The sequence below is a fragment of the Secundilactobacillus malefermentans DSM 5705 = KCTC 3548 genome, assembly GCF_001436395.1.
Lineage (GTDB): Bacteria > Bacillota > Bacilli > Lactobacillales > Lactobacillaceae > Secundilactobacillus > Secundilactobacillus malefermentans.
The window spans coordinates 1-57,671 of sequence record NZ_AZGJ01000006.1 but is presented as its reverse complement, the minus strand read 5'-3'; the positions used below and the strand labels follow the sequence as shown (position 1 = coordinate 57,671).

Annotated in this window: 54 protein-coding genes and 1 riboswitch (1 of these 55 running past the window's edge); of the genes, 4 read left to right on the top strand and 50 right to left on the bottom strand. The window is 40.6% G+C overall.

Going from position 1 to position 57,671, the window contains the following annotated elements; genetic code table 11:
• The 14 genes from cmk to dnaE form a co-directional block, all read right to left on the bottom strand.
• Positions 1-181: the beginning of a (d)CMP kinase gene (gene cmk, locus FD44_RS02220; RefSeq protein ID WP_010619776.1), read on the bottom strand. The gene continues 497 nt to the left of window position 1, outside the view; 181 of the gene's 678 nt are visible here — the first part of the coding sequence; it begins with the start codon at positions 179-181; its stop codon lies off the left edge, out of view.
• Positions 182-204: 23 nt separating this feature from the next.
• Positions 205-813, bottom strand: coding sequence for a LysM peptidoglycan-binding domain-containing protein (locus tag FD44_RS02215; protein WP_010619775.1), 609 nt, complete (start codon positions 811-813; stop codon positions 205-207).
• A gap of 58 nt (positions 814-871) precedes the next feature.
• Positions 872-2,320 carry a RecQ family ATP-dependent DNA helicase gene (locus FD44_RS02210; RefSeq protein WP_010619774.1) on the bottom strand — a complete coding sequence of 483 codons (1,449 nt, stop codon included), beginning with the start codon at positions 2,318-2,320 and terminating at the stop codon, positions 872-874.
• Positions 2,310-3,353 (bottom strand): helix-turn-helix domain-containing protein, encoded by a 1,044-nt coding sequence (locus FD44_RS02205; protein ID WP_010619773.1) that lies wholly within the window; start codon positions 3,351-3,353, stop codon positions 2,310-2,312. The genes FD44_RS02210 and FD44_RS02205 overlap by 11 nt, the downstream gene beginning before the upstream one ends.
• Positions 3,354-3,448: 95 nt before the next feature.
• A complete protein-coding gene (locus FD44_RS02200; RefSeq protein ID WP_050899316.1) occupies positions 3,449-3,637 on the bottom strand; it encodes a hypothetical protein in 189 nt (62 codons plus the stop codon).
• Positions 3,638-3,660: 23 nt separating this feature from the next.
• On the bottom strand, positions 3,661-4,041 hold the full coding sequence (locus tag FD44_RS02195; protein WP_010619771.1) for an ECF transporter S component: 381 nt from the start codon (positions 4,039-4,041) through the stop codon (positions 3,661-3,663).
• A 113-nt stretch (positions 4,042-4,154) separates the two neighbouring features.
• Positions 4,155-4,275, bottom strand: a riboswitch (FMN riboswitch).
• A 58-nt stretch (positions 4,276-4,333) separates the two neighbouring features.
• A complete protein-coding gene (locus tag FD44_RS02190) occupies positions 4,334-5,056 on the bottom strand; it encodes a pseudouridine synthase (RefSeq protein ID WP_010619770.1) in 723 nt (240 codons plus the stop codon).
• Positions 5,057-5,641, bottom strand: coding sequence for an SMC-Scp complex subunit ScpB (scpB, locus tag FD44_RS02185; protein ID WP_010619769.1), 585 nt, complete (start codon positions 5,639-5,641; stop codon positions 5,057-5,059).
• Entirely contained in the window at positions 5,638-6,396 is a 759-nt protein-coding gene (locus FD44_RS02180) for a segregation and condensation protein A (RefSeq protein ID WP_010619768.1), read from the bottom strand. Before FD44_RS02180 ends, scpB begins: the two co-directional genes overlap by 4 nt.
• A complete protein-coding gene (locus FD44_RS02175) occupies positions 6,386-6,745 on the bottom strand; it encodes a riboflavin biosynthesis acetyltransferase RibT (protein WP_010619767.1) in 360 nt (119 codons plus the stop codon). The genes FD44_RS02180 and FD44_RS02175 overlap by 11 nt, the downstream gene beginning before the upstream one ends.
• 73 nt (positions 6,746-6,818) lie before the next feature.
• Positions 6,819-7,715: a site-specific tyrosine recombinase XerD gene (gene xerD / locus FD44_RS02170; RefSeq protein ID WP_029327536.1), complete on the bottom strand. Its 897-nt coding sequence runs from the start codon at positions 7,713-7,715 to the stop codon at positions 6,819-6,821.
• Positions 7,716-7,736: 21 nt separating this feature from the next.
• Positions 7,737-8,615, bottom strand: a complete 879-nt coding sequence (locus FD44_RS02165) for a CvfB family protein (RefSeq protein WP_010619765.1) — start codon at positions 8,613-8,615, stop codon at positions 7,737-7,739.
• Positions 8,616-8,752: 137 nt separating this feature from the next.
• Complete coding sequence (pyk, locus tag FD44_RS02160) at positions 8,753-10,510, bottom strand: pyruvate kinase (protein WP_010619764.1); 1,758 nt, start codon at positions 10,508-10,510, stop codon at positions 8,753-8,755.
• Between the two features lie 209 nt (positions 10,511-10,719).
• Positions 10,720-14,073 (bottom strand): DNA polymerase III subunit alpha, encoded by a 3,354-nt coding sequence (gene dnaE / locus FD44_RS02155; RefSeq protein WP_010619763.1) that lies wholly within the window; start codon positions 14,071-14,073, stop codon positions 10,720-10,722.
• A gap of 125 nt (positions 14,074-14,198) precedes the next feature.
• Here dnaE and FD44_RS02150 point away from each other — a divergent pair, with 125 nt between their 5' ends.
• Complete coding sequence (locus tag FD44_RS02150; protein WP_010619762.1) at positions 14,199-14,387, top strand: DUF2929 family protein; 189 nt, start codon at positions 14,199-14,201, stop codon at positions 14,385-14,387.
• A gap of 67 nt (positions 14,388-14,454) precedes the next feature.
• On the opposite strand, the gene clpB is transcribed toward FD44_RS02150, so the two are convergent.
• The 15 genes from clpB to rpsU form a co-directional block, all read right to left on the bottom strand.
• Complete coding sequence (gene clpB / locus FD44_RS02145) at positions 14,455-17,043, bottom strand: ATP-dependent chaperone ClpB (protein WP_010619761.1); 2,589 nt, start codon at positions 17,041-17,043, stop codon at positions 14,455-14,457.
• Positions 17,044-17,179: 136 nt separating this feature from the next.
• Positions 17,180-18,415, bottom strand: coding sequence for a peptidase T (pepT, locus tag FD44_RS02140; RefSeq protein WP_010619760.1), 1,236 nt, complete (start codon positions 18,413-18,415; stop codon positions 17,180-17,182).
• A gap of 17 nt (positions 18,416-18,432) precedes the next feature.
• On the bottom strand, positions 18,433-19,542 hold the full coding sequence (locus tag FD44_RS02135) for a Nif3-like dinuclear metal center hexameric protein (RefSeq protein ID WP_010619759.1): 1,110 nt from the start codon (positions 19,540-19,542) through the stop codon (positions 18,433-18,435).
• Positions 19,539-20,234: a tRNA (adenine(22)-N(1))-methyltransferase gene (locus tag FD44_RS02130; protein ID WP_010619758.1), complete on the bottom strand. Its 696-nt coding sequence runs from the start codon at positions 20,232-20,234 to the stop codon at positions 19,539-19,541. The genes FD44_RS02135 and FD44_RS02130 overlap by 4 nt, the downstream gene beginning before the upstream one ends.
• Positions 20,235-20,442: 208 nt before the next feature.
• Positions 20,443-21,675 (bottom strand): RNA polymerase sigma factor RpoD, encoded by a 1,233-nt coding sequence (gene rpoD, locus FD44_RS02125; RefSeq protein ID WP_010619757.1) that lies wholly within the window; start codon positions 21,673-21,675, stop codon positions 20,443-20,445.
• Positions 21,676-21,689: 14 nt separating this feature from the next.
• Positions 21,690-23,537: a DNA primase gene (gene dnaG / locus FD44_RS02120; RefSeq protein WP_010619756.1), complete on the bottom strand. Its 1,848-nt coding sequence runs from the start codon at positions 23,535-23,537 to the stop codon at positions 21,690-21,692.
• A 144-nt stretch (positions 23,538-23,681) separates the two neighbouring features.
• Complete coding sequence (gene glyS, locus FD44_RS02115; protein ID WP_010619755.1) at positions 23,682-25,748, bottom strand: glycine--tRNA ligase subunit beta; 2,067 nt, start codon at positions 25,746-25,748, stop codon at positions 23,682-23,684.
• Positions 25,748-26,671 (bottom strand): glycine--tRNA ligase subunit alpha, encoded by a 924-nt coding sequence (glyQ, locus tag FD44_RS02110; RefSeq protein ID WP_010619754.1) that lies wholly within the window; start codon positions 26,669-26,671, stop codon positions 25,748-25,750. The genes glyS and glyQ overlap by 1 nt, the downstream gene beginning before the upstream one ends.
• 269 nt (positions 26,672-26,940) lie before the next feature.
• Entirely contained in the window at positions 26,941-27,717 is a 777-nt protein-coding gene (recO, locus tag FD44_RS02105) for a DNA repair protein RecO (RefSeq protein ID WP_010619753.1), read from the bottom strand.
• 13 nt (positions 27,718-27,730) lie between these two features.
• Complete coding sequence (gene era / locus FD44_RS02100) at positions 27,731-28,636, bottom strand: GTPase Era (RefSeq protein WP_010619752.1); 906 nt, start codon at positions 28,634-28,636, stop codon at positions 27,731-27,733.
• Between the two features lie 15 nt (positions 28,637-28,651).
• A complete protein-coding gene (locus FD44_RS02095) occupies positions 28,652-29,050 on the bottom strand; it encodes a diacylglycerol kinase family protein (protein WP_010619751.1) in 399 nt (132 codons plus the stop codon).
• Positions 29,028-29,510, bottom strand: a complete 483-nt coding sequence (gene ybeY / locus FD44_RS02090) for an rRNA maturation RNase YbeY (protein WP_010619750.1) — start codon at positions 29,508-29,510, stop codon at positions 29,028-29,030. The genes FD44_RS02095 and ybeY overlap by 23 nt, the downstream gene beginning before the upstream one ends.
• Positions 29,511-29,512: 2 nt before the next feature.
• Complete coding sequence (locus tag FD44_RS02085) at positions 29,513-30,496, bottom strand: PhoH family protein (protein WP_010619749.1); 984 nt, start codon at positions 30,494-30,496, stop codon at positions 29,513-29,515.
• A 170-nt stretch (positions 30,497-30,666) separates the two neighbouring features.
• On the bottom strand, positions 30,667-31,110 hold the full coding sequence (locus FD44_RS02080) for a GatB/YqeY domain-containing protein (protein WP_010619748.1): 444 nt from the start codon (positions 31,108-31,110) through the stop codon (positions 30,667-30,669).
• A gap of 60 nt (positions 31,111-31,170) precedes the next feature.
• Positions 31,171-31,356, bottom strand: coding sequence for a 30S ribosomal protein S21 (gene rpsU, locus FD44_RS02075; protein WP_010619747.1), 186 nt, complete (start codon positions 31,354-31,356; stop codon positions 31,171-31,173).
• A 200-nt stretch (positions 31,357-31,556) separates the two neighbouring features.
• Between rpsU and FD44_RS02070 the strand changes: the two genes are divergently transcribed.
• The gene (locus FD44_RS02070) at positions 31,557-32,372 is read left to right on the top strand and encodes a pyruvate, water dikinase regulatory protein (RefSeq protein ID WP_010619746.1); all 816 of its coding nucleotides are present in this window, start codon (positions 31,557-31,559) and stop codon (positions 32,370-32,372) included.
• Position 32,373: 1 nt separating this feature from the next.
• On the opposite strand, the gene FD44_RS02065 is transcribed toward FD44_RS02070, so the two are convergent.
• From FD44_RS02065 to hisS, 7 genes are all read right to left on the bottom strand, one after another.
• The gene (locus FD44_RS02065; protein ID WP_010619745.1) at positions 32,374-33,285 is read right to left on the bottom strand and encodes a deoxyribonuclease IV; all 912 of its coding nucleotides are present in this window, start codon (positions 33,283-33,285) and stop codon (positions 32,374-32,376) included.
• Positions 33,278-34,492 carry a CDP-glycerol glycerophosphotransferase family protein gene (locus tag FD44_RS02060; protein ID WP_010619744.1) on the bottom strand — a complete coding sequence of 405 codons (1,215 nt, stop codon included), beginning with the start codon at positions 34,490-34,492 and terminating at the stop codon, positions 33,278-33,280. Before FD44_RS02060 ends, FD44_RS02065 begins: the two co-directional genes overlap by 8 nt.
• A 24-nt stretch (positions 34,493-34,516) precedes the next feature.
• The gene (locus tag FD44_RS02055) at positions 34,517-35,326 is read right to left on the bottom strand and encodes an ABC transporter permease (protein WP_010619743.1); all 810 of its coding nucleotides are present in this window, start codon (positions 35,324-35,326) and stop codon (positions 34,517-34,519) included.
• Between the two features lie 38 nt (positions 35,327-35,364).
• Positions 35,365-36,510 (bottom strand): CDP-glycerol glycerophosphotransferase family protein, encoded by a 1,146-nt coding sequence (locus FD44_RS02050; protein WP_010619742.1) that lies wholly within the window; start codon positions 36,508-36,510, stop codon positions 35,365-35,367.
• A 105-nt stretch (positions 36,511-36,615) separates the two neighbouring features.
• Positions 36,616-37,491, bottom strand: a complete 876-nt coding sequence (locus FD44_RS02045) for a YitT family protein (RefSeq protein ID WP_010619741.1) — start codon at positions 37,489-37,491, stop codon at positions 36,616-36,618.
• A 123-nt stretch (positions 37,492-37,614) separates the two neighbouring features.
• A complete protein-coding gene (gene aspS / locus FD44_RS02040) occupies positions 37,615-39,399 on the bottom strand; it encodes an aspartate--tRNA ligase (RefSeq protein WP_010619740.1) in 1,785 nt (594 codons plus the stop codon).
• A gap of 11 nt (positions 39,400-39,410) precedes the next feature.
• A complete protein-coding gene (gene hisS, locus FD44_RS02035; protein WP_010619739.1) occupies positions 39,411-40,709 on the bottom strand; it encodes a histidine--tRNA ligase in 1,299 nt (432 codons plus the stop codon).
• A 359-nt stretch (positions 40,710-41,068) separates the two neighbouring features.
• Between hisS and FD44_RS02030 the strand changes: the two genes are divergently transcribed.
• Both FD44_RS02030 and FD44_RS02025 read left to right on the top strand, forming a co-directional pair.
• Positions 41,069-41,917: an N-acetylmuramoyl-L-alanine amidase family protein gene (locus FD44_RS02030; RefSeq protein ID WP_010619738.1), complete on the top strand. Its 849-nt coding sequence runs from the start codon at positions 41,069-41,071 to the stop codon at positions 41,915-41,917.
• A 42-nt stretch (positions 41,918-41,959) separates the two neighbouring features.
• Positions 41,960-42,799: a fructosamine kinase family protein gene (locus FD44_RS02025; RefSeq protein ID WP_010619737.1), complete on the top strand. Its 840-nt coding sequence runs from the start codon at positions 41,960-41,962 to the stop codon at positions 42,797-42,799.
• Here FD44_RS02025 and FD44_RS02020 read toward each other — a convergent pair.
• The 14 genes from FD44_RS02020 to truB all read right to left on the bottom strand — a co-directional run bounded on the left by FD44_RS02020 (position 42,796) and on the right by truB (position 57,581).
• On the bottom strand, positions 42,796-43,434 hold the full coding sequence (locus tag FD44_RS02020; protein WP_010619736.1) for an HAD-IA family hydrolase: 639 nt from the start codon (positions 43,432-43,434) through the stop codon (positions 42,796-42,798). The two genes, FD44_RS02025 and FD44_RS02020, sit on opposite strands and share 4 nt — an antisense overlap.
• Before the next feature lie 54 nt (positions 43,435-43,488).
• Positions 43,489-43,935 carry a D-aminoacyl-tRNA deacylase gene (gene dtd / locus FD44_RS02015; protein WP_010619735.1) on the bottom strand — a complete coding sequence of 149 codons (447 nt, stop codon included), beginning with the start codon at positions 43,933-43,935 and terminating at the stop codon, positions 43,489-43,491.
• 20 nt (positions 43,936-43,955) lie between these two features.
• On the bottom strand, positions 43,956-46,193 hold the full coding sequence (locus tag FD44_RS02010) for a RelA/SpoT family protein (protein ID WP_029327533.1): 2,238 nt from the start codon (positions 46,191-46,193) through the stop codon (positions 43,956-43,958).
• Positions 46,194-46,227: 34 nt separating this feature from the next.
• Complete coding sequence (locus FD44_RS02005; protein WP_010619733.1) at positions 46,228-46,551, bottom strand: hypothetical protein; 324 nt, start codon at positions 46,549-46,551, stop codon at positions 46,228-46,230.
• An 81-nt stretch (positions 46,552-46,632) separates the two neighbouring features.
• The gene (locus FD44_RS02000) at positions 46,633-47,379 is read right to left on the bottom strand and encodes a 16S rRNA (uracil(1498)-N(3))-methyltransferase (RefSeq protein ID WP_010619732.1); all 747 of its coding nucleotides are present in this window, start codon (positions 47,377-47,379) and stop codon (positions 46,633-46,635) included.
• Positions 47,379-48,338, bottom strand: coding sequence for a 50S ribosomal protein L11 methyltransferase (gene prmA / locus FD44_RS01995; RefSeq protein WP_010619731.1), 960 nt, complete (start codon positions 48,336-48,338; stop codon positions 47,379-47,381). The genes FD44_RS02000 and prmA overlap by 1 nt, the downstream gene beginning before the upstream one ends.
• Before the next feature lie 62 nt (positions 48,339-48,400).
• Complete coding sequence (locus FD44_RS01990; RefSeq protein ID WP_010619730.1) at positions 48,401-48,688, bottom strand: hypothetical protein; 288 nt, start codon at positions 48,686-48,688, stop codon at positions 48,401-48,403.
• A 110-nt stretch (positions 48,689-48,798) separates the two neighbouring features.
• Positions 48,799-50,628 carry a translation elongation factor 4 gene (lepA, locus tag FD44_RS01985; protein ID WP_010619729.1) on the bottom strand — a complete coding sequence of 610 codons (1,830 nt, stop codon included), beginning with the start codon at positions 50,626-50,628 and terminating at the stop codon, positions 48,799-48,801.
• Between the two features lie 132 nt (positions 50,629-50,760).
• Positions 50,761-51,921, bottom strand: a complete 1,161-nt coding sequence (gene dnaJ / locus FD44_RS01980) for a molecular chaperone DnaJ (RefSeq protein WP_010619728.1) — start codon at positions 51,919-51,921, stop codon at positions 50,761-50,763.
• Between the two features lie 130 nt (positions 51,922-52,051).
• Positions 52,052-53,908 carry a molecular chaperone DnaK gene (gene dnaK, locus FD44_RS01975; RefSeq protein WP_010619727.1) on the bottom strand — a complete coding sequence of 619 codons (1,857 nt, stop codon included), beginning with the start codon at positions 53,906-53,908 and terminating at the stop codon, positions 52,052-52,054.
• A gap of 30 nt (positions 53,909-53,938) precedes the next feature.
• Positions 53,939-54,523, bottom strand: a complete 585-nt coding sequence (gene grpE, locus FD44_RS01970; protein ID WP_010619726.1) for a nucleotide exchange factor GrpE — start codon at positions 54,521-54,523, stop codon at positions 53,939-53,941.
• Positions 54,524-54,537: 14 nt separating this feature from the next.
• Positions 54,538-55,578 (bottom strand): heat-inducible transcriptional repressor HrcA, encoded by a 1,041-nt coding sequence (gene hrcA, locus FD44_RS01965; RefSeq protein WP_010619725.1) that lies wholly within the window; start codon positions 55,576-55,578, stop codon positions 54,538-54,540.
• 120 nt (positions 55,579-55,698) lie between these two features.
• Positions 55,699-56,640 carry a riboflavin biosynthesis protein RibF gene (gene ribF, locus FD44_RS01960; protein WP_010619724.1) on the bottom strand — a complete coding sequence of 314 codons (942 nt, stop codon included), beginning with the start codon at positions 56,638-56,640 and terminating at the stop codon, positions 55,699-55,701.
• 29 nt (positions 56,641-56,669) lie between these two features.
• Positions 56,670-57,581, bottom strand: coding sequence for a tRNA pseudouridine(55) synthase TruB (gene truB, locus FD44_RS01955; protein ID WP_010619723.1), 912 nt, complete (start codon positions 57,579-57,581; stop codon positions 56,670-56,672).
• Positions 57,582-57,671: the final 90 nt, after the last annotated feature.

The following is a 57,671-nucleotide window of genomic DNA, read 5'->3' as shown; positions in this document are numbered from 1 at the left end:
CTAGGCCAGCCTCATTCGTCAATTCAACGCCCTCTTGCATCGCTTTTAAAGTTAACGTGCGATACATTGCACCTGTATCACAATAAATAAAATTAAAATGCTTTGCGACTAATTTAGCAACTGTGCTTTTTCCAGCAGATGCTGGTCCATCAATTGCAATCTGTATCTCTTTTCCTGCCATCACTAAAGACTCCTAAATATATTCTATTTAACTCTTAACCGTTGTCCTGGCGCTAAAGTTGAGCTAGACGATAGTCCATTTAACTCAAGTAGCCGCTGAACGGTTATGCCATTGTTGACGGCGACTCGGTAGACACCTTGTCCCTGCGCAACGGTCACGTATTTCTTAGAACTGGTTTTTGTGCGACTACTCGAACTACTAGCCTTTGTCGCAGCACTGCTTGAGCTGGCCTGTTCAGTTGAAGAAGATGAGCTTGCCTTTGAAACAGAACTACTGCTCGTTACGCTTGCCTTGCTACTACTAGCTTTTGAGCTGGTTGCAGCCTTTTTTTTAGAACTTGAGACTGTTTTTTTTTCTGCTGAACTCGATGACTCAACTTTGGAAGAGCTCACTGATTCGACCGTTTGTGGCTTATTCATTGAGCTTTGCTTAGCTAAGCCAATAATCAACGAAATAATTGCAATCAAAATGATAACGGTAACCAGGATAATCGTAATCAACGTGTTATTGTGATTCCGTTTATTACGCTTTGTCCGTGACAAATTTCCCTGATCATCCCTATCATCAGTGAAGGTTTGGTCCCAAGGTTTGCTGTCCTTTTTAGATGAGTGATCATCATTTTTCTGACTCATTACTTTACCTCCCGAAATCTTTCAGAAATTATTGTACCATACGGCCCAGTTGATTTGTTTAATTTTTAAGTAAGAATAAGTTGGAAATAACCCGTTTCCAGTCTAATTTAACTGGGTTCGTTGTATCTAATATTGCTGGTTCTGGTAAATTTAAACTTTCGATGATTTCGGATGTTATTTCATTACTGCAGCATTTTTCATCATGATCCTTCATGGTCGCTTTGAAGTGTCGGCCAATGAGCTCTCGTTTGCATTCAGCATAGTTCACGTAACTGACCATTTCACGAATTGATTGCGTTCTGCTCTGCTGGCGCTTTTGTAACAGTTGCACCAGTTGATCTTCACGAACGCGATGGGTTGCGTAAAATTTGACGAGTCGAAATTTGTCGTCATCCACTTTCGCAAACCGCGATGGATTTTGATAATAGAGGTGAATTTCTTCGTTTGTCGGTAGCGAGCTTTCGGCGAGTGATAACTGAATTCGTTCGTCATTTTTTTGATAGAGGATAATTGCGACACTTTGCTTTCCATCCCTACCAGCCCGGCCAACCTCTTGCCAATAATCTTCAAGGGTTGATGGCATGTGATAGTGAATGACAAATCGAATGTCATTTTTATCAATCCCCATGCCAAACGCACTTGTCGCACAAATCAGCTGAATCTGGTTGCTCATGAACTGCTGCTGAACCTTAAATCGATCATCACTGCTCAAATCAGCGTGATAAGCAGCGACGTTAATGGCCAGTTCGTTATTGAGTTCCTCAGCCACCTGATTCGCCACTTTTTTACTTGAAAAATAAATAATGCCCGGCATCGTCAAGTTGCTAATGAGTTGCTTAAGGTGATTCATCTTATCTTTGGCGCTATCAACGTGCTGTACCCCAATGAAAATATTAGGTCGGTCAATCGTGGTCATCACCTCTGTTGCATCAGGTAGGCCCATTTTGGCTTTGATATCTAATTTGATCTTAGGAGTTGCCGTTGCCGTGAGCATTAATGTCAGCGGACTACCTAGTCGCTCCCGTAATTTACCTAGTAGTAAATACTCAGGACGAAAATCGGGACCCCAGGTTGAAATACAGTGGGCCTCATCAATCACGAGTAGCCCAGGCTGCAACTGCTTAATTCGGTTAAAAATGGCATCGTTGACCAGCATTTCTGGTGACATGAATAGGAACCGGTACTGATTAAGATGAGCCTCGATGTACGCCTTATCCTGGCCCATCAGCAATGAGGTGTAGGCTACAGCCCGTCGCTCCCCACGATAATTCAAACTGGAAACCTGATCCTGCATTAACGATAATAATGGCGAAATAATAATCACGAGTCTATTGGAAATTTTGCCGTAAAGTTCGTAGATGAGCGACTTTCCTGCACCCGTTGGCAGAATTGCTAGGGTGTCTTGATTAGCCAACAGGGACGTTACCGCAGCTTCCTGCCCATCCCGAAACTCGTCAAAGCCCGTGTATCTTTTTAATTCAGCATGTAGCTGTGCCCTATTTAACATGTTCCTTACTCCTTAAAATTTGATAGAGTCGAAAATAAAAGAAGTCTAAATCGGGTAGTTTTGCCGTCAATTGATCAAACTGCCATTCATCAATCTCCTGCCCACTTAAAATTGAGGCTAACTGTTTACGAAGTGATTGGCTTATTAACGCATCATAGGGAATTTCGTCGATTGGCAATAAAATGGCGGCTTCCAAGATATGCTCTTTGACGGTACTTTCCTTAAGTCTTCTTTGCTGACTAATTTGCTTAAATGAGTGATGCTGCCACACCTCGGCTAGCGTTTGCGTGGCACTTGCTGAAACCCGTGATGAGTCAATTCCAGCAATTAAAGGACTCAATAGACTTTCAGGATTTTCCTTAATCCTCGGAATAAATCCGAGCATCACGTCGGTTTGAATAGCTGCAATTTGGTCAACGTCGCTATTATATTCGACTGCTAACTGTTGTGTTGTCAGACCCATGGTGCCATGTCCCATAAATCGAAAGGCCACCAATAAGGCTAAGCGGTCATCATTCAAGTTTTGAAGCAAGTCCTGAATTTCTTTGGCAAATAGGTCAACAGTTCCGTTTATTTTAAACCATCTAAACCATTCACGCGCAAACTGGAGATTCGCTTGTGACGCCAACTGTGGGTAATATTGGCGATTATCAAAACTGTACTCTGAAACTACCTGAATAATCAGCAAGAGCCTTTCCTGAAATAGTTGCGAATCATAGAACTGACCCACGGCGAGATTCTGTGGCTGATAATGCGTCTTTGCCAATTGATTGAGTCGAGCTGTTCCAAATTCAGTTAGTCGAAATTGTTGATCAACGGCCTCCACCAACTGTTCCTGAATCAATTGATCAAAAACTGAATCATACGTATCCCGCTGTAACTTTTTTTCATAACCTAGCCAATCTAAAATCCCGTATCGCATCCCCCAAAAGAGAGTTGAAACGGTTCGCCGACCCTTTAATATATTTTCAACAACCCGTTTTCTGCGAGGCTGTTTGTCCGAAAGCAAGCTCAAGAGACGAAATTCGTCCACCTTATTTACCACCTTAAATTAAAAACGATTTATGAACAGTATAATACATTTAACAAAAAAGAGGCCCCAAATTGGGGTCTCTATCATATACGAATTTAAAGTGTCATTTTGCCTTGCTTATTCAGCCATCTCTTCATTCGCCCAACAATTAGCCAGGAGACACCACCCACTAAAATTCCCTTGATGATGTTAAACGGAATCACACCAATCAAAACTAATTTAGGAAGCGCCATTGGCATTGTCATGCCCAGTAGCTTTGCATAGACTGGCAATAAAACAAACAAGTTAGCTAACGCCATGACAACGGTTAAAAAACCGTCCCAGAAATAATCGCAATTGGCATTTTCTTACTTAGTGAAGCATGTTGCATATGTTTCAAAACTGCAGCGATTGGTAACAAGAACCCCACGCTCGCAGCAAATGACGCCAATATTCCGATAAGGTTTATGACGTCGACCCCCGTCAACAGCCAATAAAGGAAGCCTTTAATGGCGGCAATTAATACACCACCCAATGGGCCAAAAATAACGGCACCGAGTAAAATTGGGATATCAGAAAAATCAATTTTCATCCATGGTGCAAACGGAATAATTGGAAATGAAATGTACATAAGTACAAATGAAATTCCTGCGAATAACGACATTTCGGCCACCTGCCGAATACTGTAATGCGACTGACTACGTTCCATATGAAACTCCTCCTGTAGTTGGTCATCTCGCAAAGAGCACATTATCTAACCGAATACGAAAAGAGACCACACCAAGAAGATTGGCATGGTCTTTGATTGTCTCCACTCAAATAACTAATCTTCTATATACCAGACTTTACTGTCGGTACTGGAATTACACCAGTTCAACTAGCTTACGCTAGGTCGCGGACTTTAACCACCGGTCGGGAATTACACCCTGCCCTGAAGATGAACCTTAAATTAATTACAAATTGAGCATACATGATAACTTTAGAGAAAGCAAGAGTTTGTCTTACATTTGCACTTGCTTCTTTAATTGCTTAACCTCTTCTGGCTTAAGTCTGCGCCATTCACCAGGACGTAGGCCCCCCAATTGGAGGAATGAATATGATTCGCGCTTTAGTTTTTCAACTGGGTGCCCAATTGTTTGAAGCATTTTTTTCACTTGATGGTTCTTGCCTTCATGAATGGTCATCGAAACGATGGCCGTTTTTTTGGCGCGATCCGCAGACGTCACTTTAACTCTTGCCGGCGCTGCCTTGAAAGTATCGACCTGAATCCCGTGCCGAATTGTTTCCAGCTCATCGTTAGTGGGAATTCCTTCAACCTTAGCGACGTAATTCTTTTCAATTTCATACTTTGGATGGGTTAACCGATTCGCAAGTTCCCCATCATTAGTGAGTAAGAGAACTCCCGTGGTGTCGTAATCCAACCGACCAACAGGGTAGACGCGTTCGTTGACTTCATCTTCCAGCAGGTCCATCACGGTTGCCCGGTGCTTTTCATCGGATACGGTTGAAATAATGCTCTTGGGCTTATACATCAAAATGTAAACCGGTGCCTCATTCGCAATTGGCACACCATCTACCACAATCTGATCATTAACCGAAACTTTGGTTCCCAGTTCGGTCACGACTTGGCCATTGACCCGAACCCGTCCCGTGGTAATCATTGACTCAGATTTCCGTCGTGATGCCACACCTGCATGTGCTAACACTTTTTGTAGTCTTTCCATTTATTTATCTCCTGCTTCCCATTGTTTGTTGAATAGATTTATCAGCGTCTCACTTTGCGACTCATCATCCGCTTCTTCATCCTTCAGTGGTGGTAATTCTTTAATTGTCTTTAATCCAAAATAATTCAGAAACTCGGCCGTCGTCTTGTAGATAATTGGTCGTCCCGGCTCATCAGCCCGTCCCGTATCTTCAATCATCTGGCGCAAAACCAATTTTTGAATGGTCGAGGAACTCTGAACACCCCGAATATCATCAATCTCAATTCTCGTAATTGGTTGTTTATAGGCAATAATTGCTAATACCTCGAGTGAAGCTCGCGACAGATTCGTTGACAGAGGCGATTCAAAGTACTTTTTAACAACCGGTTCAACTTCCGATTTAGTTGCTAGGCGATACACGTCAGCGCTTTCTAGGACCGTAAAGGGACAGTCCTCATCAGCGTCATAACTTTTTTTCAGAACAGCAACCATCTCGTGAATTGCTGGTTTCATGAAACCAGTTAGTTCCGCTAGTTGACCGACACTAACGCCCTCATCCCCACTGACAAAGAGCAAACTGGCAACTTGCTGTAAATTTGTTGTCATGCCTGTGCCTCCTTTGATTTCCGTTTGCCTTGATAGACTAACTTAATCGAGGCAAACTGATACTTTTGGGTGAGACTGAGTTCATGATCCTTGGCAAGCTCCAAAACGGATAAAAAGGTCGCAACGAGTTCATCTGAGTCGGAATGACTATTTAGAAGATTTTCAAAGTAAATTGGCTGCTTATTTTTAGCCAATTGATTCATGACGACTTTCATTTGTTGCTCGACCGTAAATCGATCGGCATGAATTCGTTGAATCACCGTTTTTGAGTCCCGCTTATTAATTAATCCTAACAACGCCTGCTGCAAATCCTGAGTCGTCAATCCAGGCGCAACCATTTCGAGTTCGGTCCCAATCGGAACTTCTGCTTCTGAACGTGAGAATTGCAACTTCCGCGTTTCTTCTAGCGCCTTTAAATCTTGCGCAGCACCCTTATACTTCTTATATTCAATCAATTGGTTGACTAACTCTTCACGAGGATCTGCCATTTCAGCATCCGGCTCTACCGGTTCTTCTCGCTTTGGCAGCAACGTTCGCGCTTTAATTTTCATTAAGGTGGCAGCCATGACAAAGTATTCACCGGCAACGTCGAGCTGATTTGCTTCCATTTGATTCAAATAGGTCATGTACTGCGTAGTTATTTGGACAATTGGAATATCATAAATGGAGACCTCTGACACCCGAATGAGGTGTAAAAGAAGGTCGAGTGGCCCTTCAAAGTCATTTAGCTTTATGGTTAATTCACTATTCGCCATGCTCCCGCTCCCATTTTTCAACTATCGCCGTCGTTTCCAAAGTTCCAATTAGCCGTTTCTTTGGATATATATTCATTAATTCGGTTAATATTTTGCTTGAGGTTTGCTGTCCCCGTGCTTGAGGTGTCAATGCAATTAATCTCAGCAAGACGTATTGTTCCATATTTTCAGATCCAACAAGTCCCACGATATTATCGAATTCATTTTTATATAAGAAAAGTTCCCGTTTATCACTTTGCTGATACCATTCGAGTTGATGGTTAACTTGATGAATATCCTTAAAATCAGGGATTAAAGATAACAGTCCCATCGCAACTTTTTCATAATCATTTCGATATTTTAAAAGCAACCGAATCCCCTCCTTTGAGCTTTCCTGTGTCTTATAAACTGTACCATAAACAAAATTCGACAACAATTCAACATTACGCTCGTGGATGGTACTTTCGATAAACTTCCGTCATCCGCTTCTTTGAGATATGCGTGTAAATTTGGGTCGTTGAAATATCCGAGTGACCCAGTAATTCCTGAAGAACTCGTAAATCGGCACCATTCTCCAAAATATGAGTGGCAAAAGAGTGGCGTAATGTATGCGGGGTAACGTCCTTTTTGATTCCCGCGAGGGCCACGTACTGCTTAATCTTTTTCCAAATACTTTGACGACTTAGCCCGGATCCATGGGCATTCAAAAAAACGTAAGGAGATTGACGATTCTTTAACAGTTGTGGCCGACTATCTCGTAAATAGCGGTTTAACCAGTCAATTGCAACGTCGCCAATTGGAATAATACGTTCCTTATTCCCCTTACCCAAGGTTTGAATCAGGCCCATTTCTAAGTGAAGATCATCCAGTTTTAAATGAACAAGCTCACTCACCCGTAGTCCAGTTGCATACATTGTTTCCAAAATTGCGCGATCCCGACAGCCATATTTAGTACTGGTATCCGGTGCATCCAGCAACGAATTTACTTCAGTTTCAGTCAAAACTTGAGGTAACGGGTGTGCTTGTTTGGGGGATGATACCTGGACCATTGGATTTTCTGAAATAAATTTTTCCTGCATTAAATAGCGAAAAAAGCGCCGAAGAGTTGAGACCGCATGAATAACGGAGTTTCGCGCTTTATTTTGCTTGTTCTCATATTGAAGATAATCAAGAATGACGAAACGATCAATCTTGTTCCAACTTGATAGATCCTTGGTCTTTAAATAGGCCATGAATTCTTTTAGATCTTGATTATAGCTCAAAATGGTATTTCGTGATAAGCCACGTTCCACTTGGCTGTAATGTAGATAATCTGCAACTTGGGTTTCTAACCCCATCATTTCACCCCCGAATATATAGGTTTATGACTTTGCTTCGCCCGCTGGTAACAGGATGATATTTTCAGTATTTTCAGAAATTAATCGTTCCTTTAGTAAATGACCTAAAGCCCGCTTAAATTGACCTTTACTAATACCGAAGTAGGCTTTAATGTCAGCTGGGTCACTCTTATCCGTAAATGGCAGTTGATGCCCATCTGCGTGTTGAAGTGCCACCAAAATCATCTCAGCATCTTCACCAATTGCCTCATAAGCCCGGGGCTTCATTGATAAATTGAGTGTGCCATCTGGATGAACCCCGATGACCCGTGCTTTGATTTGCTGACCAAGTCTTGGTTCTTCGTCACGTTCACTTGGATGGACAAATCCTAATTGGTACTTGTCCGTAATAACCTTCGTTCCAGCAAGCTTTAATCGATAAACCGTTGCTGTCACATTATCATTCATCATTTGTTTATTGGCAGGCTGTGCCAATGCGGTATAAATCTCTTCATCGGCTAATTCACCCCAGATTCGATTCTTCTTATCGACTTTCAAGGAGATCAAGAGCTTATCTCCCGTTTGAGGCCACAATGAGTTGATCGTTGGCAAATCATCCAAAGAAACGGCAATATCCTTGTTTGGAAGACCTACGTCAACGAAAACGCCAAGGCTCCGTTGTGATCTAACAACCGTTCCAAAATCATAATGGCCAACTTGAACTTTTGGTGCATTCCGGGTAATTTGGAATTTATGGGATTCGTTCTCATAAGCAAATCCAGAGAAGTCACTGCCCTCCTTCAAAGGCTTTTCAATCTCTGCCTTATCAAGGCGGAAGGTTTCTCCTTCAACCTGTACGTAATAATCTTTCTCATTTTCATCAGTTACTTTTCCGGTAATAATCCGGCCTAATAATTCTTTCATTTTAGGTTCCTCACTTTTTACAATTTCGTCTTAGTTCAATTCTTGCAATGCCTTATTTTACACGTCTTTTAGTGAATAAGCGAGACACAAAAAAGGACCTGGTCGCCCAGATCCTTCTTTTTTGACTTTATTTACTATTAAAGTGCGTTTGAAGCACCGTGATAAACGATACCACGACGTGAGTCAACGGTGATTAATTCGCCATCAGAAATCTTTTCGATTGCTGAGGTAGCACCAACGATAACTGGAATTCCCATTGAGATTCCAACTACTGCGGCGTGTGAAGTTAATCCACCATTTTCAACAACAACGGCGCTTGACTTTTCGATAGCTGGCAAGTAGTCCTTGTCAGTGTTCTTAGCAATCAAGATTCCGCCTTCAACGGCTTTTTTGTTAGCTTCGTCAGCTGAGTTAGCAACAACGGCTTTACCGATAACAGTTTCGTCACCGACACCTTGGCCTTGAACTAACTTTGAACCGATCAATTGGATCTTCATCAAGTTAGTCGTGCCTCGTTCGCCAACTGGAACACCAGCAGTGATTAAGATAAGGTCGCCTTCCTTGGCTAAACCTGATTCAACGGCCTTAGCAGCTGCTAAATCAAACATCTCATCAGTGTTAGCTGGCTTCTCAACAACCATTGGGTAAACACCCCAGTTAACCATCAAACCACGACGGGTACGATCGTCAAAAGTGATTGCAAGAATGTCAGCATCTGGACGATACTTAGAAATCATTCGAGCAGTGTAACCAGAAGCAGTTGCAGCAACAATGGTCTTAACACCTAATTGCTTAGCAACACGGGCAACGGAAGCACCAATTGATTCAGTAACATCACTAGTGTCGCCTTCAACATCAGCAGTACCGAAGTCGCGTAATGCGTTTTCAGCCTTAATGTCGATACGGTTCATAGTAGCAACGGCTTCAACTGGGTATTCACCGTTAGCACTTTCACCAGAAAGCATTGTTGCATCAGTACCATCAAATACGGCATTGGCAACGTCAGATGCTTCGGCACGAGTAGGACGTGGGTTTTCTTGCATTGAGTCTAACATTTGGGTAGCAGTAATAACTGGCTTACCTAATTGGTTACACTTGCGAATCAAAGTCTTTTGTACCAAAGGCACATTTTCAGTAGGAATTTCAACACCCATGTCACCACGAGCAACCATCAAACCATCTGAAACCTTGATGATATCATCAAAGTTGTTGATACCTTCTTGTGATTCAATCTTAGGGAAGATTTGAACATGTTCCATGTTCTTTTCCTCAAGTAATTTACGAATATCAAGAACATCTTCTGGCTTACGAACAAATGATGCAGCGATGTAGTTGATTTCATGATCCAAACCAAAACGAATATCGCTTGAGTCTTTGTCAGTAATACCTGGTAAGTTGATTGAAACGCCAGGTGCGTTAACACCCTTACGTGAACCAAGTAACCCATCGTTTTGAACAGTTACGACTAATTCGCGGTTAGAATCGTCCTTGTCGTCAATTAACATGTCAAGAAGACCGTCATCAAATAGAACGTGACCACCAACAGTTACATCATCAAAAAGGCCTGGGTAAGTAACAGCGATTTTGTCTTTAGTACCTTCAAGGCTTTCGTCCATAGAAATACGTAACTTTTCGCCGGTCTTAAATTGAATCTTACCGTCTTTTTGAACAGTTGTACGGATTTCAGCACCCTTTGTATCGAGCATAAGGCCAACCGTCTTACCAGTAATCTTTTCTGCTTCATGTACCTTTTCGATACGGTCAAGGTGCTCAGCGTGATCACCATGTGAAAAGTTGAAACGGAAAATATTGGCACCAGATTCAATCAACTTTACAATAATGTTAACGTCGGTGCTGGCAGGACCAAGGGTACTAACAATCTTGGTTTTCTTCATTAGAATTATCTCTCCTTTAATTTAAGTATAAATGCTTCCTTTTGATTCACATAAGCAAACAATCATACTTTTTAGATTCCGTTAGTATTCTAGCACTTTTAAAAACGGTTGTCTTTATTGATTATCCCTTATTTATCAAGTAACCGGTTTCATTTGATTAAAATGAAAAATCCATAAAATTTTAACGTTTTATGGACCTTGTTTTTAACTTATTTTTTCTGAAAGACAACATTTTTTTCGCCTAATATTGAAATTAATTCTGGCTGAATTTCAGCTGAATTTGATAACCACAGATTTTTATTCAGCAATTGGGTTTGATCCCCTTCAGGACGATAAAAAATGACCGGAAATTCGCCTTGGTATTTCTTTAACACCTTGAGAATTGCCTGATGAACTTCGGGTTTGTCGTGATCAGCATCAATCCTGAGGAACCACCTGCCCGCTGGCTGGGTGGGCGTCTCATCAACCTTAATCGTGCTAGCAAGTTGAATTTGATCCGCAACAATTTGAACATCCCGTTGCTTTTCAACTTTCCCCCTAACGACGACAACCTGTTCCTTTTCAAACCAGTCCGCAATGGTGCGATACAAGTTGGGAAAAATAGTCACACTAATTTCACCAGTCAGATCCTCCACCGTTGCAAACGCCATTTGATCTCCTCGTTTGGTCCGGATGACCTTAATCCGCTTGATGTACACCAATACAACACATTTGGAATTTAAACTTAAATCACTAACTGGTGTCGACTTGAGCGATTTCATCAAGCCCCGATACTCTTCCACCGGGTGACCGGAAAGGTAGGCGCCCAACACGGCCTCCTCCTTTTCCAACTTTTCAGACAGCGAAAAATCGGGAACTGGCCGCACTTTTGGTGCAAGCTCTTCGAACAATTCCATGCTGCCACCACTTAATTCGAGACTGCTTAAAAATTCAGGGAGTGCCGTCACCAGCTCAGCTCGATTTGCGTCAAACGAATCAAAGACGCCTGCGTAAATTAAATTTTCAATTAAATCTTGCTTTTGCCATTTGTTGCCAATTCGTTTCAAAAATTCATAAAAATTCTTAAAACGGCCACTACTGCGCCGTTCCTCTAATAGATCACGTAGAAAGTCCTTTCGAACCCCCTTAATCGACGCTAATCCAAATTGAATCGTTTCTTTGGAAACCTGAAAAGTTGCGCCACTGTTATTAATATCGGGCGCCACAACGTCAACTTCATGCTGCTTTGCTTCCATCAAATAAACCTTCGTTTTAGCCGGATTATTCATCACGGAATTCAACAAGGCAGCATAGAAGGCCGTTTTGTAATGAACCTTCAAGTAGGCCATCTCGAACGCCATCTTACTGTACGCGACCGCATGCGATCGATTAAACCCGTAATTGGCAAACCGATCAATATAGTTAAACGTTTGCTCAGCAACTTTTTCGGAGTAACCCAATTTTGAGGCGCCATTTAAAAAGCGTTTTTTCATGGCGTCCATTGTGGCCTTTTTCTTTTTACTCATCGCTCGCCGCAGTAAATCGGCTTGTCCAAGACTAAAGCCACCCATTTTAGAAGCAACCTGCATCACTTGCTCCTGATAAACAATGATTCCGTAGGTGTGTTTTAGAATTGGGGCCAGTGAAGGATCCGGATAGCTAACCGGTTCTTTTCCGTTCTTTCGGGCAATAAACGTATCAATATTTTCCATTGGCCCTGGTCGGTAAAGCGCATTGACGGCTGCGACCAGTTCAAAGTTATTGGGTTGCAACCGCCGCAAAACACCCTTAATCCCGTTTGATTCAAATTGAAAGACGCCATTCGTATCTCCACGAGCAAAGATTGCCAAAGTTTGTGGATCATTTAAATTAACATCCTCCACCTTGAAGTGCGCATCCCCCTGCCGCTTAATTGTTGCTAAGGCATCGGCCATAATTGACAAATTTCTTAATCCAAGAAAATCCATTTTAAGAAGCCCAACACTTTCAACAATGTCCTTTGAGTATTGCGTCATCATCATGGATTCAGATCCATTTTGGAGGGGAACTAAATCCACTAATGGATTATCACTCAAAACAATTCCAGCAGCGTGGGTTGAGTAGTGCCGGGGTAATCCTTCAAGCTTGCAGGCAGTTTCGTAAAGCATTTTGTTCGTGCTACTGTCACTAATCATATTTTTTAATTTTTGTGACTGGTCTAGTGCCTCTGTCAAACTAACGTGCAAAACGCTTGGAATCGCATGACTCCACTCTGAAAGTTCCGGTGTTGAGAGGCCAAACACACGGCCAACATCCCGAATTGCCTGTTTTGCCGCCAGCGTGCCAAAGGTAATAATTTGGGCAACTTTATTGTGTCCGTACTTTTGATGAACGTATTCCAAAACTTCTTCTCGCCGATTATCAGGAATATCCAAATCAATATCTGGCATTTGCGCCCGCTCTTCATTTAAGAACCGCTCAAATAGGAGATCATACTCAAGCGGATCAACATCCGTAATGTTTAAAACATAGGCGACCAGCGATCCCGCAGCTGAACCTCGACCAGGTCCAGTCGTGATACCAGTTTGATGAGCAAATCGAATCACATCCCAAATAATTAGGAAGTAATCATTGAATCCCATTTTATTGATTACTGATAATTCGTATTCCAGCCTTTTTTTGTAAGCCTCGTCCGTCGCCGTGTGGGGGGCGTGGGTCAATCGGTTGTGTAAACCGGTAATACACTTTGATCTAAGGTAGTCGAAACTACTAGACCCATCATCCGTTTTGAATTGCGGTAACTTAAGCTGTTGAAATTTCAATTCAATCTGACTTTGCGCCGCTATTTTTTCTGTATTCTGAGCCGCTTCAAGCAAGTTGGCATCCCTAAAGGAACTTTCAAACTCTTCGGCAGGCTTTAACCAATGAGTTCCTAGCTTTTTCATTAACTCACCGATATTCGTGATGGTCGTCCCATCCTTGATTGCCCTTAACACTTCAATACTGAAATGATCCGTCGCATTCAGATAGTTCACTTGAGGTAATGCAACCAAACTCACCTTGTAATCTGTCCCAATTTTGTAAACCAGTTCGCGGTAAGCCACCGACTGAGTGACGTCGATGCCAATATAAATATCTGCGGGATTTGCAGCACCCTTTAGTATTTCAAATAGTTTCTGTAATCCCTCTTTGTCCTTATTAAGGATGAGGGGCGTTAGCTCTGAATCATTTGGAAAAATGTAGAAAAGGCCGGTTAAATAATCTTTGATTTTATTAAAGGTTAAGGCAGCCTCACTGGTATTTATTAAAGTCGAAATGACCATCAAATTTTGATAGCCCTCGTTATTTTTAGCAATTAAAATTACGCTGTATGTTTGACTAGGATCCGTGACGCCTTGAAATGTTAGTTTAAGACCGATGAGTGGCTTTATCCCTTGTTTCAAGCACGCATTATAAAAATCCACAGCGCCATACATGATTTGATTGTCAGTCAACGCAATTGCGCTGTATCCCCGCTCTTTAGCGGTGGTTACTAGCTCGTCGATTTTGGTGGTGCTTTGTAGCAAACTAAACGTACTCGTAACCTGTAATGGGACAAAACTCATTTCTCTCATCCTTTCTTTTGTCATTATAACAAACCAATTGGCTGGCGCCTCATCAAATATAAAATATAAGAATTGCATTTTTTTGGTTCTGTGCTAAAATTTTATTGATTGAGAGGTGCAACTCGATGAAAATTATTGAAGCAAATCTCGTTGTTATTTTCTGGGCTATTATTTTTGGTGAAGTGATTGGTTATATCGGAAGTGCTCTTGAAGTGATGACGTACAGCCCATTTACCATTGGTATTGTGACTGCAGTTATTGGGGTTATCTTTGTAAATGGCATTCACTTTCTTGGAATTAGTAGAACAGAATAAAAACAATAAGAACAAACAAAAAGAATCGAAGCAGACTAATTATTTAGCTGCTTCGATTCTTTTTTATTTATTTAACGATGAATGTCAGTTGATCATTTGCAACATCAATCATAATGTCATCATTCGGCTTCACTTCATTCCCGATAATTTTTCGGGCAAGTGGTGTTTCGACTTCATTGGTAATGAGTCGTTTCAGTGGTCGTGCCCCATAAGCTGGTTCGTACCCTTTTTGAGCCAACCACTCTTCTGCACTGGCACTAATTTCGAGGGTCATATTTTGAATTTCTAATCGTTTTGCGAGTGACTGGATTAATTTACCAACAATCTCGGTAACGTTCGCTAATGAAAGTGGCGTGAACATGATAGTGTCATCAATTCGGTTGAGAAATTCTGGCTTGAAGGCTTGATGTAACCGATCGTTCACCTTCGTTACGGCCTCATCAGAAATGTGACCCTGTTCATCCGTCCCTTCCAGCAACAAATCGGAACCTAAGTTGGAAGTCATAATTAAGATTGTGTTCTTAAAGTCAACGGTATGTCCTTGACCATCCGTTAATCGACCGTCATCTAAAACTTGAAGCAGAACGTTGAAAACATCTGGATGCGCTTTTTCAACTTCATCAAACAAGACAATAGAATAGGGATGTCTTCTGACCGCTTCGGTCAGTTGGCCGCCCTCTTCATAGCCAACATAACCAGGCGCTGCCCCAACCAATCGAGAGACAGATTCCTTCTCCATATACTCACTCATGTCAATTCGGACCATTTGCTGCTCGGAATCGAAAAGATCTTCCGCTAATGCTTTGGCTAATTCGGTTTTTCCGACGCCAGTTGGTCCCAAGAACAGGAATGAACCCAATGGTCGGCTAGGATCTTGTAATCCTGCTCGTGACCTTAAGACAGCATCAGATACCGCTGTAACGGCTTGATCTTGTCCCACAACTCGCTTATGCAGATTATCAGATAAGTGGAGTAATTTTTCTCGTTCGCCCTGAACGAGCTTCGCAACTGGTATTCCAGTAGCTCGAGCAACAGCTTCAGCAATTTCGTTTTCAGTAACCGATTCTTCTACTAGCCATTCACCAGAGTGATCGGTCGATTCCATTTTGGCTAACTCCTTCTTTAATTCTGGAATTGTCCCATGTTGGAGAACGGCCGCTTTATCTAAATCATTCCGATTTTCGGCTTCTTCCAAATCACGCTGCGCACGATCTAGTTCAGACTTCTTAGTTGAAAGAGCATCAAGGGACTTTTTCTCTTGATCCCATCTAGCTGCTAATCCAGAAACTGTCTCCTTGATATCGGCTAACTGTTTTTGCAATTCTTTCAATCTTGCTTGGGACTCTGAATCGGTTTCCTCTTTAAGTGCGCGTTCTTCAACTTCCATTCGCATTTGCTTACGACGGGCTTGATCAAGCTCGGTTGGTGCCGAATTCAAGGCAACTCGAATCGTTGCGGATGCCTCATCGATTAAATCAATTGCCTTATCTGGTAAGTACCGGTCCGTAATATACCGATCTGATAGTTTGGCAGCGGCAATCAACGCGTTATCGTGAATTCTGACGCCGTGATGAATTTCAAATCGTTCTCGTAAGCCACGCAAAATGGTGACGGTATCGTCAACGCTTGGCTCTGAAACGAGAACCCGCTGGAATCGTCGTTCAAGCGCCTGATCTTTTTCCAAATACTGACGATATTCATCCAGCGTGGTGGCACCAATTAAGTGAAGTTCGCCCCTTGCTAACATCGGTTTCAGCAAATTACCAGCGTCCATACTACCTTCAGTTTTTCCGGCACCCACGATGTTGTGAATTTCATCAATGAACATAATGATGTTACCTTCGCTCTTTTTGACTTCTTTCAGCACCGATTTTAGTCGCTCTTCAAATTCACCACGATACTTGGCACCGGCAATTAATGACCCCATATCTAGGGAGAAAATTGTTTTGCCCTTTAGGTTTTCGGGAACATCCCCCTTAACGATTCGTTGTGCAAGTCCCTCAATAATCGCCGTTTTCCCAACCCCGGGTTCACCGATTAAAATGGGGTTGTTTTTGGTCTTTCGTGACAGAATTCGAATAACCGATAAAATTTCTTCGTCACGCCCGATAATGGGATCCATTTTGCCAGAGCGCATTGCTTTGACCAAATCCGTCCCATATTTTTCTAACGCTTTATAATTATCCTCTTGGTTCTTTGAGGTAACCCGCTCGCCACTTCGAATTTGACTAACGGCATTTTTAACCTGTTGCTCCGTGATACCAGACGTTTTTAAATAACTGGTTAATTTTTCACCATTGAGATCCATTAACGCAATGGCCAAAATATCAGTTGCCATAAAATCATCATTAAAGTCTTTTTGAATTTGTTCGGCCTTTTGGAATAACTGCATCGTGTTTGGAGACAGTGATTCACCGTAGTTGATGTTTTGACCTTCAACAATGCTAATTTCATCTATTTCTTGATTAATTTCTGATTCCATCGCTTTTAAATCCACGCCAGCGGTACTGAAAATTTGTCGCACAAGCTCACCGGGTTGAATAAGGAATTTAAATAAGTGTGAAATATTGATTGCTTGGTGTTTTCTTGTTATCGCAATTTGTCTTGCTTCATTTAAGGCGTCAACAACTGCTTGAGTCATTTGATCTGGGTTCATTGATAAACCACCTTTCAATTTTTAATTATCATTTTTAGTTACCGTGATTTTATCACAGGAATTGGCTGAAGTGTTAAAATTTGACCTATTTTGACCTTTAATTTAAAAAGAAGGACGGTTACCCGTCCTCACTATCTTAACGACAGTTAATTTCATTAATTTTAAGCAGGACGTCGGTCGCCTTTTCCATCGTTTGTTCGGAGACGTATTCAAACCGACCGTGCATGTTTTCGCCACCAGCAAATAGGTTCGGCGTTGGAATCCCCATGAACGAAATCTTGGACCCATCTGTCCCACCGCGAACTGGATCGGTATCAGGCGTAATGCCCAATTCCTTCATGGCGGACTCAGCTAGGGTCACCACCGTCATGTCCTTCTCAAGGATTTCTCGCATATTGTAATACTGATCCTTTACAACGACTTTGATACGTTCAGAACCATAGGCTTGATTCATTTTATCAGCTACGTCCTTAAATAACGCCTTTTGAGCCTCAAACTTCTTTGAATCATGATCCCGAATAATATAGCCCATTGAAGCTTGATCAACGGTTCCTTCTAACTTATGCAAATGGAAGAATCCTTCTCGGCCTTCTGTTTTTTCTGGACGTTGGTTTTCAGGTAATTGATTGTGGAAATCAATGGCAATCTGCAAGGCGTTGACCATTGTGTCCTTGGCCTCACCAGGATGCACGTTAGTCCCAGTAATTGAAACGCGCGCATCAGCTGCATTAAAGGTTTCAAACTCAAGTTGACCGAGTGGGCCACCATCAACCGTGTACGCCATATCAACTGCAAAATCAGAAACGTCAAAATGATCGGCGCCAGTTCCAATTTCTTCGTCCGGTCCAAGGCCAATCATAATTTTGCCATGCTTAACTTCTGGATGAGAAATTAAGTAGTCTGCAAACGTGACAATTTCAGCGACTCCGGATTTATCGTCAGCACCCAACAGTGTTGTACCGTCAGTTGTAATAAGGGTGTCACCCACATAATTTTTTAAATTAGGAAAGACTTTCGGATCAAGAACAAACTCCCCCTCTTTATCTAATTTGATGATTGACTTGCCATCATAATTCTCAACTATCTGAGGATTGATACCCTCCGCATTGAAATCTGCCGTATCGATGTGGGAAATAAATCCAATAGAAGGAACCTCCTTCTCAACATTTGATGGTAACGTGCCAATAACGTAGCCACTTTGAGAATTGATGTGTACATCGCTAACCCCAATTTCAGTTAACTCCGTTTCTAAGCTTTTAGCAAATTTTGCCTGACTCTCAGTTGACGGAGTCGTGGTGGCCGTTTCATCAGAACGAGTTTCAGTTTGGACATACGTTAAAAATCTTGGAATTAATTTTTCATACTTTGTCATGGTTGTTTGCTCCCTTTTTAGATAAATGTGAATGGATCGGTATTTAATTTTGATTCACTAAAGTCGACTTGCCAATCATTTTCAATTTTCCAGCGGTCAAATAATTTAACCAGTTTAGGCTTACAAATGCGTTCAATATGATGTCCGGGATCAATAACCGATAGACCAGCGGCAAGCATATCATGAGCGGTATGGTAGTAAACATCGCCAGTGATGTAGACATCAGCGCCCTTTTCGATTGCTTCAGGATAAAACTTTCCCCCGTCACCACCCAAAATTGCGACTCGACGAACCATTTTTTCAGGGTGCTGACTGACCAATCTCAAGCCTGGTACATTAAAAATTGATTTACATTGCGCTGCAAATTCGGATACCGTGACTGGTTCAGATAATTCTCCAATCCGTCCCATGTAAATCGTCGTCCCACCATTTTGAAGCTCCGTAACGTTATAAATTGGACTACTTGAGGGATGCACTCTTTTCATGGTTTCAATTGCCTGAGATAAATCTTGCTTTTTTACCCGTAGTTTAAGTAACACTTCATCTGCCCAGGTTCGTTCTCCGACTGAACCCAACGCCACTTCTTCATCATTCATTGGCGTAAACCAACTAATTCCAGAAGTTTGAAAACTAGAACCATCACTCACACCGTCTCGACTACCCAGATCAGCTAGTGCCAAACGAACAGCATCAATATCATTGCTCGGCACCTGAACGGATAGTAGATAATCAGGTTCAATTTTTCGAAAAACGAGTCCACTTGTATGATTCAAATTAATTAGTTGTGATAGCCAATCATTCATTCCACCGGCAACGTTGTCCAAATTTGTATGAGCCGAGTACACAGTGATATCGTGCTTAATTAAGTCGGCATACATCTGATTCTGGGGCACACTCAAATCCAAATTTTGGGCTGGCCGAAACATCATTGGGTGATGCGAAAAAATAAAATCTACGTTATTTGCAACTGCTTCTGCCACCACCTCTGGCCGAACATCTAGGGTAACCATTACTTTTTGAATTTCTCGATTAATTGAACCAAGTTGTAGACCTACAGGATCCTTGGGTTCTGCAAGATCTGTTGGTGCAAATTTCTCAAACCGAGTGATTAAATCACTTGCTTTCAACCTAATACCTCCTCAATTGCTTTAATTTTTAATTCCACTTGTTCTAACTTTTCGACTGGTGATGTCGTTGCGGATTTGATTTGGGTTTCAACTTCCTTTAATCGCAACAATTCCAACCGCCATTTATTAATAAAAGCCTGATTTCGTTCCTTTACTAAGTATGGACCAAATAGGAGCTCCTTGGGTTGGTACTCAACGACAGCAGTTGTCGCGTCTGCAACAATGATTTCGTAGGAATGACCATCCTCTGCTAAGATTGCTTCTGCAGAAATCTGATAGCCATTTTCTTGAACCCATTTTCGAATATTATCTTCACCAATGTTTGGTTGCAAAATGAGCCGCTTGACGTTATCTAACTTATGCCGGCCTTCAGTTAAAATTGAGGTAATCAATGCCCCACCCATTCCCGCGATGACAACCGTATCAATTTCATCAGTTGATTCAATAGCGGCCAATCCATCGGCAAGTCTTGGTTGAATGATTTCTTCGAGCCCTTCTTTTACTATTTCGTGTTTTGCGTTTTCAAAGGGGCCCTTCACAACCTCTCCAGCAACCGCATATGAGATTAACCGGTTGTTCGCAAGATAAACTGGCAGGTAAGCGTGATCCGATCCAATGTCCGCCATTCTAGCATTTATTGGTACATATTCAGCAACTTTACTTAACCGATTTGATAAATGATTCCCATCCATTGTAATTCTCCGTTCTTCCTTTAGTCATACAATAAGTATACGTTAATTGGGGGCTGTTATCAAAAGGTCCTAACTAAGAATAGCCTGCCCAAACAGAATTATTCGAAAATAATCTGATACACAAAAATCCCTTCACAATTATCAGATGACTTATCCTTTTTCATCTGACAATCGCAAAGAGATTATCGTAAGTGTAACTTATAAAGTTTTACTCAAGGAAATCTTTTAGTTGCTTTGAACGTGAAGGATGACGAAGCTTTCTAAGGGCCTTAGCTTCAATCTGACGAATTCTTTCACGGGTAACACCAAATACTCGGCCAACTTCTTCAAGAGTGCGCGTACGGCCGTCATCAAGCCCAAAACGAAGGCGAAGAACATTTTCTTCACGATCGGTCAAGGTGTCAAGCACCCCTTCCAATTGTTCCTTCAACAATTCGTAAGCGGCATGATCGGCAGGACTCGTTGCATCATTATCTTCAATAAAGTCACCAAGGTGAGAATCATCCTCTTCGCCAATTGGGGTTTCCAACGAAACGGGTTCTTGCGCAATCTTCAAGATTTCGCGAACCTTTTCAGTTGGCATATCCATTTCAGCACCAATTTCTTCGGGCGCTGGCTCACGGCCCAAATCTTGTAGTAACTGACGTTGAATTCGGATTAACTTGTTAATTGTTTCAACCATGTGAACTGGAATTCGAATCGTCCGAGCTTGGTCCGCAATAGCACGGGTAATCGCCTGACGAATCCACCATGTTGCATAAGTTGAAAATTTGAATCCTTTGCGATAATCAAACTTCTCGACAGCCTTCATTAGACCCATGTTACCTTCTTGAATAAGGTCAAGGAATTGCATCCCACGGCCAACATATCGTTTAGCAATCGAAACAACCAGTCGAAGGTTAGCTTCAGCTAATTGCTGTTTAGCTTCCTCTTCGCCCTGTTCAATCTTAAGTGCTAACTCAACTTCTTGATCGGCAGTTAGTAAACTAACACGACCAATTTCCTTAAGATACATCCGGACAGGATCGTTAATCTTAATTCCAGAAGGAGCAGAAGTATCCTTTAGTTCCTTAGCGGTCACTTTTCTAGCGGCCTTTAAAGCTCTTGGATCTGGATCGCCATTTTTGTCAACAACACTAATACCAGCATCTTCAATGGCCTCAAGAAGCTTATCCATATGCTTTTCGTTCAAGCTTAATGGTGCAGCAATCTTATCGGTCAGAACATCATAGGTGATGTGTCCGTCTTTTTTATAATCTTTAATCAGTTTCTTAAGATCCTTGTCGTAAGTCTTTTTATCAAACTTAACAGCAGTTGTCTTCTTTTTGGCCTTGGTGGTCGTTTTCTTTGCCGTTGTTGCCTTTTTTGTAGTGGCTTTCTTGGTGGTGCTTGTTGCTGTTTCTTTCTTTGGTGCAGTATCTGTTGTTTTTTCTTTAGCCATGTAAATGCCTCCGTTTAAGCTTGTTTTTCACGCTGTATTTGCTGCTGTAATTTAATAATTTCAAAAGTAACTTCGCGTTCGCGACTAGAATCTCCTAATCGAACCGCATCAACTAACGCCTGTTTCAAGGAAATTAGTTGCGAGTCGATTGGCGCCTGATTCATGATGACATTCAAGTAATCATCAATTTCAGTCGTTGTACTCTCTGCACTAATCTGGGAAAGTTCTAGTTCCACAATAATTTGTTGCAATCGCTTGTCCTTAACGAAATCAATAAATTGTGCAGAATTATAATCCTCGTGATGAGTTTCAAAATACCCTTCAGCTAACAAATAGATTGACTGATAATCATCATGAATAAAATGGAAGGCCTCGACTGCCGTTACTTTTAGCCAAACATTTCGATCATGGAGCATCCTTACTAACAAATTTCTTTCCCCTCGTTCCGTCCGGTCAATTTTATGCACCTGACGATGATAGACAACATCAACTTCTGGTCGATGCTGTTGCTGATTGCTACCAGCCCTATGCTCCTGGCGTGGCATTGTTTGCCGCAAATCAGACAATTGTTGTTTTAGGGTTTCTTTATCAAGGTGAAAATTAGAAGACAACTGATTTAAATAAATATCCTGTTCAACCGGTGACGAAAGTGTTACGAGAACTTTTAAAACATCATTAATGTAGTCCAATTGTTCACTTTCGTTGTCAAGATTCCGATTCTTTTTAAGAAATTGAATCTTAAATCCAATCGGCGTCTCAACTGCTCCCGTAATCAGCTTTTGGAACTTATCCGATCCATACTTTTTTAGGTACTCATCAGGATCAAGCCTTTCAGGAATCTGAACAATATTGAGGTTTAAATTTGGCTCATCGTTGAGTAAGCCAATTGCACGATTTGTTGCATCTTGACCAGGCTCATCACCATCGTAACAAATGACCAGTTTCTTGGTAATACGTTCAATTGCAACGATTTGATCAGAAGTTAAGCTAGTTCCCATAGACGCAATGCCATTTTTAACGCCCGCTCGGTACGCTGCGATGACATCCATAAAGCCTTCAAAAAGAACAAGGTCTCCTGTTTGTCTTCCGGCAGCTCGTGCAATATCAAAATTGAAGAGCACTTTTCGTTTGTTAAAAATATCGGTCTCTGGACTGTTTAAATACTTAGGAGAATTTTCAGCTTTTACTAAAACTCGACCCGAAAATGCAATCGTCTTTCCAGACTGATTTCGGATTGGAAACATGACCCGGCCAGAGAATCGATCCCTTAACTGGCCCTCTTGATTTTCAATGAATAGACCAGATTGTCTTAATAATTGAAAATCGGCCTTCTTTTCTTGAAAGAATGGCAACAAGAGCCGCTTATCAGGAGCAAATCCAAGGTTATAAGTGGAAATAATTTCATCACTTAACCCCCGGTCATTCAAATATTTCAAAGCCGGTTCACCCATCTCGGTATTCACCAAAATGTGGTGATAAAGCTTAGCTGCTTGTTCATGAAAATCGATTAACTGTTGATTGACGGTTGTTTCAGTTGAAACGCCATCTGAAAGATCATTCTCAACATTTTCAGGTAACTGGATGTGACTGAATTCAGCCACTTTTCCAATGGCTTCCTTAAAGGATAAACCTTCTATTTCCATAATGAAATTAAAGACACTACCTCCACGGCCACAACTAAAACAATGATAGATTTGCTTGCTCTCGGAGACCGAAAAGGATGGCGTCCGTTCCTCTTGAAATGGACACAAACCAAATAAATTATTTCCAGATTTTTTGAGTTGAACGTATTGACCAATGACGTCAGCAATATTCGTTTCTTTCCGAACTTGTTCTATAACTTCTTCAGGTATATTCGCCAATTGCTCACCCCCAACCGTAATAAACCATTGAAAGCCATTTAGTAATCAAGATACTAAACGGCTTTCACTGCGTATTAACACAACTTATATGATACCACAATTGTGTCTTTATTCAAATTTTTAGCTCACAACAAAATCAACAAATTATTTAACAATAATTTGATCTAAATCACCTATTTTGGCAGCTAAATCAGCAATTAATTTCAACTGATTCATTCGGTTATTTTTAACAGTCTCATCATCAACCATCACCATTGTTGCTTCAAAATAATTATCAATAACTGGTTGTAGGTCAGCCAGCTTTTGGAATAATTCTGCAATGTCGGTTGTTTGAATAGCAGAAACAGCCTCATATAATTCTTTTTCAGAATCATTTTCGAATAGCGCTGTGTCTACTGGCTTTACGGTTAAGTTCTTTGCCCCTTTAACTGAAATTCGAATGATTCGGTCAAGTGACTCAATGACCGCTTTGAAATTAGCGTCATCTTCATGTTCAGTCAGAACCTTCGCAGAAATGAATAAATCAAAGACATCATCATTCTGGCCCGCAATAACAGCGTCAATAATATCATGTCGAACTTTTTTACTTTGTAGTACCGCTTTAACGCGATCCTTGATAAATGCTGAAACATCACTCAACTTTGCAAGCTGATCTAGCTTTGGTGCAACATTGGCATTTTCCTCAGCGTCAACAAATTCTTGCGCCCAAGCAGAAATTGGGAGATGCCAGTTCAAATTATTCACAATTCGAACAATTCCGTATGCCTGGCGACGCAAAGCATATGGGTCATTTGATCCACTTGGAATCATCCCCGCAGCAAAGAACGTCAAGATACTATCTAGTTTATCGGAGATAGCTAACACCGACCCAACTTTTGTTTCAGGAAGCGCTCCCTCAGCAGAGATTGGCATGTAATGCTCTCGAATAGCAGTTGCCGTTTCAGCGGTTTCACCTTGCAAGAGTGCGTACTTTTCACCCATTACGCCTTGTAGTTCCGCGAATTCTCCGACCATGCCGGTTACCAAGTCAAACTTATAAATTTCACTTGCACGACTTAAGTTTGATAATTCTGAACGAGTTAGTCCAACCGATTTCCCGATGATTTGTGCAATTTGCTGAACCCGCATCATCTTATCGTACATTGAACTAATCTTATCGTGGAAACTAACTTCCTTCAAACGATCAACGTAGTCCGCAATTTGGTTCTTTTGATCTTCTTCGTAGAAGAACATGGCGTCCGACAAACGAGCAGTTAAAACTTTTTCGTTTCCAGCAACGACATTCTCGATATGCTCGGCATTTCCATTTCGAACGGAAACAAAGTTAGGCAATAGGGTGCCCTTTTGATCCAAAACATAAAAGAATCGTTGATGATCCTTCATTGATGTAATCAAGACTTCATCTGGAATCGTTAAATACTTGTCATCAAAACTTCCTGAAAAGGCGGTTGGCCATTCAACTAAATTCGTGACTTCTTCTAGTAGTCCCTCATCAATCGTGATTTTCCAGTTATGCTCTTTGGCAATTTCTTGAATTTGGGTACGAATTAAGTCTTTGCGATCCTTCGCATTTGCAATCACAAATTCTTTTTTCAATGCTGCTTCGTAGTCCGTAGCATCTTTCAGTTCAATATTTGACCCAAGGAAACGGTGGCCGCGTGATTTGTTACCTGCCGTGATATTCAAAATTTCAAAAGGAATAACGCTATCATCCAGCATTGCAACTAACCATTTAATGGGACGGACAAACTCAAAGTGATAAGAACCCCACTTCATCATTGTTGGGAACGTCATTGATGTAATAACGTCCTTTAGCCCCTTTAAAACGTCACTCACAACCTTACCAACGACGTGCTTTTCAACGTAAACGTACTCAGTTCCCTTAAGTTCTTTAAAGGTAATGTCATCCGTCGTCACGCCTTGTCCCTTTGTAAAACCAATAGCAGCTTTGGTCCAGTTGCCATCCTCATCCTGCGCGATTTTTTTGGCTGGGCCTTTGACAGTTTCGGAAATATCTGGCTGCTTTTCGATAAGGCCTGAAATACTGATGGCTAACCGACGAGGAGTTGAAAAATCAGTCACTGTGTCAAAATCGATTCGGTTTTCCTTCAAAAATTTTCTAACTTTAGACTCTAATTGTCGAATGCTTGGCGTTACAACGTGCGCAGGCATTTCTTCTAGTCCAATTTCTAATAAAAAGGTATGTGCCATTATTTCTCCTCCTTGTCAGCTAATAATTCTTGCCGCTTTTTTTCGTCTTTAATCAATGGGAAGCCGAACTTCTTTCGCTCTGCTACAAAAGCCTTTGCAATTAGTCTAGCCATATTTCGAATTCTTGAGAGATAACCCGCTCTTTCAGTAACAGAAACGGCGCCTCTCGCATCCAAAAGGTTAAACGTGTGAGAACACTTCAATACGTAATCATAGGCCGGATGAACTAAGCCATTGGCAATTTGAGCTTTAGCTTCCTTCTCATAAGCATCAAATAATTTTAATAACATGTCTTGATTACTCTTTTCAAAGCTATACGTTGAATGTTCAATTTCTGGTTCTCTGAAAATATCACCGTATTGAACACCATCGCCCCATTGTAAATCAAAAACGGAGTTAACATCTTGAATATATGAAGCTAAACGCTCTAGCCCATAGGTAATTTCTGATGTAACGGGATCAACTTCCATTCCCCCAACAACTTGGAAATAGGTAAATTGTGTGATTTCCATTCCATCAAGCCAAACTTCCCAACCAACACCGGCACATCCCATTGAAGGATTTTCCCAGTTATCTTCAACAAATCGAATATCATGCTCAAGTGGATCAATTCCTAATTCCTGTAGACTGCCCAGATATAAGTCCTGAATATTTTCTGGAGCTGGCTTCATTACTACTTGAAATTGGTGATGTTGGTAAAGACGATTAGGATTTTCGGCATAACGACCATCAGCTGGACGACGTGATGGTTCAACGTATGCTGCATTCCATGGCTCGGGGCCAATTGCCCGCAAAAAAGTATAGGGACTCATTGTTCCGGCACCTTTTTCAGTGTCATAAGCTTGCATAAGCAGGCAGCCTTGTGCAGACCAATACTGTTGAAGCTTTAAAATAATTTCTTGCATTGTCAATTTCTTAGTCATTTGATTTCTCCTTTTTTTCAAATAAAAAACCCTACGCAGACTTTAATTGTCTACGTAGGGACGACGTTAATCGCGGTTCCACCCTACTTCTGGTATCAAAACCAGCAGCTTCGTTTTAAATTAAGTTGCTCCGAAAGTGCCAAATGATTGTTTTTATGGCTTCCTCACACTTTCGAAGCCTCGCTGATGTCAAAACAATAATCCTCTTTCATCTATGCCTGAAACATTAACAAAGACAATGATAGCCAACAACACAGCGGTTGTCAACGTCAAATGGAAGTTTGTGGTCCTTCCCATTCATTCATTTGATCGATAAATCGTTTGCTTTTGGGATGAACCCCGACCGTGTCATCATAAATTTGATCCAAGAAATGTCGAAGATGCTTCTTGGTTTCTGATTTAACGTTGATTGAATGCAGGGACTTTAGGTCAAGAACAGAAAACTGCCTTAAATAGTAAACCGTTCGCTGATCCAAGTGCATTCTCCGGGGGTCAAGGTGATAGTGTTTCTCGCAGAGCAGTCCACCATATGACTCCGAATAATCGAGCGGTGGATTTGTTTGACCACAGATAACACATCCCCTTAGCTCTGGTTGAACGCCAAATACTGGAAGCAATTGAACTTCAAAAATATTGGCGATTACGGCAGCATCTAACCCCTGATCTACTAATTTCATACCAGTAAAAAAGGGTTCATACCAACTAGTGAGAACCTCTGAATCAGGAAAGGCAAAGTCAATTAGACTCATAATGTAAGTAACATAAGCATTTTTAAAGATGTCGTTTGAGATATTTTTAAACTGCTCGGTTGACTTGCTTGAATTGATATACGAAAGCCCTTCTGACTTAATATCCCCAATGTATTTACCGTACGTAAAGGGCAGAATATCTGCGGTTAATTTAAAACCGCGCTTCTTCGCCCCACGCACAAAGAACATCTTTTTTCCAAATTCACGAGTCAGTATCTTGACGAGTAAATCGCGTTCCTGATAATCCTTTCGATACATGATGATGCCATTAAAATCGGTAATATTATGTTTTGGCAAGTGTACTCACCCTTTAATAGTCGTCCTTACGATAACCGTATGATTGAAGCGCTGATGCTTTATCCCGCCAACCAGGAACAACCTTAACCCACAACTCAAGATAGACCTTATCAGCAAGTAAATGCTCAATATCTTGACGAGCAAGCGTCCCAATTTTCTTAAGCATAGAGCCACCTTTGCCAATTAAAATACCCTTTTGAGTTGAGCGGTCAACGACAATCGTTGCCTGAATATGAATTTTCTGCTCATCCTGGCGCGCCATTTTTTCAACCACAACTGCAACTGAATGGGGAATTTCCTGACGAGTTAGCTGAAGAACCTTTTCACGAATCAGTTCAGAAACGATAAACCGTTCTGGATGGTCCGTAATTTGGTCGTCAGGATAGTACTGTGGTCCTTGAGGTAAGTTATCAACTAGTTTATTGAGAAGCTCGTTGACGTTATTCCCTTCAAGGGCGGAAATTGGATAAACTTCCTTCCAATCAAGTGCATTCTTAAATTGATCAACAATCACAATTAAATCGTCGGGATGAACTTGGTCAATTTTATTGATGACCAAGTAAATTGGCTTCTTAACTGTTTTTAAACGATCAATGATGAAGTTATCACCAGCGCCTCGTTTTTCATCAGCATTAACCATAAACAAGACGGCATCCACTTCATTTAATGAAGAAAGAGCCGACTTGACCATAAAGTCGCCAAGTTGGTTTTTAGGTTTATGAACACCAGGTGTATCGATAAAGACGATCTGCGCCTCATCAGTTGTATAAATTCCTTGAATCTTGTTTCTTGTTGTTTGTGCCTTGTCCGACATGATAGCAACCTTTTGACCGACGACTCGGTTTAAAAAGGTTGATTTACCAACGTTTGGTCTACCAATGATGGCAAGAAATCCAGACTTATAATTAGGATTATCCACGATTAACTATCTCCTCTATTGAAATAATGCAACTAGTTCTGGTACAAAAATGATGACACCAATAATAAATGCAAATGCCGCCGAAAGTAAGACACCACCCGCAGCAACGTCCTTCGCCTTTTTTGCCAAATCGTCATACTTAGGGCCAACTATTAAGTCCACCACCGATTCAACGATTGTGTTCAGTGCTTCAGACGAGATAACCGAAAAAATCGCCAGAATAATCCATAACCACTGCCCTAAATTTAAATTTAGAATAAGCCCTAGAACCACGGCCAACATTCCAAATAGCAGGTGCTTTCTGAAGTTTCGCTCAGTCGTTACAAGAGAAAATATTCCTTGCATCGCATGAATAAAGGACTGAATAAAGTTCTTATTTTTAGTCGTTTGTTTATCTTTTAAGCCCATAAGCATCTAAAATATCCCTCTGTAATTTGAACATCACTTTCTCATCTTCTGGTTTCATATGGTCATACCCATTCAAGTGCAAAAAGCCATGCACAACCAGGAATCCCAACTCACGGTCAAATGAATGTTCAAGATACTTTGCTTGCTCACCCACTTTGTCCATTGAGACAAAAATATCACCAATATTCTTAGGAATTTCCTCAGCTAACTCGTCGTCCAAGTTGAGTGGAAAATCATCGGCTTCTCCGTCTTCAATCGCAAAGCTGATCACGTCCGTTGCTCGATCCACGCCACGATACTCTTTATTGATTTCTTGAATTTTTTCATTATTCGTCAAAGTAACTGACATTTCAGTGTTCTCGGGTAGCTTAATATAGTTGCCGGCATATTCGAGAACTTTTTTAATTAAATTAAGACGGTCATCAGAAACACCCTGTTGGGTTTTATCGTAAATTTCTAAATCCATTTTTATTTGGACCTACTTCCGTTAGATTCAACTGCTTCATACGCGTTAATAATGCTTGCAACAACGGGATGACGCACAACATCCTCAGAATTAAATTGGACAAATTCAATGTGCTTTACCCCATTTAAGATTCGCTTTGCCTGCACTAGACCGCTCATTGAGTTGCTTGGTAAATCGATTTGGGTAATATCTCCGTTGACAATCATTTTCGAGCCGAACCCAAGTCTAGTGAGAAACATTTTCATTTGAGAATTCGTTGTATTCTGTGCTTCATCCAAAATCACGAATGCAGTTTCCAACGTTCGACCTCGCATATAAGCCAAAGGTGCGATTTCGATAACGCCCCGTTCCATTAGCCGATTCGTGTGCTCTGCTCCAAGAATTGCGTACAAAGCATCGTAAACAGGTCGCAGGTACGGATCAACCTTGTCCTTTAAATCTCCTGGAAGGAAGCCTAAGCTTTCTCCAGCCTCGACTGCTGGACGCGTTAGGATAATCTTATCAACATCTCCACGCTTGAGGGATGCAATTGCCATTACGACTGCTAAATAGGTCTTACCAGTACCAGCAGGCCCAATTCCAAAGGTAATGTCGTTATCCTTCACGGCGTGCACATATTGACGCTGACCGTAATTTTTAACCCGTACTGGGCGCCCCTTGTTATCCTTAATTAAGGTCTCAGTGTATAGATCCTTGAAATACTCTAAGGTCCCTCGCTCTGCCATCTTCATTGCACTAATGATATCGGTGCTATTCAACCGAATTCCTTGACCAATTAAATCAGTGAGATTCTTGAAGATTGTCATGACGGAATTAACATCATTTTCCGCTCCTGAGACTTTAATCGAAGCGCCAAACGGCTTAATTTCAACATTCATGCCCTCTTCAAGTAAAGTCACAAACATATCTTCAGTACCTAATAAGGCAACGCTTTGTTCTGGTTTTTCTAAAATATATTCTTTTTCCACATCAATATTCTCTGTCAAAAATATGGAACTCCTTTAAATTCAGATTAGTTAAAAACATAGAAGAAGCCATTTTACTTACATTGTTAATTGTATCTAACTAACCCACTTGGTGCAATTAAATCGGTTAATAAGTTTTGAGAAAAATAAAAAGCCGATACAAAACAATTGTTTTGTACTAGCCCTTCACTTTACTTTAGTAATGATTTTACAGTCTGGTTGACGACGTTGCCATCAGCTTTTCCTTTAACTTGTCCCATTACCTTACCCATAACCTTACCGAAATCACCCATGCTGGATGCACCAGTATCAGAAATGGCTTGTTTAACAATTTTTTCAACTTCATCCTGACTCATTTGCTCTGGCGCATATTTTGCCACGATCTTAATTTCTTCTTTGAGTGGTTCGCTTAAGTCATCACGACCAGCATTTTCAAACTCCACTAAGGATTCCTTTCGTTGTTTCATTTCACGAGAAACAACAGCGGTCTCTTCCTCCTCAGTTAAATCATGTTCTAATTTAACGCGGTCGTTCGTAAGTGCTGTTTTAATAGAACGAATGACGTTTAATGACATCTTGTCCCTGGCCTTCATAGCCACTTTCAAATCTGCCGTTAACTGATCCTGTAATCCCATAGTTAGAATCCTCCTAATTTTTATTCAAAAAAAAGCCCCTGGAAGCCAGGAGCTTAGTTCTTAGAAGCGTTTCTTGTTCTTACGTTTTCTTGCTGCTTCTGATTTTAATTTCTTCTTAACACTAGGCTTCTCGTAAAATTCACGTTTACGATATTCCTGTAATGTGCCGCTTTTAGAAACTGTACGTTTGAAGCGTCGAAGAGCGTCATCAAGAGACTCATTTTTACGAACAACTGTCTTTGACATATGAAAATCCCTCCCTCCGAGCTCAAGTAGTAACTGCAGGCATTTATAATTAATCAATACTTAACAGTTCTTATCAATTATACATAATGTATTTATGCACGTCAACGAATTAAGTGAATTAATAGTCGTTTTTTTTGAAACTTTTTTAAAGACGACTCGTGTTAAAATGAAATTAACAAAAATTATATGGGGGTCTCTTAATGAAAGACTTAGATGTTTTTATCGTTTCCGACTCATCTGGTGAAACCGCACTTACCATCGCACAAACCGCAATGGCGCAATTTCCAAACGTTCATCCTAAGTTCCAACGATTTCCATTTATCCAAACTGAATCAATTTTACAAGGCATTCTCAATCTTGCCAAAAAAAATGAAGCAATTATCTTTCACACCCTAGTGACAAAGAAACTTAGCAACATTGTAGATGACTTTGCCGACCAAAATCAAATGGGCCATTTTGACTGTATTCAACCAGCACTTGATTCTGTGGCAAAGCGAACTAACGAAACCCCCGTTGAGGTTCCAAGCCTTAACCATAATTTGACGGAAACCTACTTCGATAGAATCGCCGCAATGGAATTTGCCGTGACTTACGATGATGGAAAAGATCCCTCCGGCTTAGAAAAGGCAGATATCGTATTGCTGGGCGTTTCTAGAACGTCTAAGACGCCCCTTTCCCTCTTCCTTGCAAACCGTGGGTTAAAAGTAGCCAATCTCCCACTAGGACCGAAAACACAATTGCCAGAAGAACTTTGGCAGGTTGATCCTAAAAAAATTATTGGCTTAACAAATAATCCTGGTGCACTACGAAAAATTCGGCAGGAACGAATGATTTCATACGGTCTTCCAAAAGAAAGTGCCTACTCTGATACAACCCAAATCAAACAGGAATTGGAATATGCGCACAAACTTTATAAAAAGCTTGGCTGTTTAATCATTAACGTATCAAATAAATCGATTGAAGAAACGGCCTCAGTAGTAATGGAAAGCTTGGATATTGATACGTCAAATTTATAAACTAATTAATGGGCGCTTGATTTAAAATATCTGACATTAGGTTGTCATTGAACTTTTCAGCTTTAAGCATGCTGACTTCATATGCGTGTGGTGACAGTTGATGCTTTTTGTCCGGGCCTACAGTTGGTGTCTCCATGATTTTAGGGACATCAGCAAGCCTTGGAGAATGCGCAACAGCATTTAATACATCAAACCCTAATGTTCCTAATCCAATGACTTCATGACGGTCTTTATGGCTACCTCGTTCATTTTTGGAATCATTTAAATGGACCACTTTAAGTCGATCAAGTCCAATGACGTCATCAAACTCGTCTAAAACACCATCGAAGTCATTTTTAATATCGTAACCAGCATCACTAGTGTGACAAGTGTCAAAACAAACAGATAGCTTATCATTATCCTCGACCTGGTCAATAATCGACCCTAATTGTTCAAAGGTAATGCCAACTTCAGTACCCTTGCCAGACATTGTTTCGAGCGCAATTTGGACTTTTTGAGTAGGTTGAATCACTTCATTCAGCCCTTTTGCGATTTGTGCGATAGCTGCTTCAGCACCTGCTCCAACGTGTGCGCCTGGGTGCAACACAATTTGTGTGGCACCTAGAGCATCGGCACGGGCAATTTCTTCCTTTAAGAATGTAACCGCAAATTTATAATTTTCAGGTTTAATAGTATTTCCCAAGTTAACGACGTATGGCGCGTGGATAACGAGTGGTGAAATACTATTTTTTTCTGCTAATTCTTTACCTGCTGCTATATTCAACTCTTCAATTGGTTTACGTCTAGTATTTTGCGGTGCGCCGGTATAAATCATGAACGTATTTTCTCCATAACTTAATGCTTCTTCGACTGAACTCAAAAACATTTTGGGTGCTTTCATACTAACGTGTGATCCTAAAAGTAATTTACTCATTTTTAATTTCCTCCATCATATTCTTAACGACGTTTTCAGCAGCATGACCATCTTCAAAACCACAAAACTTTTCATTAAAAGCATTTAGTTTCTCCTGATATTCCGGAAAGCCGCGGTTTTTGCGAAAATTATCTAGTTCCTCGTAGAATGTCTGCACATTCGTGGCCAAGGGACCGGGCGCCTCTGCGACATAATCAAAATAGAATCCCCTTAATTGATCACGATAATGTTTTAAGTCGTATGCATAAAATAACATGGGTCGTTTCAGGTTTGCAAAATCAAACATCACTGAAGAGTAATCCGTTATTAATAAGTCAGAAATGAGATAAATATCACTGATATCCTCATCCGCCAGAATTTTTACGCGATTCTCAAATCCAGTTATATCGATTAAATCTTTCACCAAATAATGGGGTCGAATGACGAGAATAAAATCATTACCAACTCTCTCGAAGAATTTTGCTAAATCAAATGGTAATTCAAAGTGATATTGACCCGTTTTGATAAAGTCATCATCTCGCCAGGTTGGCGCATAGGTGATGACCCTTTTATTAGTTTGACCAACTAGTTTGTTCTTAATTACTTGTATATCTTGTTCACTTGCATGATACAATCGATCGTTTCTTGGATACCCAACGGTCATAAATTGGTTGTTAAACCCAAACGCCCGTTTAAAGATTTGCCTTGAGTAATCATTAGGAGCAATTAAGTAGTCCCACCGACTCGTTTCCTGCAAGAAATTACGCTTATACTTTTCTGTCGTTGTTCCGGGAATATTGACGTCTTCAATGTCGACTCCAAGCTTTTTGAGCGGTGTACCATGCCAGGTCTGAATATAAGTTGTTCGTTTATTTTTCTTCCACCAAATTGGCATTCGAGAATTAAACACCCAGAACTCTGAACGAGCAGTAATCCAAATCCATTTTAGGGAAAAGCGTTTCACTAATTGAACATCGGGATGCTCAGCTTGCACTCGATTAAATTCTCTCGCCTTAATACCAAAGTACAAGTTCTTCTTTGAAAATTGCTGGTGCTTGACTAATTCACGATAAATTGCCGCAGGATTATCATTAATCTCCTTGCCATTGAAGCTTTCAAAAATCACTTGCCTTTTTTTAACTGGTAAACAAATAAACCCATCGTTGATTACGATGAGTCCACCTCTGATAATTATTTTAATTGTTTTGACTAATTTTTGAATGAACATCATTTGGCCTCCAACATAACAATGCTAAATGAGATCTACGAATCTTGATCTGAACTTGTAGTGTAAGTGAGATCCAACTAAGAGGAAGAATAAAACAATCATCCAGAACACAATTGTCAATGTTGGTCTTTGCCAGAACCACACGTTACCGACCATTGATTGTCTAAAACCGGATACCACGTAGAAAAATGGATTTATTTGTAAAATTCTCGCAAAGATTGCTGGGAAAGCATCCGTTTCAAAGTTGAACAAAACGCCAGATAGATAAAAAAGCATTCTCATTAATGATTGAAGCAAAATATGGAAATCACGAATCAAAATTGAAACTGCTGAACTAAAAATTCCTAATGCCAGTAACAGCATAATCATGCAGAAAAAGTAATAGATCCACTGGAACCAGTAAATAGTTGGGGTAACGTGATTCAACAGCCCAATGATAATTGAAAAAACAAGCATCGTCCAAAATGAGCTCAAATTACCCACAATTTTGATTGTTGGTAGTATCGAAACTGGGAATTTCATTTTGGAAACCATTCCCACCCGTTGATAAATACTCTTTGAGGCATCGAGCACGGAACGATTCATGAAAAACCATGGCGTGATTCCAATGACCATCCACGGAAGATAGGAAACCCCATTCATTGAAGCACCGTGCTTAAGACCTACACCAAACACGACCCAGTAAATCCCAATTTGAATTAACGGGTAAAGGTATTCCCAAACGAGTCCTAAGTAATGGCTTTGATAGCTAGCCATATCCTCATATTTAGAAATTCGGAAAATGATTCCGATATTTTTTATTTGTTCTTTGAATAACGTAATGACCTCTTTCAAGTCACTTACACTCCCTTAATGTAAAATAAAGATTTTTGTTATTTAATTAAAGCGCAGTATCGGGCAACAACTCTCTTAGTTGCCTCACCGTCGTTATAACCATTCCAATTTGCGTTGAATTCGGTAAAATCTGTCGTTTTATTTTCTATTATTGCTTTCGTTAAGCCTTGAACAGTTTTGACCGGTTCTGTTGGTAAATACTTAATCAAATCACTTTGGATTCCTGGTGCTTTCTCATATGCTGCTAGATCAAACATGAAGAATATCAGCGTTTTTGCGTTCTTTAGTAAAGAAAAGTCAAAAGCAACCGACGAATAATCAGTGACTAACGTGTCGGTAACCGTCAATATGTCTGCCGTGGGAAGCTGATCGTAAAATCTAACTGATGAACTGCTAAAATGCCGTAATTTCGCTTCTTGCTTCTTAAGAACAGGATGAAGTTTGATAATTACAATGGCGTCCGGATCAGATTTTAATGCATCAATCACACCGTTAGGAAGCTTAAAGTCGATTCCCTCGCGATACGTTGGAGCGTAAAAAATCACTCGCCGGCCAATCAGTTCTGGCGCCACACGGTAGACTCGACTCCTCGCTCGATTAATCCAAGTTGTATGTAAAAAACGATCAGATCTTGGATAACCAAGTAGTTTAACTTTATCTTCCGAAACGTGATAACTATTTTGAAAAACCTGTCCCATCGCTTTTGAAGCGACAACGTAATCATCAAAGTGGTTATAAACAGATTGAAAGCGGCTCTTAGCTGCCTTCGACCGATTTTTAGTCGCATAATCTTCCCACCCGAATCGTTTGATTGCACCATTTGCATGCCACAGCTGAACAATTTTTAACCTTTTCGGATGAACAAGACCACCCAAAAAAGCATAGTAATTATCACAAAATAATACTCTAGACGTCATCACAAGTGGAATGTATTTGAAAACGAACGACAAATTGTTATGAAATTGAATCGTTCGAATCCCTCTTGCAGCCAGATCAGTGGCGGCAGCTTCAATACTAGGGTCATAAAAAACAGTTAACCGCTTTTTGTTTGGTAATTTCTTGGCAATTGCCTTTATCAAATCCAGATTATTGTCAAAGCTAACGAAGTAAGTCATATTTCGCTTACGTCGAAACTGAAATAATCCAGAAATAATTCGAATTAACCATAAATAAATGACTTTCACAACAGACCACCATTTTTAATATTCTTCTCAACACTTTTGGTATTATACCACATAAATTCGCCCGTTCCATTCGTTTTTAAAGGCACATAACTAAATCTAAAATTCTCAAAGCTTTGGTTCATAAAAGTGGCCGAGAATCTTAACTGTATCAGAGATACTAACGAATGCCTTTGGATCCGATTCTTCCATTGCTTCCTCTAACTCAGACATTTCATAACGCGAAATGACCGTAAATAAAATTGTTTTTGTATCATGGTGATAGGCCCCTTCTGCATCATGAACGATTGTGATTCCTCGTCGAATATGATTCTGTACGGAATCAATTACCGTTTTAGGACGATCGGTAATGATCATGACCTGCATCCGTTGCTGACGGGTGTACACCATATCCATGACCCTGGCATTTACAACCAGTCCAATAACCGAATAAAAGGCGTATGGCCAACCATATTCAAATCCAGCGGCAACCACTATAAACATATTAAAAATAATGTTAATCGTTCCAATGGATTTCCCGGTCTTACGCCTGATGACAATCCCTAAGATATCCAAGCCACCAGTTGAGATACCATTTTTAAGCGCCGTTCCAGTCCCAAACCCATTCACAGCTCCCCCAAAGATTGCACAAATGATGGGATCAGTTGTTAAGTGAATTGGATTCAATGACTTTATCATTATACTAGCTAACACGACCGAAATAATTGTAAAAATGGTAAAGTTTCTGCCAATATTTTTCCAGGCAACAAAGAACAATGGAATATTTAAGACTAATAATCCAAGCGCCGTTGAAATCGTGACTGGCATTGTCTGTGATGAAACTGTTGTTAGTAATTGAGCCAGTCCCGTAATTCCTGAAGAATAAATGTGCCCTGGCGTCCAAAAGAAATTCATCGCAATTGAAACTAAAATAGCATAAATGAAAGCAGTCGATGCTTTGGTGATTGACTGGTGTCTGCGTATTAGTTTTTGAACGTCATCCATTTTTTCTTCTGCCTCACTTTTCTTTGCCATTACTAGAATAACATTTTGCAGCGTTATGAACCATAGAAATTATGTAGACATAAAAAAAGACCCGATAGAAATACTCGGGTCTTTAGAATGAACCTATTCACCATCATCTGGCTTAGTGACAAATAAATCAAGTTCTTGAAGTTGCTTGTCTGAAACTGTTGATGGCGCCTTGGTCATTGGTTCAGTTGCCTTCGAGTTCTTAGGGAATGCGATAACATCTCTAATATTCTCACGGTGAGCCAATAATCTTGCAAATCGGTCAAGTCCGATAGCTAATCCGCCATGAGGTGGGAATCCCATGTCTAAAGCTTCAAGTAGGAATCCAAATTGCGCCTCTGCCCGTTCCTTGGTAAAGCCAAGCGCCTTAAGCATCTTCTCCTGAAGTTCACGGGTATGGATACGAATTGAGCCACCACCTAGTTCAAGTCCATTTAAGATAATGTCATAACTTTGGGCGTATGCCTTATGAGGATCTTCGCCATCATCAAGGTAATGAACATCTTCTTCGTTTGGCATTGTGAATGGATGATGCGCAGCCACGTAACGTTTTAAGTCCACATCATAGTGGAATAATGGCCAGTTAACGATCCAAAGGAACGCAAATTGAGATTCGTCGATCATCCCTTGTTCCTTGGCAATTGCAACACGTAGATAACCTAATGTGTCTGCCACAATTCGTTGATTGTCAGCAGCAAACAAAATTAAATCACCAATCTTAGCACCAGTTGTTTCCAAAATTTGTTTGTTGATTGCTTCATCCTTGAAGAATTTAGCAATTGGACCGTTGAATCCTTCATCAGTAACCTTCATCCATGCAAGACCTTTGGCACCAAAACGTTCAACGTACTGCGTATAGCCATCAATATCCTTACGAGAATATTTTGCAGCTCCACCAGGAACCGCAATTGCCTTAACTTGGCCGCCATTTTCAACAACACTTGAAAAGACTTTGAAATCAACATTCTTCATAATTGAAGAAAGATCCTTCAATTCCATCCCAAAACGAACGTCAGGCTGGTCGGTTCCATAGCGAGCCATTGACTCATCCCAATCCATTCGTTGGAATGGAAGTTTAACGTCAATATCAAGGGTATCCTTCATAACTTTAGCAATTAGACCTTCAGTCAAATCCTGAATTTCTTCAGCTGTTAGAAATGAGGTTTCCATATCAATTTGCGTAAATTCTGGTTGACGATCGCCACGTAAATCCTCATCACGGAAACATCTCGCGATTTGGTAATATCGATCAAATCCTGAGCCCATTAATAATTGCTTAAAGAGTTGTGGTGATTGTGGTAATGCATAAAAATGACCTGGGTAAACTCGTGAAGGTACCAAATAGTCACGAGCGCCTTCTGGCGTAGACTTAGTTAAATCTGGCGTTTCAATATCAAGAAAGCCTTGTGAGTCAAAATAGCTGTGAACGGATTGCGTAATTCGATTACGAATCCGCAGGCTCTTTTGCATTTCTGGACGACGTAAGTCTAAATAACGGTATTTCAGACGTAGTTCATCAGAAACATTGATATTATCCTGAATATAAAATGGTGGGTTCTTTGCTTTATTTAGAAGGTTAATTTCCGTTACTCGAACCTCAATCTTACCAGTCCGCATATTGTTATTAACTTCATTTTCAGCACGGTTAACGACGTGTCCTTTAACTTCAATCACGTATTCATTACGCAATTCATCGGCTGTTTTCAAAGCTTCTTTCCCGTATTCTTCACTGAACACAAGTTGGACGATTCCTTCACGGTCTCGCAAATCAATGAAAATTAAGCCACCTAAATCCCGGCGCTTTTGTACCCAACCCTTTAGAACAATATCCTGATCTAGATACTGTTCATCTACTAATCCTGCATAAGTGGTCCTTTTCATCATCGTCACTCCTATTTTTTATTTGAAAATTTAGACTCAATAATTGATTGGAAATCTTGTTGAACTTCCTCCAGCGTGACCGTAATTTCTTCGCCACTCGCCATTTTCTTCAAATGGGCTGTCTTTGATTCCAGTTCACTCTCGCCAATCGTCAACGTATACTTGGCATTTAAACGATCAGCTATTTTAAACTGCCCCTTTGGCTTGCGATCCAAGTAGTCCCGGTCACTTGAAAATCCTTTTGCACGAATTGCTTGTACCACTTTAAGGGTCATCGCATTGGCAGCTTCACCAATTCCAACAACAAAGACATCCAGATCATCGTCATTTGGCATTGAAACTTGCTCGTCCTGTAGTAAAAGGAGTAAGCGCTCAATCCCGAGACCAAACCCAACACCAGAAACCTCAGGACCGCCTAATTCTTCAACTAAACCGTTATAGCGACCACCCGCACAAATTGTTGTGTAGCCGTGACCAAGTGACTTCGACTGCGTCATCACTTCAAAAATCGTGTGATTATAATAATCTAATCCTCGGACCATTGTCGAATCAACCACGTAGTCAATGCCAAGCAAATCTAGCTGTTGCTTTACTTGTTCAAAATGAGCTTTAGCGTCATCCGTCAGGTAATCTAAAATAGAAGGTGCATCTGCGACAAATTGTTGATCTTGTTCTTCCTTGCTATCGAGAACTCGCAGCGGATTTTTGTGAAGACGAACCTTTGATTCTTCGCTCAATTCCTCAAAGTGGGGTTCCAAATATTCAATCAATGCAGCCCGATAATTATCCCGACTTGTTTTATCTCCTAAGGAATTCAACGTCAATCTTAAATCAGAAAGTCCAAGCTTCTTGAAGAGGTTGATGGCCATCGAGATAACTTCAACATCTAAAACGGGCGAATCACTACCAAATGCTTCGACACCAATTTGGTGGAATTCTCTTAGTCGTCCAGATTGTGGCCGTTCGTATCGGTACATGGGGCCCATATAGTACACCTTGTATGGTTTATTATATTCAGGACCATAAAGTTTATTCTCAACGAAGGCTCTAACAACCCCTGCCGTTCCCTCGGGTCGCAACGAAATGTGTCGATCACCTTTATCCTTAAAATCGTACATTTCTTTAGTCACAATATCGGAAGTATCTCCCGATGTTCTGGAGAATACCTCAAAGTTTTCAAACATTGGCGTTCGAATTTCTCGATATTGGTACGTTTTAAATAATTTTCGAGCAGTATCTTCAACAAACCGCCATTTTTCAGTATCGCCGGGTAGTATATCAGCGGTCCCTTTTGGTTTTTGATAGCGCATTAAAATTCCCCTTCCTAAAATAAAAAAACACCCCTGTCATTAGACAAGGGTGCTGGCGCACGGTACCACCTTTAATTTTCTACAGGATAACGTCACAGACGAATAACACAAAGTTATTAGCTTCAAAAGTGTCTTCAGTTTGGTTATCTTGCCATACCTTCGCAGCTACCGGTACTCTCTGAATGCTAAAACCAACTTACTAGTCTTTCTCATTAGCTTTTATTTACTACTAATACAATAGTGAAAATTTACCGGAAAGTCAAGATTGTAAGAAAATTTTTCATTTATTTGATTCATTTTGATTTTCATTGAGAAATACCTATAATAAAACTATTATCTATGTAAACGAGGAAAAATCATTGAATTATAAAAAATTACCATGGCGCGGCATTATTGTAAGCTTAATCTTACTGATTAGCTTTTGCTTCTTAGTTTACACGCTCATTATAAAAAATAGTTTAACCACTCCAACTAATAATATCAATGTCAGAACTGGTCCTAACCTATCCTATTCAGTCAAAGATACCTTAAAAAAAGGGCAACGAATTCACATTATGACTAAAAAGGAAAATTGGTATAAGATTCGCTATCAGGATAATACCGGTTGGGTTGCAAGTTGGCTTGTCAACAAGCCCAAGAAAGGAACCATTACCACAAAATTATCAGAAGCGACAATTGTTTTAGATCCTGGCCACGGGGGTAGCGATTCGGGCGCCCTCTCTCAAGGAAATCAAGAGGAAAGAACCTACACCCTTCAACAAGCTAAGATGGTCGAAAAGCAACTAAAACGGTATGGTACTAACGTCATCATGACTCGAAAAGGGAATCAAACCGTTAGCCTTGGTGACCGTGCTGAACTAGCGACTGATAACCATGCTGATGCGTTCATCAGTTTCCACTATGACTCAAGTCCCATTGCGGATTCGGCTACAGGGTTTACAACGTATTATTATCATACTAGTACCTCTTTGAGATTAGCGAAAACGGTCAACTCTGAATTCTCTGACCTCCCATTAACTAATCGCGGCGTAAAATTCGGCAACTTTTTAGTAATTCGTGATAATCTACGTCCCGCCCTTTTGCTTGAAATGGGTTACATCAACACGAAAAAGGATTTCTCCCAAATTAAGAGTACTCGTTACCAGAAACGGGTTGCTGTTGACATCACTAAGGGACTTAACGCCTATTTTAAAAATCTTAAAAAATAGAATTTTTAGTTAACACGGTTACAATGGAATTGAGGTGATAACATGCTTACAAAAGAATGGTTAGATCAACTACCATTATCAGGTATTCAATCAATCCAACCGGTTTCTGGTGGTGATATTAATGATTCATACCGAGTTGAAACTTCAGAAGGACCCTTCTTTCTACTTGTTCAGCCAAATCATGATGCCTCTTTTTATGCTCATGAGGTTGAAGGATTAGCCCTTCTTAGTCAGGCAGCCCTAGTTCCAGAAGTTATCGCAACCGGACAGATTTCGGGAGATGCCTACTTAATCCTAAATTGGGTTGATACAGGACAAGGTTCCCAATCCGCGTTAGGCGAAATGGTCGCTCACGTCCATCAAATTCACCAAGATCGATTCGGCTTCGATCACGATGTTCTAAATGTGAAATTACCGAAAATCAATACGTGGCAATCTGATTGGCCAACCTTTTACTTAACGCAACGACTAGATGTATTAGTCAAACGTGCGGAAAACCACCAATTGTGGAATTCTCAGCGTGATCAACACTACGCCCACTTACGGGCCATCTTTGAATCGTACTATAAAGATCGGTCAATCGTTCCTAGTCTCCTACATGGTGACTTATGGTCTGGAAATTATTTGTTTACATCCGACGGTAACCCGATGCTAATCGATCCGGATGTCTTTTACGGAGACCGTGAACTCGACTTAGCAATGACCACCATTTTTGGTGGCTTTGATGAGAACTTTTACTCAGCGTATACCGCTACTTATCCGTTGGAACCAGATTTCAAAGAGCGATTACCTTGGTATCAATTTTATTATCTGCTGGCACATTTGAACCTTTTTGGCGAAATGTACGGTAGTGCAGTCGATCAAATATTAAATCATTACTAGTCTTCTAGTAATGATTTTTTTATGTCATCCACTTGGGTGAAACGCTTATTGGGCTGACCATCAACGATGATGAGGTGATCGTAATCAAATAACCAACTGTTGATACCAGCATTATTACCAGCCTCAATATCAAGTTTTCGATCACCAATCATAACGGTTTCACCACGATCTAATTCGAATTTTTCACATAATAAATTAATGCCTTCTGGATTGGGTTTCCGTTTAACCCCGTCATCCTTGGTAACCATGACATCGAAATATTGGGTTAACTCAAACTCATTTAATAACTCAACTGCTAACTGATTACGATGCGTTTCCAAAAAATGATGACGATTGGCGAGCTTTGTTTCTTTCAATAGGTCTGCAATTCCCTCAAATGGTCTGGCGTTTTGAACTAATTCTGGTTCGATGTGATTAAATTTATCTCTCACTTGTGTTTCCTGTAACCCATATATTGCCGAAAACTTTTTGACTGCTGTTCCAACTGATCCACGTCTCATCGTTGCGTAAATATCTTCCGTATCAATTTCAAAATCTTCAATATTAAAATAGGCCAACGTTTGACTGAACGCTTTTACCATTTCTGGATACGTATTAAATAGCGTGCCATCAAAATCCCAAATAACATTTTTCATTAAGTTTCTCCTTACAAAAATAGCACCAGCCAATAAAACAACTGATGCTCATTTTTATTTATGATCTGTGTCAAAAATGATCGTTACGGGACCATCATTAACTAGTGAAACCTGCATATCGGCACCGAATTCACCCGTTTCAACCGGAATATCCAACGCTCGTAAAGCGGTATTAAATTGCTGGTAGCAAGCTTCTGCATGTTTTGGATCGCCAGCGCCAATAAAGCTGGGCCGATTTCCCTTCTTCGTATCCGCGTAAAGCGTGAATTGCGAAACCGATAAAATTTCACCGCCGATATCTTCAATGGAAAGATTCATCTTACCAGCATCATCACTGAACACTCGAAGTTTACTAATTTTGTGAACGAGGTAGTTAATTTCCTCAGGACCATCACTATCCTGTGCGCCGACCAAGAGCATAAACCCTTGCCCAATTTTGCCATTAAGCTTACCCTCGATTGTTACTGACGCGCTACTAACTCGCTGTAAAACAACTTTCAAGTTAATTCAGCTCCTATAATTTATCTAAATGGACGTTTAACAACGTAAACATCCTGCACATTTTTTAAATTATCCATGATTCGTTGTAAATGTTCCAAGTTTCTAATTCCTAGTGAAATTGAAATAGTGACCATTTTATTATGATCGACTTGACCATTAACGGACGTTAAGGATTTTGTATTGTTGTTGATTGTTTTTAAAACATCGTTCAGTAAGCCGTTCCGATTGTAGCCCTGAACTTCAAGATTGGCGCTGTATTGACTCTTCGAATCAGAATCAATATTCCAGTACACATCTACAATCCGTTCGCCATTTTCTTCAGACTTAGCAACGTTCGGACAGTTCTGTCTATGGACGGAAACACCACGACCTTTTGTAATGTAACCAACAATTTCATCCCCAGGAATCGGAGAACAGCAGTGGCTCAGTCGGACAAGGAGATTATCGACCCCCTCAATGACAACCCCTTCAGGCGCATTCGTCTTTTTCTTGCCGCGTTGCTGAATATTTTCAGTTTCATTTGAAATCGTCTGATGTTCCTCTAACATTTGACGTTCTTCGTTACGAAGCCGTTTTTCCTCAGCCTCATGCCGAATATCATCCGTCAGTCTGTTAGCAACACCAACTGGTTGTACATCCCCAAACCCAATGGCAGCAAATAGATCATCAATGTGTTGATAATGCAGTTTAATGGCAACTTTTTCTAGTTGAGACTTGGTCATGATGGCCTTAGGATCATACTTAAATTCTCGCAATTGTTGGACAATTAAATCCCGACCCGTTGAGACATTCTCTTCACGATCACGCTGCCTAAAGAATTGCTTAATTTTGTTTCTTGCTCTCCGGGTTGAAACCAGTTTGAGCCAGTCACGATTTGGGCCAGTTGAACTTGCGGAAGTTTTGATATCAACAATATCACCATTTTTTATCTGAGAGTCCAACGGTACAATCTTACCATTGATAGTCGCACCAATTGTATGATTTCCCACCTCAGTATGAATGGAATACGCCATATCCAAGGGACCTGCGCCCTTTGGCAGCTCTAACACATCGCCTTTGGGTGTAAACGCATAAACGTGGTCACCAAATAATTCACCCTTAACACTGTCCATAAAATCGGCAGCATTTTCGGTGTCTTCTTGAATTTCAATAATTTGTTTAAACCAATTTAATTTATTGCCGGTTCCATTATATTCAACTTTACCGGTCTGCCCTTCTTTATAAGCCCAGTGCGCAGCAACACCAAATTCAGCAACTTGGTGCATTTGTTCGGTTCGAATTTGCACTTCAAGCGGCTTGCCTTCTGGTCCAATCACTGTTGTATGCAAGGATTGGTACATATTGGCCTTTGGCATTGCAATGTAGTCCTTAAACCGACCAGGCATTGGCTTCCATTTGGAATGAATTGCCCCAAGAACCGCGTAACAGTCTTTGATTGAATCAACAATCACTCGAATTGCCAGCAGGTCATAAATCTGGCTAAACTGCTTATGTTGATCCTTCATTTTTCGATAAATCGAATAAATGTGCTTTGGTCGACCATAAATATCAACCTTCATATTAAGATCAGCGATTGCGTCTTTGATATCACCAATTGCTAAAGCAATATAAGCTTCTCGCTGGTCTCGCCTCGAGTTCATCAAATGGACGATTCGATAATACTGTTGTGGGTTCAAATACCGTAGCGAAATGTCCTCAAGTTCCCATTTGATTGTACTAATACCCAATCGATCAGCCAGTGGTGCATAAATTTCTAAAGTTTCATTCGCAATGCGCCGCTGTTTATCAGGCCTGAGGTGTTCTAGTGTCCGCATATTATGTAATCGATCCGCCAATTTGACAATCATTACTCGAATGTCATTTGACATCGCTAATAACAATTTCCGATGATTCTCGGCCAATTGTTCACGGTTGGACTTATATTTAATCTTACCCAGTTTGGTAACACCATCCACAATCATGGCGATATCTTCACCAAATAACTCTTTTACGTCACTTAGGGTTGCACCAGTATCTTCGACGACATCGTGCAAAAATCCAGCAGAAACAGTAGCAGGATCCATCCGCAATTCAGCCAGAATTCCTGCTACTTGAATAGGGTGAATAATATAGGCTTCCCCTGATTGCCTGAATTGCTCCTTATGAGCAACCGTTGCAAATTGACAAGCCCGCTTCACCTTAGCGACATGCTCTTGATTCATATATTCTGAGACGGTCTTTATTACTAGATCAGCCGTCCATATCTGCTCTTTTGGAATATTGCTCACCCCGTTTATTAATTATGCAATTCTCTTATCCTTTTTCTCTTCCATAGGCAATATACGATGCCCCAAGATACACAATGGCGAATAAATAAGCATATTTTGGATAGAACAACCAATTTCCAACCATATAAATTAGTGGCCAAACAAACAGCCATAACCATGAATGCGGCAAAGGTTTGATGATATTTCCAATCACAATTGACCAAAGACAATTAATCACGATAAAGATTAAGCCAAATCGCCATGCTTTATCTATCCCCACCCATTTTATGAAGAAAGGCAAAATAATTCCTAATAGTAAATCGATACAGATTAATCCTTGCCAACGATATTTATCAAGTAAGTTATGCATATTAGTCACTCAATTCCTGTTGATTGTAATTGTGCTTATTTTAGCATTTTTATTAGTAATAATACATTATTTGCGGATAAATTAGGAATTCAATTCAATTATTGTTGAAACAGCCGCTAAAAAGTAAAGAGGGGCAGTTTCGGTTCTTAAAATTCGCGGACCTAGGCCAACCTTGATCCCATTATTATTTTCTAGAAGTTGAATTTCAGCGGGCGAAATTCCCCCTTCTGGTCCGACAACCACTGCTAAATTATCACCTGAATTTACTTCGCCTAATTGATGACGTAGTTCAGATTTTTCACCCTGTTTGGCAGCCTCTTCATACGCAACGAGTAATCTCCCGCTAAATGAGGTAACAATATTTTCTAAACTTTTTTCATATTTAATTGTCGGGATTTTTAACCGATGGGATTGTTCGGCTGCCCCAGCGGCAATTTTTTGGAGCCGTTCCAGCTTTTTATCTATCCGATTTCCCTTCCACTGCGCAACAGACCAATCTGCTGCAAAAAAGATCACCTCAGATACGCCCATTTCCGTCGTCTTTTGCACAATCCAATCTGCCTTATCCTGTTTAGGTAGTCCCATAATCAAGGTTACATTAACCGGTATTTCGCTTTTTGAATCCAAATTTTCAACAAGTTTAACGGTCGTTTTCTCATCCGTACTTGTTTGGAGTTGTCCTAAAAATAGATTGCCATTTAAATCAACAAATTCTGCGTGATCACCCGGCGTTGCACGCATGACTTTCACCCAATGGCGAGAAATATCTGAATTTAGGTCGACTGATGCTCCCAACTGGGCGGGCTGTTTTAAAAAATAGTGCTGCATTAATCATCAACTCCCGGTTTTCGAGCAATAATGCCATACCAATCGCCCATTTTTAGTGTTTGTACAATGATAAATCCTTGCTTTTCCTGAGCTGCCTTAACTTCATCGAACTTTTTATTAATGATTCCAGAAGTAAGAAATAAGCCATTTTCCGGAAGAAGGTTCCATGCTTGGGGGATTAACGGCATAATAATTTCTGCCAAAATATTTGCAACGATAATCTGCGCGCCTTCAGTAATGCCATTCAATAAGTCGTTTGCAGCAACCTCCACATCTCCAGCAACTGGATTCAAATCAAGATTACTTTGTGCAGACTTTACCGCAACGTCATCTAAGTCAAACGCTCTTATTTGACCAACACCTAATTGCTTGGCCCCGATGCTCAATACGCCAGAACCGGTACCGACATCAATCATTGATTCCCCACCACGAATGACCTGTTCCAAAGATATTAAGGAAAGCTTGGTTGTTGGGTGAGTACCTGTGCCGAATGCCATCCCTGGATCTAACACAATTAGCTTTTCATCATCCGTTTGCGGTTTGTAACTTTCCCAACTAGGAACAACCGTTAAAAAGCGAGTCACACGAACTGGATGATAATACTTTTTCCACGCAGTCGCCCAATCGCTCTCAGCAACCTCACTGGTTTTAACGGTAAAATCACCGGGGTTTAACCCAAACTCGTTTAACTGGGAAATTCTCTGATTGATCGTTGGCAATATTTCAGGAATAAAAATGGTTTCTGGATAATAGGCGGTCACTTTAGCGCCAAATTCAATGTGCTGTAGACTCGCTACTTCAACATAATCTCCCAAGTGACCTAGTGGACCATCGTGCAAATTCTCAAAATCCTTGGCATCGTCAATTTTGATTCCAGAAGCGCCCTCGTCCATTAGTATATTAGAAACGGCTTCTACAACTTCGCTCGTTGTTGTGACATCAATTTCAGTCCACTTCATCAATAAATCCTCCACTCAAAAAATTTTATAATAAAAGCGCATCCGCTTTAAGGATACGCTTCTTAGTTGTTATCTTCTCGGTTTTCCAAATGTGGCTCTAAATACTCAAGTAAATCATTCTCGTTTTTAAATACTCGAGGATGTTTTTGTTTGTGTAATCGTAGGTCAATTTCATTAATACGTTGGCGACCTATCCATGTATGCGAATATCTGACAATCACGCGATTATTAAATGCATCCTTGCCAAACTTCAACACATAAACACTTTCAGGTGCCATCAATGGTCGAATGTATGATTTTTGATAGTTAAAGCCCTGATCCTGTAAATACTCTTTTGTTCGGTTCAGCATGGAAAACACCTCCTAATTGATGTTGTCATTTCGTCTAATTACTCAGAATCACGTAAATACTATACAAATAAATAATTCTAATGAATTCTGTCCATAAAGTCAACTACTAATTATTCGTCTTCCTCGTCAGTTTGGAGTACCGCCATAAAGGCTTCCTGCGGGATATCCACCGTACCGACAGATTTCATTCGCTTCTTCCCACGCTTTTGCTTTTCAAGCAACTTAGCACGTCGATCCGGATCACCAGTATGAATCTTTGAGGTAACATCCTTCCGATAGGCCTTAATTGTTGTTCGAGCAATAATTTTTGCCCCAATTGCAGCCTGTACCGGAATTTCAAAGTTTTGCCTTGGAATAATTTTCTTAAGCTTGCTGGCAATCTCTCGACCACGTTTCTCCGCAAATTCTCTATGCGAAATGAAACTAAGGGCATCCACTTTATCACTATTTAGTAAAATATCGATTTTAACAAGATCACTTGGCTCGTAGTCCGCTATTTCATAATCTAGCGAAGCGTACCCTCTCGTACTTGACTTAAGTTTATCAAAGAAATCATAAATAATCTCGGATAACGGCATTTTATAAATCACATTTACGCGATAATCATCCAGGTAGTCCATTGTTTGGAACTGTCCCCGTTTATGCTGACAAAGTTCCATGACGGCCCCGACATATTCATTTGGAACCATGATAGAAGCTTTTACATAGGGCTCTTCGATTGTCTTAATTGCAGAAACCTCTGGCATTTCAGAGGGGTTTTCAACCATAAGAACGGTATCATCTGTTTGATTAACCCGATAGGTAACGGATGGTGCTGTTGTAATTAAATCTAGGTTGAATTCTCGCTCCAATCGTTCTTGGACAACATCCATGTGTAACATTCCCAAAAAGCCACATCGGAAACCAAATCCCAAAGCCTGTGATGATTCTGGTTCATATTCAAGTGCTGCATCGTTTAACTTTAGTTTTTCTAGTGCCTCTCGTAAATCGTTAAATTTTGCATTATCAGAAGGATATAAACCAGCGTAAACCATAGGAGCCATCTCTCGATAACCTGGGAGTGCTTTGTCGGCTGGATCTTTTGCGTTCGTCACGGTGTCTCCAACCCGTGTATCCGTTATGTCCTTAATACTAGCGGTCAAGTAGCCAACATCCCCTGCCATCAAATAATCACGCTTAATTGGCTTAGGTGAGTTAACCCCAACCTCGGTTACTTCATAAGTTGTATTAGAGTTCATTAAAGTAATCCGGTCGCCGGGCTGAACGGTGCCTTCAAAAACACGCACGCTCAAGACAACGCCCCGATATTCATCATAAACAGAATCAAAAATTAACGCCTGGAGTGGTGCATTCAAATCGCCAGTTGGTGCTGGTACTTTTTGAACAATTTGCTCCAACATTTCTTCAATCCCAATACCATTTTTGGCACTTGTTAAAACGGCATCTTCAGCATCGATCCCAATAACATCTTCAATTTCTTTTCGAACCTTTTCTGGTTCTGCAGAAGGTAAATCAATTTTGTTAATGATTGGAATAATTTCAAGATTGTCATCCAATGCTAAATAAACGTTCGCAAGGGTCTGTGCTTCAACACCCTGTGCAGCATCAACCACCAAGATTGCACCCTCACATGCTGCTAAACTTCTTGAAACCTCATACGAAAAGTCCACATGACCCGGTGTGTCAATTAAATGAAATTCGTAAGTGTGGCCATCTTTCGCATGATACTGTAATTCCACGGCATTCAATTTAATCGTAATCCCGCGTTCTCGCTCTAGATCCATATTATCTAACAATTGATCTTTCATATCTCGCTTAGCGACAGTATCCGTCATTTCCAAAATTCGGTCTGCCAATGTCGATTTACCATGATCAATATGCGCAACAATGGAAAAATTACGGATTAATTTTTGATGTTCCGCCATTTGTTTAAGATCCATTATTTGATTCCTACTTTCTCTCGCTCTGTTTCATATCTAATCAATTATAACAACGTATGCCATATTTAACAACGATTGAAGCTGGACAAAAATAAAAAGGCGTTGCCGACAACTTAATGTCGACAACCGCCTTTAGTCATCGTTAAATGCGTCTTTTACTTTGTCAAAAAAATTGCCTTTACCATTCCCGGCAACTTCTTCGCCACTGGCCTTTGCCAATTGTCTTAATGCATCACGTTGTTCCTTCGAAAGATTCTTTGGCGTCTTAATATTGACAGTGACTCGCTGATCACCATTTCCGGTTCCCCGCAACTTAGGAGCACCTTTTCCCTTTAAACGGAAAGTTGTTCCAGATTGTGTTCCAGCAGGCACCTTAAGTTCAACATCTCCATGAACCGTCTTCACCTGAACCTTGTCCCCAAGAGCGGCTTGTGAAAAGCTAATGGCTTGATCGAAGTAAATATCAGCGCCATCACGCTTAAAGTCTTTACTTGGCTGAACCTGGAAAATAATAAATAAGTCTCCGTAAGGGCCACTATTAGTTCCAGCTTCGCCCTGTCCTTGTAACCGCATTTGTTGGCCATCATCAACACCGGCAGGAATCTTAACTTCAACTTCATGACGTTGTTCTACATGACCGCTACCTGCACAGGTAGGGCACTTTTCTTTAATTTCTTTACCTGTTCCTTGGCAAACTGGACAAACCTGTTGGCTTCGCATTCTACCAAGCGGTGTGTTTGTTTCAGTTGAAACATAGCCACTTCCACCACAATTATGACAGGTAACCGGCGAGGTCCCTGGTTTTGCGCCACTCCCATTACAAGTGTCACATTGAGCTTCTCGGGTATACGTAATCTTGGTTTCTTTACCAAAAATAGCTTCTTCAAATTTCAGCGTCATTTGGTACTGTAAGTCGCGACCCGGTTGTGGCGCATTGGGGTTTCGTTGCGAACGGCCGCCACCTCCGCCACCAAAGAATTGACTAAAGATGTCATCAAAACCGCCACCTCCGCCAAAGCCACCAAAGTCGCTACCTGAAAATCCGCCACCGTTACCACCAAAGCCACCAGCTGCACCGTCAGCAGAACCATATTGGTCATAGTTTGCTCGTTTTTGATCGTCACTAAGCACTTCATAAGCTTCTGTAATCGTCTTAAACTTTTCTTCCGCACCAGGTTCTTTATTTATATCAGGATGGTACTTTTTGGATAACTTTCGATAGGCCTTTCTTATGTCGTCTTTACTGGCATCACGGTCAATGCCCAGTGTTTCATAATAATCTTTCTCAGCCATTGTTTTCCTCCCAGAATCAATTCAATTCAAGTTTAATAGGTCGTTTTTGTGAATTTAGCATATCATAATGACGCCCAATTAAAAAGCCAAAGCCCAAATGAGCTCTGGCTTTCACAACAATAATATCTAATTACTTGTTGTCGTCATGAACTTCAGAGAAGTCACCGTCAACAGTATTATCATCGTTACCCTTGTCAGCAGATCCGCTATCCTTAGTATCTTTTGCATCGGAGGCTTGTTCTTGTTGTTGAGCTTGTTGATATAACTTAACTGAAAGGTCTTGAACAATCTTGTTCAAATCATCCTTCTTGGTCTTCATATCTTCTAAGTTATTATCTTCTTGTGCCTTCTTCAAGTCGTCACGAGCAGCTTCTGCCTTTTTAATTTCATCGTCAGAAACCTTACCCTTAACTTCCTTCAATGTCTTATCAACAGTGAAGAGGAGTTGATCAACTTCATTCTTTAAGTCGACTTCGTCCTTACGTTTCTTATCGGCATCCGCGTTTTCTTGAGCTTCTTTCATCATCTTGTCGATTTCTTCATCCGACAAGCCAGAATCACTCTTGATGGTAATCTTTTGTTCCTTACCAGTTCCCTTATCCTTAGCAGATACGTTAACAATCCCATTTTTATCAATATCAAAGGTAACTTCGATTTGAGGAACGCCACGTGGTGCTGCTGGAATGTCGGCTAATTGAAAATTACCAAGTGTCTTGTTATCGGCTGCCATTGGACGTTCACCTTGTAACACATGAATATCAACAGCGGGTTGGTTATCTGCAGCTGTAGAGAACACTTGTGACTTGCTAGTTGGAATTGTCGTGTTTCGATCAATCAACTTAGTGAAGACACCACCCATGGTTTCAATACCAAGTGATAATGGCGTAACGTCAAGTAAAACAACGTCCTTAACATCACCAGTTAGGACACCACCTTGAACAGCAGCACCTAAAGCGACCGCTTCATCGGGGTTAATTGAATGGTTAGGTTCTTTACCAGTCCATTTCTTTACTGATTCTTGGACAGCTGGAATACGAGTTGAACCTCCATTTAAGATAACAACATCTAAGTCACTAGCTGAGATGCCAGCATCCTTCAATGCATTTTCAACTGGGATACGGGTCTTTTCAACTAAATCAGAAGTCAATTCGTTAAATTTAGCTTGGGTTAATGTTTCTTCCAAATGAATAGGTCCATTTTCACCAGCAGAAATGAAAGGCAAACTGATTTGGGTTTGTGCCATACCAGAAACATCCTTCTTGGCCTTTTCTGCAGCTTCCTTTAAACGTTGCATTGCCATCTTATCTTTTGATAAATCGATGCCATTTGCTTGTTTAAATTGGGCAACTAACCAATCCATTACCTTTTGGTCAAAGTCGTCTCCACCAAGATGAGTATCTCCATTAGTTGAGAGAACTTCAAACACACCGTCACCTAAATCAAGAACGGAAACATCAAAAGTACCGCCACCCAAGTCATAAACTAAGATTTTTTCATCGGTATCTTGCTTGTCCAAACCGTATGCAAGAGATGCAGCGGTAGGTTCGTTAATAATTCGTTTAACGTCTAATCCGGCAATCTTACCAGCATCTTTAGTTGCTTGACGTTGGGCATCGTCAAAATAAGCTGGAACTGTAATAACAGCTTGAGAAACCGTGTCACCAAGGTATTCTTCAGCGTAGCTCTTCAAATGTTGAAGAATAATTGCTGAAATTTGTTGTGGTGTGTATTTCTTGCCATCAACATCAACAGTGTAGTTTCCATCACCCATGTGGCTCTTGATTGAAACGATGGTATTAGGATTAGTGATAGCCTGTCGTTTAGCAACTTCACCAACTTGTGGTTCGCCGTCTTTAAATGCAACAACTGATGGCGTTGTACGAGCGCCTTCAGGATTTGTGATAATTTTTGGTTCGTTTCCTTCCAAAACAGCAACTGCTGAGTTAGTTGTTCCTAAATCAATTCCAATAATTTTATTACTTGCCATTGTTCATTTACCCTCTTCATAATTTTTTATTTATTGTGCCACAGCAACCATTGCTGGTCTCAATACTCGGTCCTTCAATTTATAGCCCTTTTGTAAAACCTGTGCAACGTGGTCTGCGGGAACTTCGTCCGTAGCCGGAACTGTCTGAACAGCTTGATGTAATTGAGGATCGAACTTAACGCCAGTTGCCTCAATCTCTTCAATCCCATTCTTAGTTAATGCCTCATTTAAGTGTTGAAGAACAAGTTCAATTCCCTTTTTAAGGGCCTGATTTTGGTCATCATCCACCTTACTATCCAAGGCACGCTCAATGTTATCAACAACTGGTAACAGATCATGAGCAAGCTGCTGTCCATCATATTTGAGTAAGGCAGCACGTTCTTTTGCATTACGCGCTTGGATATTTTTAATTTCTGCTTCAGCTCGAAGATATCGGTCCTCAAGACCAGAAACCTTATCTTCTAACTCTGTAATCTTTGATTCTTCTTTTTCTTCAACCGTATTTTGGTCATCTACAGTCGTTGCTTCTTTTTCACCAGAAGTATCCGTTATTTCATCTTTTGGTACTTCTTGGTCTTTTAACTCTTCTTCAGATTTTTTATCTTCTGCAGCCACACAATAACCTCCTCTTATTCGTCAAAATGACGATAATATTCAATTAATTTGCTTGCTAACTCGTTTCTAAATGCACCTATTAGACCAATCATTTTTGAATAAGGCATTCTAGTTGGCCCCAATAGTGCGATGATTCCTTTACCATGTGCATCAACATCATACGTTGCCGTGATTAAACTGTAGTTTTTAAGCAAGTCGCTATTGGAAATTTCATCGCCAATTTTAACTTGAATTTGGTTAGACGGCTCACCCAAAACTTCAGCAATATCATCTGTATGATCCATTAATGAATAGATTGATCTTAAAGTGTCGATGTCAGTCTGCTCAGAAAAATCGAGCACATTCATTCGACCACCAACATAAAAGCGTTCCTGAGAAGCACGAGTTAAAACATCCCCAAAGATTCTAAGAAATCCCTCTGGTTTTTGCATATAACGGGTTACCTCCGCTGGAATCTGAAGCTTTAACTTTTCAACCACATCTTCCAAAGGAAGCCCAACCAGTTGATCATTAATAATTCTAACGACCGCTTCAAGTTGCTCACTTGTTACATTATGAGTCACACTGAACGTCTGGTTCTCAACATCCCCATTGTCAGTCACTAGAATTGCCATGACCTGTCGATTCCCTAATGGTACTAATCGAAAACCGCTAAGTCGACTATTCTTTAACTCTGGTTTTAACGTAAACGTTGTGTAAGATGTAAGATCAGATAAAATTGTCGCCGATTGTGCCACAATTTCATCAATCTTCTGAAAGTCACCACCCAGCGACGTTTTAATCAAATCAACATCGTTATCTTTTACAACGTCTGGTCTAACCAAATGGTCGACATAATATCGATAGCCTCTCATCGAAGGAATTCTTCCAGACGATGAATGCGTTTTTCGAATTAAATCGACTGATTCTAAAACTGCCATTTCATTTCGAATTGTTGCTGAACTGACGTGTACTGGTAATTGTTCAACCAGTGCTTTCGATCCAACTGGAACACCGTTGTTGGTATAATCTCTAACAATCGCCCTCAAAATCATTTCTTGTCTATCCGTTAACATGATATCACCTCTTTTAGCACTCGATTAACATAAGTGCTAAGACACATATACAATGTAGCAAACGCGAAATAGAAAGTCAAGAATATACATGACTTTTTTGGCAATCTCTATTATTGAGTGCTAATTTTTAAAAAATTCCCGTGTTTTTTCTTCATCTGCATTAAGTTGAGTGACAAGTGCATCTGCACCAGAAAACTTAACTTCTCCTCTGAGCCTCGTGAACCATTCAATTGCCACGTTTTCACCGTATAGGTTACCTGTGAAATCTAGTAGGTAAATTTCGACGGTCACTGGACGGCCTTCTCCAAAGGTCACATTTCTACCAATTGACGCCATTCCATTAACCCATTTGTCCCCAACCTTAACCCTCGTTGTATAAATACCAATTCCAGGAAGCCACTGATCCTCGGGGTGATTGATATTGATTGTCGGAAATCCAATCGTTCTCCCCCTAGCAAATCCGTGAACGACAACGCCCTTTGTCTGGAACGTATAGCCTAGTAGAAGATTTACTTTGGCTAAGTCACCTTCATCTAAAGCATCCCTGATTCGGCTTGAACTGACCTTGTCCCCAGTTTGTTCTCTTTCACCAACCGTGATGACCTTAAATCGGTTCTGAGCATATTCAGCCAAGTGAGCCATGTCTGCATCGGAATCCTTTGCACCATAAGTATGATCAAATCCAGCAACGACAGTCGTCGGATGCAAGGCACAAATATACTGATCCACAAACTGTTGAGGTGAAAGTGCTGAGAAACTTCCAGTAAAGTTAACCAAATAGACTAAATTGACGCCAAATTCTTCTAGCAAAGCGAGTCGCCGTTCTTGAGGCGTAATATATTTTGTGTCCTCAGGCATTAGTCGTCTGTAAACAACCTCTGGATGATGGTCGTAGGTTAAAACCGCCAATTTGACGCCTAATTTATCTGCTTCTTTCTTAGCAGCTTTAATAACTTCCTGATGTCCTTTATGGACCCCATCAAAAAAGCCCATTGCCAAAACAACTGGACCTTCATCAATTAAATTTAAATTTAGCGGGTGATGAATGTTAATGACTTTCAAGTCAACTGCCTCCTACCAAGTAATATTGTTTATTGTGTACTAAACATTTTAAGTGGCTTATATTGTGTTTTATTTTCCATCAATTGATACAAACATTTTATTTCCCCATTAAAGCTCAAAGCAACAACTGGTTCCGTCGTGTCTATTTCTTCAGAATACAGCCAGACACCATGCTTAACAGCGTCCCAGAGCTCATCAGTTAGTGGCACTTCGGGATATTTAGCAAGTGCGCGCTTAATCGGATACAGCCATGAATAGTCGGTGTTCTCTTCGTCAACCGCATCCTTTATTTCATCTAGGGTTACCGTTTCTTTAACGTCAAAACCACCACTTGAAATTCTGCTTAAATCCGACATAACTGCTGGAACTCCAAGTTGTTTGCCTAGATCAACTGCCAAGGTTCTAATGTAGGTTCCTTTTGAACATCGCACCTCAAAATGAACTTCTTGATGCCCAGTTTCCTTATCAAACTTAGTCGTTCCTAATTGCGTAAAGGCATAAATCATAATTTTTCGTTCTGGTCGCTTAACCTCTTTGCCAGCACGTGCATATTGATAAAGTTTTCTACCATCAACTTTTACCGCAGAATACATCGGCGGAATTTGAATAATTTCGCCAGTCAGCATCGCCATAGCAGATGCTAATTGATCATCATTAAACGGCTCCGGTAATTTTCTTTCTTCAACAACATCTCCATCTAGGTCTTCCGTTGTCGTCGAAAATCCCAAGGTAATCGTGCCTCTGTATGTTTTTCCAAAGGTCATCAAGTAGTCGACCACTTTTGTCGCACTACCCACACAAATTGGTAAAACGCCATCTACATTTGGATCAAGTGTGCCTGAATGCCCAATTTTTTTGGTGTGTAGAATTCTTCTTAATTGATTGACACAGTCATGACTTGTCATGCCACGTTCTTTATAAAGTGGGATTATTCCGTTCATAGATTTCATTCCTTAATTAGTAGATACGATAATCGTTTAATTATATCATATCAAATTTAAAATTTGACTCAAAAACTGACTAACATTAGT

What these genes read in the sequence shown, in the direction of transcription:
- FD44_RS02215 (WP_010619775.1), bottom strand. Translation starts at nt 813, where the DNA reads ATGAGTCAGAAAAATGATGATCACTCATCTAAAAAGGACAGCAAACCT.
- FD44_RS02210 (WP_010619774.1), bottom strand. Translation starts at nt 2,320, where the DNA reads ATGTTAAATAGGGCACAGCTACATGCTGAATTAAAAAGATACACGGGC.
- FD44_RS02195 (WP_010619771.1), bottom strand. Translation starts at nt 4,041, where the DNA reads ATGGAACGTAGTCAGTCGCATTACAGTATTCGGCAGGTGGCCGAAATG.
- FD44_RS02190 (WP_010619770.1), bottom strand. Translation starts at nt 5,056, where the DNA reads ATGGAAAGACTACAAAAAGTGTTAGCACATGCAGGTGTGGCATCACGA.
- scpB (WP_010619769.1), bottom strand. Translation starts at nt 5,641, where the DNA reads ATGACAACAAATTTACAGCAAGTTGCCAGTTTGCTCTTTGTCAGTGGG.
- FD44_RS02180 (WP_010619768.1), bottom strand. Translation starts at nt 6,396, where the DNA reads ATGGCGAATAGTGAATTAACCATAAAGCTAAATGACTTTGAAGGGCCA.
- xerD (WP_029327536.1), bottom strand. Translation starts at nt 7,715, where the DNA reads ATGATGGGGTTAGAAACCCAAGTTGCAGATTATCTACATTACAGCCAA.
- FD44_RS02165 (WP_010619765.1), bottom strand. Translation starts at nt 8,615, where the DNA reads ATGAAAGAATTATTAGGCCGGATTATTACCGGAAAAGTAACTGATGAA.
- pyk (WP_010619764.1), bottom strand. Translation starts at nt 10,510, where the DNA reads ATGAAGAAAACCAAGATTGTTAGTACCCTTGGTCCTGCCAGCACCGAC.
- dnaE (WP_010619763.1), bottom strand. Translation starts at nt 14,073, where the DNA reads ATGAGTTTTGTCCCATTACAGGTTACGAGTACGTTTAGTTTGCTACAA.
- FD44_RS02150 (WP_010619762.1), top strand. Translation starts at nt 14,199, where the DNA reads ATGAAAATTATTGAAGCAAATCTCGTTGTTATTTTCTGGGCTATTATT.
- clpB (WP_010619761.1), bottom strand. Translation starts at nt 17,043, where the DNA reads ATGAACCCAGATCAAATGACTCAAGCAGTTGTTGACGCCTTAAATGAA.
- pepT (WP_010619760.1), bottom strand. Translation starts at nt 18,415, where the DNA reads ATGACAAAGTATGAAAAATTAATTCCAAGATTTTTAACGTATGTCCAA.
- FD44_RS02130 (WP_010619758.1), bottom strand. Translation starts at nt 20,234, where the DNA reads ATGGATGGGAATCATTTATCAAATCGGTTAAGTAAAGTTGCTGAATAT.
- rpoD (WP_010619757.1), bottom strand. Translation starts at nt 21,675, where the DNA reads ATGGCTAAAGAAAAAACAACAGATACTGCACCAAAGAAAGAAACAGCA.
- glyS (WP_010619755.1), bottom strand. Translation starts at nt 25,748, where the DNA reads ATGGCACATACCTTTTTATTAGAAATTGGACTAGAAGAAATGCCTGCG.
- glyQ (WP_010619754.1), bottom strand. Translation starts at nt 26,671, where the DNA reads ATGACTAAGAAATTGACAATGCAAGAAATTATTTTAAAGCTTCAACAG.
- FD44_RS02095 (WP_010619751.1), bottom strand. Translation starts at nt 29,050, where the DNA reads ATGCTTATGGGCTTAAAAGATAAACAAACGACTAAAAATAAGAACTTT.
- ybeY (WP_010619750.1), bottom strand. Translation starts at nt 29,510, where the DNA reads ATGGATTTAGAAATTTACGATAAAACCCAACAGGGTGTTTCTGATGAC.
- FD44_RS02080 (WP_010619748.1), bottom strand. Translation starts at nt 31,110, where the DNA reads ATGGGATTACAGGATCAGTTAACGGCAGATTTGAAAGTGGCTATGAAG.
- rpsU (WP_010619747.1), bottom strand. Translation starts at nt 31,356, where the DNA reads ATGTCAAAGACAGTTGTTCGTAAAAATGAGTCTCTTGATGACGCTCTT.
- FD44_RS02070 (WP_010619746.1), top strand. Translation starts at nt 31,557, where the DNA reads ATGAAAGACTTAGATGTTTTTATCGTTTCCGACTCATCTGGTGAAACC.
- FD44_RS02065 (WP_010619745.1), bottom strand. Translation starts at nt 33,285, where the DNA reads ATGAGTAAATTACTTTTAGGATCACACGTTAGTATGAAAGCACCCAAA.
- FD44_RS02060 (WP_010619744.1), bottom strand. Translation starts at nt 34,492, where the DNA reads ATGTTCATTCAAAAATTAGTCAAAACAATTAAAATAATTATCAGAGGT.
- FD44_RS02045 (WP_010619741.1), bottom strand. Translation starts at nt 37,491, where the DNA reads ATGGATGACGTTCAAAAACTAATACGCAGACACCAGTCAATCACCAAA.
- aspS (WP_010619740.1), bottom strand. Translation starts at nt 39,399, where the DNA reads ATGAAAAGGACCACTTATGCAGGATTAGTAGATGAACAGTATCTAGAT.
- hisS (WP_010619739.1), bottom strand. Translation starts at nt 40,709, where the DNA reads ATGCGCTATCAAAAACCAAAAGGGACCGCTGATATACTACCCGGCGAT.
- FD44_RS02025 (WP_010619737.1), top strand. Translation starts at nt 41,960, where the DNA reads ATGCTTACAAAAGAATGGTTAGATCAACTACCATTATCAGGTATTCAA.
- FD44_RS02020 (WP_010619736.1), bottom strand. Translation starts at nt 43,434, where the DNA reads ATGAAAAATGTTATTTGGGATTTTGATGGCACGCTATTTAATACGTAT.
- FD44_RS02005 (WP_010619733.1), bottom strand. Translation starts at nt 46,551, where the DNA reads ATGCATAACTTACTTGATAAATATCGTTGGCAAGGATTAATCTGTATC.
- FD44_RS02000 (WP_010619732.1), bottom strand. Translation starts at nt 47,379, where the DNA reads ATGCAGCACTATTTTTTAAAACAGCCCGCCCAGTTGGGAGCATCAGTC.
- prmA (WP_010619731.1), bottom strand. Translation starts at nt 48,338, where the DNA reads ATGAAGTGGACTGAAATTGATGTCACAACAACGAGCGAAGTTGTAGAA.
- FD44_RS01990 (WP_010619730.1), bottom strand. Translation starts at nt 48,688, where the DNA reads ATGCTGAACCGAACAAAAGAGTATTTACAGGATCAGGGCTTTAACTAT.
- lepA (WP_010619729.1), bottom strand. Translation starts at nt 50,628, where the DNA reads ATGGATCTTAAACAAATGGCGGAACATCAAAAATTAATCCGTAATTTT.
- dnaJ (WP_010619728.1), bottom strand. Translation starts at nt 51,921, where the DNA reads ATGGCTGAGAAAGATTATTATGAAACACTGGGCATTGACCGTGATGCC.
- dnaK (WP_010619727.1), bottom strand. Translation starts at nt 53,908, where the DNA reads ATGGCAAGTAATAAAATTATTGGAATTGATTTAGGAACAACTAACTCA.
- hrcA (WP_010619725.1), bottom strand. Translation starts at nt 55,578, where the DNA reads ATGTTAACGGATAGACAAGAAATGATTTTGAGGGCGATTGTTAGAGAT.
- truB (WP_010619723.1), bottom strand. Translation starts at nt 57,581, where the DNA reads ATGAACGGAATAATCCCACTTTATAAAGAACGTGGCATGACAAGTCAT.